General features: G+C 60.4%; 47 protein-coding genes, 3 tRNA genes and 1 other RNA gene (1 of these 51 running past the window's edge). 10 read left to right on the plus strand and 41 right to left on the minus strand.

Annotation, left to right across the window (positions count from 1 at the left end; all coding sequences use genetic code 11):
• The 4 genes from GOQ28_RS01995 to carA form a co-directional block, all read right to left on the minus strand.
• The coding region (locus GOQ28_RS01995; RefSeq protein ID WP_160355238.1) for an SDR family NAD(P)-dependent oxidoreductase at nucleotides 1–174 on the minus strand (174 nt) is incomplete at its 3' end.
• 176 nt (nucleotides 175–350) lie between these two features.
• Complete coding sequence (locus GOQ28_RS02000) at nucleotides 351–908, minus strand: flavin reductase family protein (RefSeq protein WP_160355239.1); 558 nt, start codon at nucleotides 906–908, stop codon at nucleotides 351–353.
• 219 nt (nucleotides 909–1,127) lie between these two features.
• On the minus strand, nucleotides 1,128–4,370 hold the full coding sequence (gene carB / locus GOQ28_RS02005; RefSeq protein WP_160355240.1) for a carbamoyl-phosphate synthase large subunit: 3,243 nt from the start codon (nucleotides 4,368–4,370) through the stop codon (nucleotides 1,128–1,130).
• Between the two features lie 10 nt (nucleotides 4,371–4,380).
• Entirely contained in the window at nucleotides 4,381–5,538 is a 1,158-nt protein-coding gene (carA, locus tag GOQ28_RS02010) for a glutamine-hydrolyzing carbamoyl-phosphate synthase small subunit (RefSeq protein WP_160355241.1), read from the minus strand.
• Nucleotides 5,539–5,713: 175 nt separating this feature from the next.
• On the opposite strand from carA, the gene tal reads away from it, so the two are divergent.
• Nucleotides 5,714–6,667, plus strand: coding sequence for a transaldolase (gene tal / locus GOQ28_RS02015; protein ID WP_160355242.1), 954 nt, complete (start codon nucleotides 5,714–5,716; stop codon nucleotides 6,665–6,667).
• A gap of 79 nt (nucleotides 6,668–6,746) precedes the next feature.
• Here tal and GOQ28_RS02020 read toward each other — a convergent pair whose 3' ends face one another.
• The 20 genes from GOQ28_RS02020 to GOQ28_RS02115 all read right to left on the minus strand — a co-directional run bounded on the left by GOQ28_RS02020 (nucleotide 6,747) and on the right by GOQ28_RS02115 (nucleotide 32,640).
• Nucleotides 6,747–7,544, minus strand: a complete 798-nt coding sequence (locus GOQ28_RS02020; protein ID WP_160350102.1) for an ABC transporter permease — start codon at nucleotides 7,542–7,544, stop codon at nucleotides 6,747–6,749.
• A 1-nt stretch (nucleotide 7,545) separates the two neighbouring features.
• Nucleotides 7,546–8,355 carry an ABC transporter ATP-binding protein gene (locus GOQ28_RS02025; protein WP_160355243.1) on the minus strand — a complete coding sequence of 270 codons (810 nt, stop codon included), beginning with the start codon at nucleotides 8,353–8,355 and terminating at the stop codon, nucleotides 7,546–7,548.
• Complete coding sequence (locus GOQ28_RS02030; protein ID WP_160350104.1) at nucleotides 8,348–9,388, minus strand: ABC transporter substrate-binding protein; 1,041 nt, start codon at nucleotides 9,386–9,388, stop codon at nucleotides 8,348–8,350. The genes GOQ28_RS02025 and GOQ28_RS02030 overlap by 8 nt, the downstream gene beginning before the upstream one ends.
• 797 nt (nucleotides 9,389–10,185) lie before the next feature.
• Entirely contained in the window at nucleotides 10,186–10,794 is a 609-nt protein-coding gene (recR, locus tag GOQ28_RS02035) for a recombination mediator RecR (RefSeq protein WP_160350424.1), read from the minus strand.
• Nucleotides 10,795–10,862: 68 nt separating this feature from the next.
• On the minus strand, nucleotides 10,863–11,189 hold the full coding sequence (locus GOQ28_RS02040) for a YbaB/EbfC family nucleoid-associated protein (protein WP_160350423.1): 327 nt from the start codon (nucleotides 11,187–11,189) through the stop codon (nucleotides 10,863–10,865).
• A 66-nt stretch (nucleotides 11,190–11,255) separates the two neighbouring features.
• On the minus strand, nucleotides 11,256–13,427 hold the full coding sequence (locus tag GOQ28_RS02045; protein ID WP_160355244.1) for a DNA polymerase III subunit gamma/tau: 2,172 nt from the start codon (nucleotides 13,425–13,427) through the stop codon (nucleotides 11,256–11,258).
• Between the two features lie 129 nt (nucleotides 13,428–13,556).
• An RNA gene (ffs, locus tag GOQ28_RS02050) (signal recognition particle sRNA small type) lies at nucleotides 13,557–13,654 on the minus strand.
• A gap of 99 nt (nucleotides 13,655–13,753) precedes the next feature.
• Nucleotides 13,754–17,329 (minus strand): UvrD-helicase domain-containing protein, encoded by a 3,576-nt coding sequence (locus GOQ28_RS02055; RefSeq protein WP_160355245.1) that lies wholly within the window; start codon nucleotides 17,327–17,329, stop codon nucleotides 13,754–13,756.
• A complete protein-coding gene (locus GOQ28_RS02060; protein ID WP_160355246.1) occupies nucleotides 17,329–20,076 on the minus strand; it encodes a PD-(D/E)XK nuclease family protein in 2,748 nt (915 codons plus the stop codon). The genes GOQ28_RS02055 and GOQ28_RS02060 overlap by 1 nt, the downstream gene beginning before the upstream one ends.
• Nucleotides 20,077–20,469: 393 nt before the next feature.
• Nucleotides 20,470–22,113, minus strand: coding sequence for a Na+/H+ antiporter (locus GOQ28_RS02065; protein ID WP_160355247.1), 1,644 nt, complete (start codon nucleotides 22,111–22,113; stop codon nucleotides 20,470–20,472).
• An 11-nt stretch (nucleotides 22,114–22,124) separates the two neighbouring features.
• Nucleotides 22,125–23,648: a TolC family protein gene (locus GOQ28_RS02070; RefSeq protein ID WP_160355248.1), complete on the minus strand. Its 1,524-nt coding sequence runs from the start codon at nucleotides 23,646–23,648 to the stop codon at nucleotides 22,125–22,127.
• Nucleotides 23,638–25,569, minus strand: a complete 1,932-nt coding sequence (locus GOQ28_RS02075; protein ID WP_160355249.1) for an FUSC family protein — start codon at nucleotides 25,567–25,569, stop codon at nucleotides 23,638–23,640. The genes GOQ28_RS02070 and GOQ28_RS02075 overlap by 11 nt, the downstream gene beginning before the upstream one ends.
• On the minus strand, nucleotides 25,556–26,608 hold the full coding sequence (gene mdtN, locus GOQ28_RS02080; protein ID WP_160355250.1) for a multidrug transporter subunit MdtN: 1,053 nt from the start codon (nucleotides 26,606–26,608) through the stop codon (nucleotides 25,556–25,558). Before mdtN ends, GOQ28_RS02075 begins: the two co-directional genes overlap by 14 nt.
• Nucleotide 26,609: 1 nt before the next feature.
• The gene (locus GOQ28_RS02085) at nucleotides 26,610–26,894 is read right to left on the minus strand and encodes a YtcA family lipoprotein (RefSeq protein WP_202109602.1); all 285 of its coding nucleotides are present in this window, start codon (nucleotides 26,892–26,894) and stop codon (nucleotides 26,610–26,612) included.
• A 72-nt stretch (nucleotides 26,895–26,966) separates the two neighbouring features.
• Nucleotides 26,967–28,364 (minus strand): glutamate decarboxylase, encoded by a 1,398-nt coding sequence (locus GOQ28_RS02090; RefSeq protein ID WP_160355251.1) that lies wholly within the window; start codon nucleotides 28,362–28,364, stop codon nucleotides 26,967–26,969.
• A gap of 94 nt (nucleotides 28,365–28,458) precedes the next feature.
• Nucleotides 28,459–28,767 carry an acid-activated periplasmic chaperone HdeA gene (gene hdeA, locus GOQ28_RS02095; protein ID WP_160355252.1) on the minus strand — a complete coding sequence of 103 codons (309 nt, stop codon included), beginning with the start codon at nucleotides 28,765–28,767 and terminating at the stop codon, nucleotides 28,459–28,461.
• 362 nt (nucleotides 28,768–29,129) lie between these two features.
• The gene (locus GOQ28_RS02100; RefSeq protein WP_160355253.1) at nucleotides 29,130–29,663 is read right to left on the minus strand and encodes a DUF3455 domain-containing protein; all 534 of its coding nucleotides are present in this window, start codon (nucleotides 29,661–29,663) and stop codon (nucleotides 29,130–29,132) included.
• 225 nt (nucleotides 29,664–29,888) lie between these two features.
• Nucleotides 29,889–31,511, minus strand: a complete 1,623-nt coding sequence (gene groL / locus GOQ28_RS02105; protein WP_160355254.1) for a chaperonin GroEL — start codon at nucleotides 31,509–31,511, stop codon at nucleotides 29,889–29,891.
• 32 nt (nucleotides 31,512–31,543) lie between these two features.
• Nucleotides 31,544–31,861, minus strand: a complete 318-nt coding sequence (locus GOQ28_RS02110; protein WP_160355255.1) for a co-chaperone GroES — start codon at nucleotides 31,859–31,861, stop codon at nucleotides 31,544–31,546.
• A 161-nt stretch (nucleotides 31,862–32,022) separates the two neighbouring features.
• The gene (locus GOQ28_RS02115) at nucleotides 32,023–32,640 is read right to left on the minus strand and encodes a diguanylate cyclase (RefSeq protein ID WP_160355256.1); all 618 of its coding nucleotides are present in this window, start codon (nucleotides 32,638–32,640) and stop codon (nucleotides 32,023–32,025) included.
• A 153-nt stretch (nucleotides 32,641–32,793) separates the two neighbouring features.
• Here GOQ28_RS02115 and modA point away from each other — a divergent pair, with 153 nt between their 5' ends.
• From modA to modC, 3 genes are read left to right on the plus strand one after another with little or no spacing between them, the layout of a single operon-like run.
• Nucleotides 32,794–33,537, plus strand: coding sequence for a molybdate ABC transporter substrate-binding protein (gene modA / locus GOQ28_RS02120; protein WP_160355257.1), 744 nt, complete (start codon nucleotides 32,794–32,796; stop codon nucleotides 33,535–33,537).
• A gap of 12 nt (nucleotides 33,538–33,549) precedes the next feature.
• The gene (modB, locus tag GOQ28_RS02125) at nucleotides 33,550–34,233 is read left to right on the plus strand and encodes a molybdate ABC transporter permease subunit (protein ID WP_160355258.1); all 684 of its coding nucleotides are present in this window, start codon (nucleotides 33,550–33,552) and stop codon (nucleotides 34,231–34,233) included.
• Nucleotides 34,230–35,312: a molybdenum ABC transporter ATP-binding protein gene (gene modC / locus GOQ28_RS02130; RefSeq protein WP_160355259.1), complete on the plus strand. Its 1,083-nt coding sequence runs from the start codon at nucleotides 34,230–34,232 to the stop codon at nucleotides 35,310–35,312. The genes modB and modC overlap by 4 nt, the downstream gene beginning before the upstream one ends.
• Nucleotides 35,313–35,338: 26 nt before the next feature.
• On the opposite strand, the gene GOQ28_RS02135 is transcribed toward modC, so the two are convergent.
• Complete coding sequence (locus GOQ28_RS02135) at nucleotides 35,339–36,241, minus strand: Hint domain-containing protein (RefSeq protein WP_160355260.1); 903 nt, start codon at nucleotides 36,239–36,241, stop codon at nucleotides 35,339–35,341.
• Nucleotides 36,242–36,625: 384 nt separating this feature from the next.
• Here GOQ28_RS02135 and GOQ28_RS02140 point away from each other — a divergent pair, with 384 nt between their 5' ends.
• Nucleotides 36,626–37,003 (plus strand): hypothetical protein, encoded by a 378-nt coding sequence (locus tag GOQ28_RS02140; RefSeq protein WP_160355261.1) that lies wholly within the window; start codon nucleotides 36,626–36,628, stop codon nucleotides 37,001–37,003.
• A 30-nt stretch (nucleotides 37,004–37,033) separates the two neighbouring features.
• Here the strand turns inward: GOQ28_RS02140 and GOQ28_RS02145 are convergent, their stop codons facing one another.
• From GOQ28_RS02145 to GOQ28_RS02175, 7 genes are all read right to left on the minus strand, one after another.
• Entirely contained in the window at nucleotides 37,034–38,695 is a 1,662-nt protein-coding gene (locus GOQ28_RS02145) for a GMC family oxidoreductase (RefSeq protein ID WP_160355262.1), read from the minus strand.
• A gap of 183 nt (nucleotides 38,696–38,878) precedes the next feature.
• Nucleotides 38,879–39,337: a hemerythrin domain-containing protein gene (locus tag GOQ28_RS02150; protein ID WP_202109603.1), complete on the minus strand. Its 459-nt coding sequence runs from the start codon at nucleotides 39,335–39,337 to the stop codon at nucleotides 38,879–38,881.
• A gap of 53 nt (nucleotides 39,338–39,390) precedes the next feature.
• Entirely contained in the window at nucleotides 39,391–41,631 is a 2,241-nt protein-coding gene (locus GOQ28_RS02155) for a catalase (RefSeq protein WP_160355263.1), read from the minus strand.
• 563 nt (nucleotides 41,632–42,194) lie between these two features.
• On the minus strand, nucleotides 42,195–43,088 hold the full coding sequence (locus GOQ28_RS02160) for an EamA family transporter (protein WP_442862070.1): 894 nt from the start codon (nucleotides 43,086–43,088) through the stop codon (nucleotides 42,195–42,197).
• Between the two features lie 57 nt (nucleotides 43,089–43,145).
• On the minus strand, nucleotides 43,146–43,760 hold the full coding sequence (locus GOQ28_RS02165; RefSeq protein WP_202109606.1) for a malonic semialdehyde reductase: 615 nt from the start codon (nucleotides 43,758–43,760) through the stop codon (nucleotides 43,146–43,148).
• Between the two features lie 29 nt (nucleotides 43,761–43,789).
• Nucleotides 43,790–45,520 (minus strand): N-acyl-D-amino-acid deacylase family protein, encoded by a 1,731-nt coding sequence (locus tag GOQ28_RS02170; RefSeq protein ID WP_160355265.1) that lies wholly within the window; start codon nucleotides 45,518–45,520, stop codon nucleotides 43,790–43,792.
• Nucleotides 45,521–45,535: 15 nt separating this feature from the next.
• Complete coding sequence (locus GOQ28_RS02175; protein WP_236844196.1) at nucleotides 45,536–46,555, minus strand: Bug family tripartite tricarboxylate transporter substrate binding protein; 1,020 nt, start codon at nucleotides 46,553–46,555, stop codon at nucleotides 45,536–45,538.
• A 150-nt stretch (nucleotides 46,556–46,705) separates the two neighbouring features.
• Here GOQ28_RS02175 and GOQ28_RS02180 point away from each other — a divergent pair, with 150 nt between their 5' ends.
• Nucleotides 46,706–47,668: a LysR family transcriptional regulator gene (locus tag GOQ28_RS02180; RefSeq protein WP_160355266.1), complete on the plus strand. Its 963-nt coding sequence runs from the start codon at nucleotides 46,706–46,708 to the stop codon at nucleotides 47,666–47,668.
• A 147-nt stretch (nucleotides 47,669–47,815) separates the two neighbouring features.
• Here the strand turns inward: GOQ28_RS02180 and GOQ28_RS02185 are convergent.
• From GOQ28_RS02185 to GOQ28_RS02200, 4 genes are all read right to left on the minus strand, one after another.
• A tRNA-Leu gene (locus GOQ28_RS02185) sits at nucleotides 47,816–47,900 on the minus strand.
• A gap of 103 nt (nucleotides 47,901–48,003) precedes the next feature.
• Nucleotides 48,004–48,573: a preprotein translocase subunit SecG gene (gene secG, locus GOQ28_RS02190; protein ID WP_160355267.1), complete on the minus strand. Its 570-nt coding sequence runs from the start codon at nucleotides 48,571–48,573 to the stop codon at nucleotides 48,004–48,006.
• An 18-nt stretch (nucleotides 48,574–48,591) separates the two neighbouring features.
• Nucleotides 48,592–49,338 (minus strand): triose-phosphate isomerase, encoded by a 747-nt coding sequence (gene tpiA / locus GOQ28_RS02195; protein ID WP_160352030.1) that lies wholly within the window; start codon nucleotides 49,336–49,338, stop codon nucleotides 48,592–48,594.
• A gap of 96 nt (nucleotides 49,339–49,434) precedes the next feature.
• Complete coding sequence (locus GOQ28_RS02200) at nucleotides 49,435–50,412, minus strand: NAD(P)H-quinone oxidoreductase (protein ID WP_160355268.1); 978 nt, start codon at nucleotides 50,410–50,412, stop codon at nucleotides 49,435–49,437.
• A gap of 120 nt (nucleotides 50,413–50,532) precedes the next feature.
• Between GOQ28_RS02200 and GOQ28_RS02205 the strand changes: the two genes are divergently transcribed.
• From GOQ28_RS02205 to GOQ28_RS02220, 4 genes are all read left to right on the plus strand, one after another.
• Nucleotides 50,533–50,622, plus strand: a tRNA-Ser gene (locus tag GOQ28_RS02205).
• A 3-nt stretch (nucleotides 50,623–50,625) separates the two neighbouring features.
• Nucleotides 50,626–50,710, plus strand: a tRNA-Leu gene (locus tag GOQ28_RS02210).
• A 236-nt stretch (nucleotides 50,711–50,946) separates the two neighbouring features.
• Nucleotides 50,947–51,588, plus strand: coding sequence for a DedA family protein (locus GOQ28_RS02215; RefSeq protein WP_160355269.1), 642 nt, complete (start codon nucleotides 50,947–50,949; stop codon nucleotides 51,586–51,588).
• A 174-nt stretch (nucleotides 51,589–51,762) separates the two neighbouring features.
• The gene (locus GOQ28_RS02220) at nucleotides 51,763–52,791 is read left to right on the plus strand and encodes a hypothetical protein (RefSeq protein WP_160355270.1); all 1,029 of its coding nucleotides are present in this window, start codon (nucleotides 51,763–51,765) and stop codon (nucleotides 52,789–52,791) included.
• A gap of 34 nt (nucleotides 52,792–52,825) precedes the next feature.
• On the opposite strand, the gene GOQ28_RS02225 is transcribed toward GOQ28_RS02220, so the two are convergent.
• The 5 genes in view from GOQ28_RS02225 to GOQ28_RS02245 are tightly spaced (at most 30 nt apart) and all read right to left on the minus strand, a layout consistent with a single transcriptional unit that may run on beyond the window.
• Nucleotides 52,826–53,308, minus strand: a complete 483-nt coding sequence (locus tag GOQ28_RS02225; protein ID WP_160355271.1) for a hypothetical protein — start codon at nucleotides 53,306–53,308, stop codon at nucleotides 52,826–52,828.
• Between the two features lie 30 nt (nucleotides 53,309–53,338).
• The gene (locus GOQ28_RS02230; RefSeq protein ID WP_160352025.1) at nucleotides 53,339–53,707 is read right to left on the minus strand and encodes a DUF4150 domain-containing protein; all 369 of its coding nucleotides are present in this window, start codon (nucleotides 53,705–53,707) and stop codon (nucleotides 53,339–53,341) included.
• A gap of 10 nt (nucleotides 53,708–53,717) precedes the next feature.
• A complete protein-coding gene (locus GOQ28_RS02235) occupies nucleotides 53,718–54,770 on the minus strand; it encodes a pentapeptide repeat-containing protein (protein WP_160355272.1) in 1,053 nt (350 codons plus the stop codon).
• Nucleotides 54,767–57,406 carry a DUF2169 family type VI secretion system accessory protein gene (locus GOQ28_RS02240; protein WP_160355273.1) on the minus strand — a complete coding sequence of 880 codons (2,640 nt, stop codon included), beginning with the start codon at nucleotides 57,404–57,406 and terminating at the stop codon, nucleotides 54,767–54,769. Before GOQ28_RS02240 ends, GOQ28_RS02235 begins: the two co-directional genes overlap by 4 nt.
• 2 nt (nucleotides 57,407–57,408) lie before the next feature.
• Nucleotides 57,409–57,671 carry the 3' portion of a hypothetical protein gene (locus tag GOQ28_RS02245; protein ID WP_160355274.1) on the minus strand. It continues 706 nt past the right edge of the window, so only the last 263 of its 969 coding nucleotides appear in the window; its start codon lies off the right edge, out of view; it ends in the stop codon at nucleotides 57,409–57,411.

Raw genomic sequence — 57,671 nt, forward strand, 5'->3', positions numbered from 1 at the left:
GTCACGCACATCCAGCGCATAACACCGATGCTCGCCTGGCAAGGAATCCGCCAATTCACGCAAAGCCTCCCCCCGCCGCGCTACCAAGCCCAGCGTAGCCCCCGCGCACGCGTATCGCCAGGCCAATGCCCGCCCCAGCCCGCTAGACGCACCCGTAATAAACACTGCAGTCATGGCAATCCGTTCAAAAGACTTTTCGCGAGCTTAACAGCCCCCGGCTGCCCGATCACCATGCATAGACACCGCAGACAGCGCTCACGCATGAGAACAAAGCAAGTCATTCTGACAGATGCCGCCTAACTAGCCGCACATCCTAGAAAACCGCTGGCGGCGGCGCACAGCCCGCAATATCAATCCATCAAATCCCGCCACTTCACCATCCGTTCCCCCAGATCGAGCGTGTCGCCATCCACGCTGAATCGTCCGTCACCCTGATGATGGATCAGTCGCGTTTCCTCGCGCGAGGTGTCAATCCAGATACGCTGAACCTGCAGCACCCACAAATCGTAGCGGCGCACCCAGTCTTCGTCGGCCACCCGGCATTCCAGGTTGGCCCAGCACTCGCCCACCAGGGGCGCCTGCACCATCTCGGCCGGCAGGGGTGTCAACCCAAAGTGCGCGAATTTATCGAGCGTACTCCCCGAGCAATTGCCGATATCGACCACCTTCTCGGCCAGATCCACCGTCGGTACGGCCAGTACACACTCGCCGGTCTCTGATAGCGCCCGGTGGCTATGGTCCCACGGCCCAAGGACCACCCCGACTAGCGGCGGGTCGTGCAATATCATCATGTGAAATCCCAGGGTCATCACATTCGCGCTGCCGTCGGCGGCGCGGGTCGATACCAACAACACAGGGCCGGATTCCAGGATGCGGTACGCCTTTTCTACGGGCAAACTGTCTGGCATGGCAGAGTCTCCTTAGGGAGAGCGCACGGCGGGCCACGCCGGACGCGGGCCCCTGAGTACTGGGGCACTATTCGTTGAAAGCCGTGGCCTGAGGTGCACTGCGCCACAACACGCGGTAGTAGGACATTGCCTGCAAGTTCTGTTCCCCTGGCGTATTGGCAGGCCTGCATAAAAAAACAGGCCCCGCAGGGCCTGTTTTCATTCGAGCACGAAACCGCCTTACTGCTGCGGCAAGCTCGCATGCAGTTCCTGCAGAGGATAGACCTGCAGGCCCAACCCCTGACGCAGATACTGCATCCCTTCCACCGCCGCGCGCGCACCCGCGATGGTCGTAAAGAACGTCACACGCGCCGCCAGCGACTGCGTACGAATCGTGCGCGAGTCCGCGATGGCGTTGCGGCGTTCCTCGACCGTGTTGATCACCAGCGAGATTTCGCCGTTCTTGACCATATCCACGATGTGAGGACGACCTTCGGTGACCTTGTTGACGATTTGCACGGGAATTCCAGCCGCCTCGATCTGGGCTGCCGTACCACGCGTGGCGACGAGCTTGAAGCCCAGCTCATGCAAACCGCGAGCGACTTGCACCGCGCGCACCTTGTCCTGGTCCTTCACGCTGATAAAGGCCGTGCCGCCCTCGGGCAAACGCACACCAGCTGCGAGCTGCGATTTGACGAAAGCCTCGCCAAAGCTCATGCCCACGCCCATCACTTCGCCCGTCGACTTCATTTCCGGGCCGAGAATCGTATCCACGCCCGGGAATTTCACGAACGGGAACACGGCTTCCTTCACCGAGAAATAATGCGGAACGATTTCGCGGGTAATGCCTTGGTCCGCCAGCGTGCGGCCAGCCATCGCGCGAGCGGCGATCTTGGCCAGCTGCAGGCCGGTCGCCTTGGACACATACGGCACCGTACGCGAGGCACGCGGGTTGACTTCGAGCACGTACACATCGCCACCCTGGATGGCGAACTGCACGTTCATCAGGCCGCTCACGTTCAGCGCACGCGCCATCATCGTCGTCTGACGCTTGATCTCGGCAATAATTTCCGGCGACAGCGAATACGGCGGCAGGCTGCAAGCCGAGTCGCCAGAGTGCACGCCAGCCTGCTCGATGTGCTCCATGACGCCACCGATGAACACCGTCTGACCATCGGCCAGGCAGTCCACATCGACTTCGGTCGCATCGTTCAGGAAGCGATCCAGCAGCACGGGCGAATCATTGCTGACCTTCACGGCCTCGCGCATATAGCGTTCGAGATCCTGCTGCTCGTGCACGATTTCCATCGCGCGGCCACCCAGCACGTAGCTGGGACGCACCACCAGCGGGTAACCGATTTCTGAAGCGTGAGCCAGCGCCTCGCCTTCGGTACGCGCGGTACGGTTAGGCGGCTGACGCAAGCCCAGCTTGTTCAGCAGTTTCTGGAAGCGCTCGCGGTCTTCGGCCACGTCGATCGACTCGGGGCTCGTGCCGATGATGGGCACACCGTTGGCTTCCAGCGCGCGGGCGAGCTTCAACGGGGTTTGACCGCCGTACTGCACGATCATGCCGACCGGGTTTTCCTTGTGTACGATTTCCAGCACGTCTTCGAGCGTCAGCGGCTCGAAATACAGACGGTCGGAGGTGTCGTAGTCAGTCGAAACCGTTTCGGGGTTGCAGTTGACCATGATGGTTTCGTAACCATCGTCGCGCAGTGCCAGCGCGGCATGCACGCAGCAATAGTCGAACTCGATACCCTGACCGATACGGTTCGGGCCGCCACCCAACACGATGATCTTCTTACGATCGGTGGGCTGCGATTCGCACTCTTCCTCATAGGTCGAGTACATGTAGGCCGTACGCGTGGCGAATTCCGCCGCGCAGGTGTCGACGCGCTTGTACACCGGGCGCACGTTCAGCTGATGACGCAGCTTGCGAACTTCGGATTCCGCGGTATCGAGCAGGAAGGCCAGACGGCGATCCGAGAAGCCCATGCGCTTGAGTTGCCACAGGGTTTCGAAATCCAGATCGGACAGCGTCTTTTGTTCGAGCGCGAGCTCGATGTCGACGATTTCCTTGATCTGCGACAGGAACCAGGGGTCGATCTTCGTGATCTGGTGGACTTCGTCCAGGCTAAAGCCTTGGGCAAAGGCATCGCCCACGTACCAGATACGCTCGGGACCGGGCTCGCCCAGTTCGACCTGCAGTTTTTCGCGGTCGGTGGTTTTTTGGTTCAGACCATCGACACCGACTTCCAGACCGCGCAGGGCTTTCTGGAACGATTCCTTGAAGGTGCGGCCGATCGCCATCACCTCGCCCACCGACTTCATCTGCGTGGTCAAACGCGAATCGGCCTGCGGGAATTTTTCGAATGCGAAACGCGGCACCTTGGTGACCACGTAGTCGATCGACGGTTCGAACGAGGCCGGCGTAGCGCCGCCGGTGATCTCGTTGCGCAGTTCGTCGAGCGTGTAGCCCACGGCCAGACGCGCGGCAACCTTGGCGATCGGGAAACCCGTGGCTTTGGAAGCCAGCGCCGAGGAACGCGACACGCGCGGGTTCATCTCGATAACGATCATGCGGCCGTTTTGCGGGTTGACCGCGAACTGCACGTTCGAGCCGCCCGTATCAACGCCGATCTCGCGCAACACCGCGATCGAGGCGTTACGCATGATCTGGTATTCCTTGTCCGTCAGCGTCTGGGCAGGCGCGACAGTGATGGAATCGCCGGTGTGGACGCCCATGGGGTCCAGGTTCTCGATCGAGCAAACGATGATGCAGTTATCGGCCTTGTCTCGCACGACCTCCATCTCGAACTCTTTCCAGCCGAGGAGCGATTCCTCGATCAGCAGTTCGCTGGTGGGCGAGGCTTCCAGGCCGCGACGGCAGATGGTCTCGAACTCTTCGGCGTTGTAGGCGATACCGCCGCCCGAGCCGCCCATGGTGAAGCTCGGACGGATCACGGCCGGGAAGCCCGACGTGCCGGTTTCGGCCGCGATGCGGCGCTGGACTTCCCAGGCCTCTTCCATGCTGTGGGCCACGCCCGATTTCGCCGACTCCAGACCGATGTCGGTCATGGCCTGCTTGAATTTCTGGCGATCCTCGGCTTTTTCGATGGCGTGTTCGTTCGCGCCGATCAGCTCGACGTTGTGCTTGGCCAGCACGCCGTGACGGGCCAGATCCAACGCGCAGTTCAACGCGGTCTGTCCGCCCATGGTGGGCAGCAGCGCATCGGGCTTCTCGCGTTCGATGATCTTTTCCACCGCCTGCCAGGTGATGGGCTCGATGTAGGTCACATCGGCCGTCTCCGGGTCGGTCATGATCGTGGCGGGGTTGCTGTTGACCAGAATGGTGCGGTAACCCTCGGCCTTGAGGGCCTTACACGCCTGGGCGCCGGAATAGTCGAATTCGCATGCCTGCCCGATGATGATGGGGCCGGCACCGATGATGAGAATGCTTTTTAGGTCTGTACGCTTGGGCATAATGCGATCTTTATTTCTTCTGGCCGGCCATCTGGCTGATGAATTTGTCGAACAGCACGATGATGTCGTGCGGTCCGGGGCTGGCCTCGGGGTGGCCCTGGAAGCAGAACGCCGGACGGTCAGTCAGCTCGAAGCCCTGCAGCGTGCCGTCAAACAGCGACACGTGCGTGGTACGCGCGTTTTCCGGCAAGGTGGCCGCATCCACGCCGAACCCGTGGTTCTGGCTGGTGATGAAAACGCGTTTGGATTGCACGTCTTGCACCGGGTGGTTCGCACCGTGGTGGCCGGTCTTCATCTTGACGGTCTTCGCGCCCACGGCCAGGCCCATGATCTGGTGGCCCAGGCAAATACCGAAGGTCGGGATCTTGCGCTCGAGGAACTCGCGAGTTGCCTCGATGGCGTAATCGCAGGGGCCTGGATCGCCCGGGCCGTTGGCCAGGAACACGCCATCCGGATTGAGCTTCAAGACTTCCTCGGCGGTCGTCTGCGCCGGCACCAGCGTGATGCGGCATCCGCGATCGGCCAGCAAGCGCAGGATGTTGTACTTCACGCCGAAGTCATAGGCGACCACGTGGAACTGGTTTTGGTCGGGCGTGGTGAAGCTCGAACCCAGTTGCCAGGTGCCCTGCTTCCATTCCGTCGTCTCCTTGATCGAGACGACCTTGGCCAGATCCTGACCGGACATGCCAGGGAAGCTGCGAGCCAGCTCGACAGCGCGCTCGGCGTCGTCGCCGACCAGAATGCAGGCGCCCTGAGCGCCGCCTTCACGCAGAATACGCGTGAGTTTGCGTGTATCCACGCCAGAAATAGCTACGATACCCTGTGCCGCCAAGTACTCCGGCAACGACTGCGTCGCGCGAAAATTCGACACACGCGACGGACAATCGCGCACGACCAGGCCCGAAGCGAGCACGCGGGAGGTTTCCACGTCTTCTTCGTTTACGCCCGTATTACCAATGTGCGGATAAGTCAGCGTGACGATCTGGCCGTTATAGCTCGGATCAGTCAAAATTTCCTGGTAGCCAGTCATGGCCGTATTGAATACGACCTCGGCGACCGTATAACCAGGCGCACCTATAGATACGCCTCGGAAAATGGTACCGTCCGCCAAAGCTAGAATTGCTGGAGGGAAGCGATCGGCGCCCTCGGGAAAAAGTTGCGGCAGCACAGTAAACCCCGGTTTCAGAATCGATAATCAAACCTTGAAATTATACCCTGGCAGGGCCATCCCCTACGGAAGCCGCGCCAATCAAGGCCAAACCCCGCGTTTTCCGGGGTCGAAAGAGGCTCTGGCAGGTGATAACCTAGCTCTTTCTCAACCCTAGTCTACGCTCATCCGTCACATGTCCAGCCAGCTTGAAGCATTACGCCGCCATACCACGGTGGTTGCCGACACCGGCGATTTCGAAGCAATACGCGCTTTGCGCCCGACTGACGCGACGACCAACCCGTCGCTGATTCTCAAGGCAGTACAGAAAGACACCTATCGCCCCTTGTTGCAACAAGTCGTACGAGATCATCGGGGCGCGACGGCGGCGCAGCTGACTGACAGACTGTTGGTGGCGTTTGGACGCGAAATTCTGAATATTGTTCCCGGACGTGTCTCGACCGAAGTGGATGCGCGTTTGTCGTTCGATACGCGCGCCACCGTCGAGCGAGGCCGGGCGTTGATCGCGCTGTACGAGGCGGCAGGCATCCCGCGCGAGCGCGTGCTGATCAAGATCGCATCGACCTGGGAAGGCATCCAGGCCGCGCGGGTGCTGCAGTCGGATGGGATTCGCTGCAATCTGACGTTGTTGTTCTCGCTGCCGCAGGCTATGGCTTGCGCGGATGCGGGCGTCCAGCTGATTTCGCCGTTTGTGGGGCGAATTTATGACTGGTACAAAAAAGCGGCGGGCGCCGACTGGGTCGAAGCCGAACGCGCTGGGGAAAACGACCCGGGCGTGGAATCGGTGACCGAGATCTATCGCTATTACAAGCGTAATGGCGTGCCGACCGAGATCATGGGCGCGAGCTTTCGCAACTCCGGTCAGATCCGCGCGCTGGCGGGCTGCGATCTGTTGACCATCAGCCCGGAGCTGTTGACCGAGCTGGATCAGACCGAGGGCGATGTGCCCGCTCGACTGAGCCCGGCATACCTGCGCGACAACGTTCCCACGTACCATAAACCGGACGAAATCTGGTTCCGGACGGAACTGAACGCCAACGCCATGGCGACTGAGAAGCTGGCCGAGGGCATCCGCCTGTTCTCGGCGGACGCGGTCAAGCTGGATAAGCTGCTCGCGCAGGCTGCCTGACGGCGTTTGGTCGGGGGTGCGACGATCACGTTGTCCCCCGATTTGCCCCACCGCGGAATGCCTGCGATGGGGTAACCGATCAAAGCTTCTCGGTTTCGCCCATCTTGGGCTGCCACTTCATCAGGCGCTTTTCGCCGATGCCGACAATAAAGTCGAGCAATAGCGCGAACGCCGTCAAGACAACGATACCGGCAAACACCGTGTTGACGTCGAATGTGCCTTCCGCCTGCAGAATCAGGTAGCCCACACCGCTGGCCGAGCCCAGATATTCACCGACCACGGCCCCGACAAACGCCAAGCCCACCGAAGTATGCAAGCTGGAAAACACCCAGCTCGTGGCCGATGGCAGATAGACATGACGCAGCAACTGACGCCGGTTCGCACCCAGCATCCGGGCGTTATCGAGTAGCGTGGGACTGACCTCGCGCACGCCTTGGTACACGTTAAAGAAAACGATGAAGAACACCAGCGTCACGGCCAGTGCGACCTTGGACCAGATGCCCAGACCGAACCACATACCGAAGATCGGTGCCAGAATCACGCGCGGCATGGAGTTGGCCGCTTTGATATACGGGTCCAGAATCGCGCTGGCGGTATTGGACAGCCCCAGCCACAGCCCAAAACCCAGCCCTGAAATCGTGCCGATAAAAAATGCGAGCACGGTTTCCGACAAGGTCACCCACAGATGGCGATAGATGTCCCCGTTGGTAACGAACCAGGCCCAGATACGGCCCCAGACCTCCAAGGGCTGACCAAAAAAGAAAGCAACCTTCGGGTCTAACGAGGCCACATACCACACGGCCACAATAATCACGAGCAGCAGCAGCTGCCAGAAGCGCAGGCCTAAACGAGAGCCCGGGTTAAACAATTTCGACATATCAGGCTCGCTTTTGCTGGGCATAGCCCTTGAGCACTTCTTCACGCAACACACCCCAGATCGCGGCATGCAGTTCCACGAAGCGTGGGTGGGTGCGCACCTCGGCCACATCGCGGGGACGCGGCAGGTCAATCGCGAATTCGCCGATCGGATGCGTGCCGGGGCCGGCGGACAGCACCACCACGCGGTCACTCATGGCGATGGCTTCGTCCAGGTCATGCGTGATGAAAAGCACGGCCTTACGCTTGGCCATCCATAGTTCGAGGACCTCGTTTTCCATCAGCTGACGCGTCTGGATATCGAGGGCCGAAAATGGCTCGTCCATCAAAATGATGTCGGGATCGCGGATGAGGGTTTGCGCCAGCATGGCGCGTTTGCGCATCCCGCCAGACATCTGGTGCGGATAGCGTTCCTCGAAGCCGCCCAGACCCACGCGACGCATCCATTCGCGGCCGCGTTCTAGCGCTTCTTCGCGCGGCACGCCGGCAAACTCCAAACCGGCAATCACATTTTCCAGGGCGCTGCGCCACGGCAGCAGCGCCTCGCCCTGGAACATGTAGCCGGCTCGGGTGTTGATGTCTTGCAGCGGCTGCCCGAAGACCTTGACCTCGCCCGAGGATGGCCGCAGCAAACCGGCGCCCACATTCAAAAGCGTCGATTTGCCGCAGCCCGTGGGGCCGACGACCGAGACAAACTCGCCGGGCGCGATGGACAGCGTGGTGTCCTGCACGGCGGTATAGCGTTTGCCCCCGCCGTCGCGCGACACAAAGGTACACGTGATATGTTCGAATGAGAGTGCAGCGTCAGGCATTGGGATACTTCTCGTTAGCGCGACGGGCGAACTCGTTGGTCCAGGCCTTGGCCGGATCGATCTTCGCGGCGTCAAAGCCCTTGACGTAGGCAGCCAGCGCGCGGGTCGCGGTAGCAGCGCCGTCTTCAGGGATCATGCCATTGGGCGACAGGCCGTCCATGCTTTTTTGCAGCGCGGTTTTGTAGACCTCGGGTTCGCCCAGCAGATACTGAGTGGGCACCGTTTTGGCGATCTCATCTATGCTGACTTCGTGAATCCACTTGTCGGCGCGGACCATGGCGTTGGTCAAGGCCTGCACGGTATTGGGATTCGCATCGATGAAGGCCTGCGGCGCGTACAGCGAACCGGCGGGCATATCGCCACCAAAGATTTCGCGTGTGTCCTTGAGGGTACGCGTATCCACGATCACGTCGATATCGCCTGCGAGCTCCAGCATCGACACGACGGGGTCGGTGTTCGAGATCGCATCGATTTGACCGCTGCGCAACGCGGTCACCGCGCCAGCACCCGCACCCACGCCGATGAACGACACATCGCTATCTTTCAAGCCATGCTGGGCGAGGAAGAAGCTCACGACCATGTTGGTGGAAGAACCGGGCGCGGTGACGCCGATTTTCTTACCCTTCAGGTCAGCAGGACTTTTGTAGTTGGGCATCGTTTTCTTCGACACGCCAAAGCCCACCATGGGGGCACGTCCTTGCAATACGAAGGCGCGATAGAACTGGCCTTTGGATTGCATATGCAGCGTGTGTTCAAAAGCGCCGGAGACGACATCGGCGCTGCCACCCACCACGGCCTGCAGGGCCTTGGAGCCGCCGGCGAAGTCCGCAATACTGACGTCCAGGCCTTCGTCTTTGAAATAGCCTTTGATTTCCGCGATGGTCAGCGGAAGGTAGTAAACCAGTGCTTTGCCGCCGACGGCGATCTGAACTTGCTTCTTTTCCAGGGCCTGGGCGCGAACGATGGCGGGGGCCATGCTCAATGCACCGGCAGCACCGGTCAATTTCAGCAAATCACGACGGGTGATCGACATTTAGCATCTCCTTTGCCGCATGGCGGCGTGGACGTCCATGGCGACTGCGCAGTCGTCCTGGCGTCATTTATGTGTGCATTCATCCAGGGTCGGCAGAGGGTGGCGGGCTGAATGCCGATCCAGACGGCGCCTCCTGCCGGGCGGGATCATCATACTCCAGTGGGTATCTTGGCTGCTCTCAGGGGGTGGATAGCGGTGCGCGGGAAGCGGCTTGATGAGGTACGGAGGGGCTGATGTTGCTGGCTTAGGGGAGCGTTCTTTTGACGTCCGGGGCCGGTGTGCGTGGGCGGTGCCAGCCCTGTCGCAACGGCTCGGCCCATGATCAGGGGCCTCGGCCCCCTTCGGGGACTTCCCGTCGCTCTACGGGCCGGCACCGCCCACGCACACCGACCCCGGACTCTTGATGAGGCATGCCGCGGTTGCAATGAATAGGCGGGGGTGCGCTGAATATCCCCCGGCAAAGGCGTATTGCGTCGCATGGCGTATGCTTCAGGTATGCCTTGACGATGCAGAGAATGCCAAGGTGGACCAGTGCTGCGATGCGCCGGCTGGGAGATCAGTCGTATTGTTTGAGACTGCAAGCATTCGCGAAAGCGCACACCCATCAAATTACGCTGACGCAAGCAGGAGGCGGGCGAGTAAAGGGGCAGCGGCCCGTAGAGCGGCGGGAAGTCCCCGAAGGGGACCGAGGCCCCTGCTCGTGGGCCGAGCCGCTGCGACAGGGCCGCTGCCCCTTTACTCGCCCGCCTCCTGCGTCTAAAGAACGCAACGAGCAGCCAGCAAAATCCCCACCGAACCTAAGCCGACTTACGCTCCATCAACGCCCAAGCAATCGTCCCGGCATCCACGTACTCAAGCTCACTCCCCGCAGGCACCCCCCGCGCCAGACGCGTAACCTTAAGCCCCTTATCCGCCAAGGTATCACCCAAGAAATGCGCCGTCGTCTCACCCTCAGCGGTGAAATTCGTCGCGAGAATCACCTCTTGCACAACCCCATCCGTCGCGCGATTGATCAGGCGTTCGAAATCCAGCTCTTTAGGCCCTATGCCCTCTAGCGGCGCGACCCGCCCCATCAGCACGTAGTACAGCCCGCGATAACCGTGACTGGCTTCGATCATATTTTGATCGGCCGGCGTCTCGACGATGCACAGCAGCGAGGCATCGCGCTTGGGATTCGAACAGGTCGCACAGATGGTGTCTTCCGTGAAGCCATTGCAGCGCGCGCAGTGGCGCAAGTTCTGCACCGCCGCGGAGAGCGCCCGGCTCAGCATGTCGGCGCCCTGCAGATCATGTTGCATCAGATGGTAAGCCATCCGTCGGGCCGAGCGCACGCCTACCCCTGGCAGACGGCGCAGCGACTCGATGAGCGAGACCAGAGGCTCGGGTTCAGGCAGTTCGGAATCCATCGCGATACCGGAGACGACAAAGGTAATGGGCTGACCGTCACACGGCTAGCCCTGGGGCAATGCCCGGATTAGAACGGCAGCTTCATTCCCGGCGGCAAGGGCATGCCGGCGGTGACGCCTGCCATCTTTTCCTGAGCCGTGGACTCGGCCTTGCGCAGCGCGTCGTTGAACGCGGCAGCCACTAAGTCCTCGAGCATGTCTTTATCGTCGGCCAGCAGGCTGGGGTCGATTTGCACGCGCTTGACGTCGTGACGGCAGGTCATGGAGACCTTGACCAAGCCACCGCCGGAGGCGCCTTCGACGATGATCTCCGCCAAGGCCTCTTGCGCCTTTTTCATGTTTTCCTGCATCTGCTGCGCTTGGCGCATCAGACCGGCCAATTGTCCTTTCATCATGGTGGAAACTTCCTCGGAATAAGAGTGAAAATTTAACAGGAAATCGAACTCGTCTTAGCCCGGCGGTTAACCAGGCGACATGCCCGGAGGGATCGCCCGTACGGAACTGACCTTGCCGCCAAAGTCGGATTGCAAGGCCATCACAAACGGATCGGCCGCCACGGCTTGCTCCGCAGCGCGCTGGCGCTCGGCGCGTTCAATCTGAGCCACGGCATGTGCCGTGCCGTCGCCGGTAGCGCCGACTTCAACCTCGAGCCGCAGGCTTTGGCCGAAATGCTCGCACAGGACGGTTTGAAGGCGGACACGGCTTTCGCTTTCGGCCAAGGTTTTGACGGCGACGCGTAACACCACGGCATCGCCCTGTACGCCCGCCCATTCGCTTTGACGCGCCAATTCGGCCGCTAAGCCCGTGACTGGCAACTTTGCGGCGAGCGCGGGCCAGTCGGCGGCGGTCATGCTGTGCAGACTGGTGCGTGGCTGACGACTACGCCGTGGCGCCGAAGGCTGTACACGCGAGGCCGGCGCCACAATATCGGAGGGACCCGCGCTGGCCAAGGTTTCAAACTCGTCTTCAGCGTCGGGGGTGTAAGCCGAATCGGGCAGGTATCCGCCCATGGCGTCATCGGGGATATCCTCGTTGACCCAGGACGGCGGTTCGTCGGCACGCGGTTTTGTCTGCGGCGCCACGGTATTTGACCCCTCGGGGGGCGTTGCCGGTGACGGACTTGCGGCCGATTGAGCAGGACGCGCGGTACTGTCGTCCGATGCTGGGGGAGTCGAAACGGTCGATCTCGCTTGCGGTTGCGCTTTCGCCGGCGTCACCGCCAGAGCAGCAGTCTGCGATCCCCTCGACGTTGCAGTCGCCCGAGGGGGTTCTGGCAGATCTTCCCAAGGAGGGATATCCGAGTCGCTCGCAGACGTGGCCGCTTGATCCGGCAATACCGACGTTTCTCCGCCCGTGGACGTCGCGTTATGCTGATCCGTTGCCACCGCAGGCGCCCCGGCTGCATGATCAGACGCAATAGTCTCTGCCGCTTGCCCGGACGCGGGAGGAGGTTCCGTCGCTGTGGTTTGCGCCGCCGCAGCCGCCTGCGGCGTTGCGGAAGACGTAACGGGCGCGGCGGCCGGCGCCTGTAAAGCCGTCTGCGGTCCGGCCTGATTGTTCAGGGCCAGCATCCGCAAGCACGCCATGATGAATCCCGCGTGCTCATCCGGCGCGAGGGACAGTTCGCTGCGGCTATGCACGGCCACGGAGTAGAACAATTGCACCGCATCGGGATGCAATACCCCAGCCAGGCGCACGATATCGCCAGCCACGGGATCGTCCGCGGGCGTCGCTCCGGGGACGCGTTGCTCGATGGCCACGCGGGACAACAGCACCGCCAGATCCGCTAACGCGCCCGAATAGGACAAGCCCCGGGTGGATAACTCATCGGCCACCGCCAAAACGCCCGCCGCTTGGCCCGCAGCCAACGATTCGAGCAAACGCACCAGATGGCGCTGATCGATGGTGCCGAGCATGCCACGAACGGCTTCTTCGGTGAGATTCCCGGCACTGTATGCGATCGCCTGATCAGTCAACGACAGCGCATCGCGCATCGATCCGCTGGCTGCTTGCGCGATCAGTCGTAACGCCGGCAGCTCGTTGGAGATGGCTTCCTCACGCAGCACCGTCTGCAGATGGCCGACGATCGCGTCAGGCGGCATCTGTTTCAGATTGAACTGCAGGCAGCGCGACAACACCGTGACGGGGATCTTTTGCGGATCGGTGGTCGCGAGTATGAATTTCACATGCGGCGGCGGCTCTTCCAGCGTTTTCAACATGGCGTTGAACGCATGGCCGGTCAACATGTGGACTTCGTCGATCATGTAGACCTTGTACCTGCCTGCCCCGGGCGCGTAGACCGCTTGTTCGAGCAGTTGCGTCATTTCCTCGACACCACGGTTCGAGGCCGCATCCAGCTCGAGATAATCGACGAACCGTCCGGCATCGATTTCCGTACAGGCGCGGCATTTGCCGCAAGGGTGCGAGGTGATGCCCGTTTCGCAATTGAGCGATTTCGCCAGGATACGCGAGAGCGTCGTCTTGCCCACCCCACGCGTACCGGTAAACAGCCAGGCGTGATGCAGCCGCTGCGTGTCGAGCGCGTGAGTCAGCGCCCGCACAACGTGGTCCTGGCCTACCAGGGTATCGAACGAGCGCGGTCGCCACTTGCGGGCCAGTACCAGATAAGTCATGGACGGATTGTAGAGCCAGTTATGCGCGGCGCGCGCGCCGGAAATACAAAGGGGCGCCGCAACCAGGGCGCGAACTGCCTAGCTACGCTAGCAATTCGTTCCGATTACGGCGCCCCTCTGGGGAAACCGGATGACGAGCCTTACTCCGGCACTGATCCTAAACGACTATGGCTGCTTCGTTCCCGACCTGACCAGGTTCACCGCCGAACCATGCGAAGGGGCCCGTCAACCAGCATTCTAGCAGAGCGGGCGAAAGCCCGCTTGCGGGGGTCGTTGACACACTTTATCGGGCCGGGGTAGTCAAATCCCGATGATCATCGACATCACTATGGAGCGTATGAATCAGCGGTCAGATCGATCCACAACGCGGCTCTCGGAAAATATAGGACAGCTCTGGCCGGCCGCGCGTCCAAAGCGGTGACTTGAGCGCAGTAACGTAGCAACTGATCCGCATGACGTTGACGCATGCGGGCGGCGAAAACGGCGACGGATTCGTCCGGGCGCGGACGTGCGGTCTTGTAGTCAACGATTAACCAGCCGTCTTCGGTACTGAGGGCCAGGTCGATGACCGAGACGCGGCCAGCCGCGTCGATGAGCGGCCATTCCCGGCGGGCGGCGGATTGGGAGAGTAGCCATCTGCCCCGGTCGTGATCGAGCGTGGCCAAGAGCGTGTCTAACACCGATTGGGCAGCGTCTGGCGCCAGGGCCGCGGGCAGACCTGCTCGCGTCAATTGCTTTTGCATGATGGGCAGATAGGCGCGCAAGGTCTCGGCGGGCCACGCGGCAATGCCGTCTTGGCCGATGCGCGCCAACCATGCGTGGGCGAGCGTGCCTATCGCGGCGTCGTGCGCGTTTTCGAGTTGCCAGGCGGGATGTTCGGCTCCCTGCTCTTGCTGTGAGGGGAGTCGGCCAAAGCTAACGCTTTGACTGCCGCGCAATGGATTTTGCGCCCGCAATCGTGCAATGGCATCGTTCGACACGCGGCGTAATGGCTCTCCGCCACGGCTTGTTGCGGCATTCTGCTCCTCGGCCACTTCGTCCTGCCAACCCGGCGGCGGCGCTTTTTGGTCGGGGGGCAGCCAATCCCACAAGCGTCCCAGCAGGCTCTGTGCAGACGGAGGTTTGGGCTGACCGGTGGCAGGATCCACCACCACATTGCCAACCAAATGCAGACGATGACGTGCGCGGGTGGCGGCGACGTAGAGAAGACGGTCCGTTTCATAGGACGCGCGACGCTTTTCACGCAAGCTCAGGTAGCGGGATATCGGGTCGGCCTCTTTGTCGGCGCGCGGTTTGACCGGCCCGAACAGCACGCGTTCGCCGGTCTGCTCGAAACTCACCAGCGGAGCGCGGTCCGCGCGCGGCGATTTGTGCAGCCCATACAGGATGACCGTATCGAATTGCAGGCCCTTGGATTTGTGCATGGTCATGATCTCGACCACGCCGGCCTCGCTGTCGCTGCCATCTGGCGCGGCATAAAGACGCGCCAAGGCTGTGTCCAGCTTTGCCGGATCGAGCGCGCCATGCGGGGCCAAGCGCTCGATCAAAGCAAACAGGCTCTCCGCATCGTCCGCGGCGGTGGCGCTGGCGTACAAAGCTGCGCCGCCCAGCTTGCGCCACAACGATTCGAGCCATGCGGCCAGCGGCATCGAACCACTAAGGTTTGAGGTATCCAGCAGAATGTCCGCGACATGCAGGAGACGGGCGTATTCGTCGGCCGGTAAAAGGCGTTGTGCCAAGCATGACCCGCCAGCGGTATCGAATGCCTGTGATGGCGACGGCAGGGATGTAGACGCTGCCTCTGCTGCTTCCAACGTGGATGCACTCGGCGCGACCGCCGTCGCCGGCTTGTCGAAGAGCGAAAGACTCTGCCCCACGGCCGGTAGTGGCCGTGACACGGCGACCTCGGCGCAAGACCTCAGCGCGTCGGCCAGCAAGGCGGGAATCGGCGTGGTCAAGTCATGGCCGAATAAGGCGTGCAACGAATTCAATGTCAGTCCGCACCACGGCGCACGCAGCACAGACAGCCAGGCCAGACGATCTGCCGGATGGGCCAACGCGCGCGCCAGTTGTACGAGGTCGGAGACGACTTGCCGCTGCCCCAATGGCACGAGATCGACCGCGCGGCATGCGATACCCGCCTGGGTCAGACGCTGCACCAACTGGCCCAGATGCCCGCGGGCACGCACCAGAATAGCAACCGGATGGCGGCTGGACGGATCACGGTCTCGCAGCGCTTGCCGCACCAGATCTACGGTCAGGGTCTCTGCCGATTCATCAGCCGCGCTCGCGCTCACGCTACTGAATGCGCCATGAAAACGCACGGCATCGCCCGGCAAGGCTTCGTTGAACGCGGCCGAGGCGGTATAGGCAATAGCGCCAGCCGCGGCATCGTTGCGCTTGGGGAGCAGGTCGCGGAATGTCGCATTCACCCATTCGACGACGCCGGCCTGCGAGCGGAAGTTATCCGTCAGCTGCAGGAATTCCGGTTCTATCTCGCCAATCCCGCACTGCGCGGCCTGCAAAAAGAGTCCAACCTCGGCCTTGCGGAAACGATAGATCGACTGCATGGGATCGCCCACCAGAAACAGCGTCCTGCCGTCGCCGGGCAGCCAGCCCGCGGTGAGGGTAGCCAGCAAATGGATCTGCGTCAGACTGGTGTCTTGGAATTCGTCCACCAGCAGATGGCGTATCGAGGCATCGAGCTTGAGCAGCAGTTCGCCGGGGTCGTCAGCGGAGCCCAAAGCCCGCGAGGCGCGTTGGGCGATTTCGATGAAATCCACTTCCCGCGTTTCGGCGAAACGCAGGTGCAGTTGCGCTACCGCGAGCTTGAGCGTCATCAACTGTGCGCTCAATACTTCCCATTGCGCGTCGCTGAACTCGGCGGGTGGCACCGAGTCGATTGCGTCCAGCATCCAGATCCACGAGGCTGCCGGATCGGCAGCGTCCAGCCACTGAGTGAAGGGTTCCTTATGGCCACATTTCGGCGGGAAACCGAGTTTTTTATTCACCCCGCGCGAGCTGCGCAAGCCCCCGCTAGAGGTCAACAAGAGGTGACGTACCGCCTTCCATTGGTCGAGGCATTCAGCGGTGGGTTCCAACGGATCGCACCAATCACGCAAGGCCGACAGCGCGTGGCTCGGATGCTCTTCATCCAAGGTCGCGGCGGCCATGCGCGCGCAGCCGCACAAGGCATCGTGCCAGCCTAGCGGCATGGCGCGCGCCAAGGCTTGCAGGTCCTCGCCGATGGCTTCGGCCAGCGCGTCTTCCAGCGCCATGCGGTCGCTGCCGTGTGCAAGCAAAGGGAGCCATTGATCACGTTGACCCAGCATCGCGGCAAGGGCTTCAACGGCGGCCTGGGTGTCGACATCCAAGTGAGCCAACAAAGTCCGCACGGCATCGAACTCGTCGACCAACGCGACCGTGGCTCGGGCGGCGGCTTCGTAGTGGGCCTGAGCGTCGTCGGCGATGGAGGGCATGCCGCCCAACTCCGACAACCAGGGCATCCCTCGAACCAGACCCGCGCAAAACGAGTCGATCGTACGAATCGACAGCCGCGCTGGGTGCTGCAGCAATTTCCAACCTAATTCGGCATCGCGGGCCAGCGCGGCGCGCGCAAGTTGCCAGCTGCGCTGGCCATGCTCGGTCTCGGGCATGGGACCAGTGCCATCGCGCAGTTTGCTCAAGACGCGCGCATGCATCTCCGAGGCGGCCTTGCGCGTGAAAGTGATGGCGACAATCTCCTCGGGGCGATTGACCGTGGCCAAGAGCGCGAGAATGCGGTCCGTCAATAGTTCAGTCTTGCCCGAACCCGCCGGGGCCTGCACGAGATACGAGGCCGCGGGATTCAGCGCGCGTGCGCGGGCTAGGTGATCGGAAGGTTGGCGAACGGAACCACTCATTATTCGTCCCCCTCGTCTTCCAAATGAAGCCGCAGAAAAGGCATGGCGTCACAATATTTCAAATCATCGGGGCGATAAACCACATTGGCGGCGTACCCCGTCGCATACTCGTCAGCAAGACTTTCCACCGCCGATCGCCACCGTTGCAAAACGTCGCCCCAGCTCTGACCTTCGAACGCTTGACTTTCGCCGACAGTCTTTACGCCCGCGACGCCCAGATCGGCATCCGCTAATCCACACGCGGCGACTTGTCGGGCATGCACCTGTGCCAGCACTAAAGCCGCCACGTCGGCATCCGGAGTGTCGCCAGACAACACGGACGCGTAAAACGGAAGCTGCAAATTCACGGGCCGCACGCGTGCCCAGTCGGACTCCGGATTGCCCGGCGACATGCCGGTTTTATAGTCAACGATCACAGTGCGCCCGTCGGGCAGTCGGTCCATGCGGTCCAGACGGACCTCCAGCGCCAGCGGGCCGCGTGACCAGTGATGCGTGTGTTCCACCTGATCGACGACAAAGGGCGTGCGTTGCGCTTCAAGTTCGAACCACTCAGCCAGCACCGCGCGACCTCGGGCGCACTCGAGCTCGCGCAAACCCGACGGGTAGCTCTGTAACTCGACGCGCGCTGCCTCTTCCACTGCCTGATGAATCAACTCCGCGAGCCGGCCACGGGCCATGGCCTCATGCAGCTCTTCCTGGCTGGTGAACATGCGCCACACCAGTTCGAGCGCGCGGTGCAAAAACTGCCCGCGCACGCTTTGGTTGGCAAAATCCGCGTAATCGTTCAGCGCGCGTGCGCCCAGGCGATGGCGTACGAATGCCCATAATGGATTACGCGCCTGGGTGTCCAGCACATCCAAACCACCCTTGGCGCCCGCGGCGCGACGCGCGCCCTCGTGCATCGCCGGTGGCGGCAACGCAGGTCCATGGTGATCGTCAAGAAGTTGCTGAGGCAACGAAATACTCGCCTCACGCGCTGGCAATTGCCAGTCGGTCAAGGGGACTTGCGCAATCAGCGGCGATGGCCGCAGTTCGCGTTCGCCATCCATCAGGGCGTGGCTGACGATGAGCTCTGGCGCGCAGCAGCAGAGCGCGGAATAAAGCGTTTCGGCCCACTGGCGCTCGCGTTCCGGCGTGGCGCGCGGCGCGCCGGCCTGACGCAGGATGCCTAATGGCAGCAAGGGATTCGGCTGAGGTGTCGCGGGCAGGACATCATCGGTCAAGCCTAATATCCATACGCCGTCCCAATGACCGCCTTCGGCTTCGAGCAGACCCAGCACATCGAGACGCGCCGCGGGATCGCGCTGCGGTTGGAAGGATGAGGCCTCGGCAGCGCGTTGCAGCAACTGCACTGCCGCGCGTCCGTTCAGACGCCCCGCGACAGGCGCTAATGCGGCGAAACGGCCAAACAGCTCGCCCAGCGCACCCACGACCTGATAGCCCACGCTATCGAGCGTACGCTCGCCGGGATAGCCCAGGGCCAACAAAGCCGCGCGCATTACCGGCATCCATGCATCGCACGTGGCGCGCGCGCCGGCCTGACGCCATACCTCCATGGCCTGCGGCCAGGCGGCGGACATTGCCGTGCCCGAATTTGGGCTCGCGTTGGGCGTCGTTGCAGTGCCCTTCGCCTCGGATATGGTGCCCATCTCGCGGGCCAGATCCCGTTGCCAATGTGCCGCGTCAATCCGCGCCACACCAAGCCGGCGCCAACGCGCATCGATAGCCGCCAGCCTCGCCGCGTCGCTGACGTCGCCCGCGCAATGCCCCGCCAGCAGCGCCGCACCTAACACAGCGGCATCCGCCGCGCCCTCATGGTCTACATCGGCCAGCGCCTGCAGCCACGCCAGCGCGGCGCGCACGGCAGGCCATTCGGTCAGCGGACGGCCCACCGCCACGTTAAAGGGATGAGCGCCGGCGGCCAGGGCTTGCCCCACGACACGGCGGGCGAACGGCGCCTCGGCTTGCAGTTGCGCGGAAACGATGGCGTAGCGGCCATGCGGATCGGCCTGCAATTTTTGTGCGGCCCAAGCGGCAGCGGCGCGCCATTCGCTGCCGTTGTCTTCGGCGCAATAACGCGTGGGGGACGTGGCCTCGGCAACGTTCTCCTGCAGCCACGCGATATCGGCGCCTGCTTCCTGGAACGCATCCAACATCGCGGCAAAACGCGGCGACACATCGGTGAAACCCGCCAGGATCAGGTATTGCGGTGCTGGCACCTGCTGCTGTTGCAACGCCTGCAAGACCCGGGAATACCCCAGATTCGCGTCTTCGGCATCCAGGGCCAGCAAGGTCTGACGGTAACGCGCGCGCCAGCGAGCGAATCCACGATATTCGTCGGTTTCCGCGCCCGCGGGCACCTCGATCGCCCACTCATCGGACAAGGCGTCCGCGTCCATCGCGAGACACGCGGCCTGCGCGACATCGAGCAGCACGCGCTCACCCTCCTCTGCGCGAATGGCATCGACCCATACCATCTGCGTCGCGAACGCGTCGAGTCGATGGGCTGGCAAATGGGTATCGGCAATAAACGCGAGGTCGTCAGCCGCCTGCACCAACCATGCCGCCAGCGGCAGCACGCGCGGCAATTCACTGACCTGCCGTTCGCGCCGCAACTGCGCGGCCAAGTCGAGCGTCAAGCGGCGCGCCAGGCGGTTGTTCACCGTCAGCACCAGCGTCTGCGCGGGCGGCAGGCGACCCGCCTCTTCGAGGGTAATAAAGGATCGAAATTGCGAGGGGTAATTCATGCGAGTGAAGGCAAGCAGCCGGTGCCGGCGTCGGCAACAGACTCGCTAGGATAACCCCAACTGGCGCGGTACTCGGGGCTACGCGGACAAAACTATCGCATCTGCGACCGGTTCAGTCGCTTGGCCTGTTCCTCGGCGTAGGCCTCCTCGCCCGGCTCATATGCCCCCTCGTACATGCAGGCGTCGCGATTCCAGGTGCATTCGCTGAACAACCGACTGGTGCTTTTGCCCCCACACCCCGCCATCAACGCAACCAGACACAAAGCAATACTGCTACGGCAAACCACGTGAATCGACATACACCCAACATCAAAACGGATTGAGACAAGGACTGTTATAGCAGGTTAGCCACGAGATGCCTTTACCTGCACGAGGTTCCCGGCCATGCCGTTGTCAGTCCTCCGCTCGCAGATGCGCTTCCTGCATATCCAGCAGTTTCACCTGCTCGCGCGCAAAGGTATCGGAGATCCGATGCCGCAACGCGAGGCGATAAATCGCGCGTCGCGAGGCCTCGATGGCTTCCAACCGCATTTGACGCTCTACGCTATGCTGATGCGCGCGTTGCTCGTCCCTGGGCTCGCTCAAATGGATGTCGGCACGGTCACGCAACGCTTCCGACAGCCGCTCGGCTGCGCTGAGATAGAGCTCGGCATTATCGGGATGGTCCGACGTCAGCCGTTCTCGTGTTTTCACAACGGACTCCAAGGCCGCATCGAGCATAGCTTGCCGGGCCAGCGTCTGATCCACATGCGTCCCGTCATCCGCGGAGGCTCCTACGCCGCCCAAGAGCTTGGGCAAACTGAAGTTCGCCATCAGTAGCGAGATCAGCAAAACGAACGTGGCCAGACAAATAGCCAGCTCCCGCGAGGGAAACGCAGAGCCGTCCGGCAAGGCTAAAGGCAGCGTCATGACGCCGGCCAGCGTCACGGCGCCTCGCACCCCCGCCATGGCCATCGCCAGGATCATCCGTGGACTGACCTTGAGCGGCACGAGACCTCGCCGCCGTGCCACCGCCTCCGAGATTTTTATGGACAGCGCTACCCATATCAGCCTGACCAGCATCAGGCCAAGCCAGATCGCCGCGGCATAAACGGGCAACCAGAACAGATGGTCCTGCCCGCTTTCCTGCGCGGCATCGTCCAACCTGTCCAGAATGATGGGCAATTGCTCACCCAACAGCACAAACATCATGCCGTTAAGCGTCAGCTGTACCGTGGTCCACACCGTCTGACGCTCAATACGTGCCTGCGCTGACAGGCCGCCCGCCATTTCGAGATAACTCATCGTGATGCCGGCAGCGACAGCCGCGAGAATGCCCGAGGCCCGTGCATGCTCGGCGATGAAATAGACGATAAATGGAATGATGAGGCTTAGCAGCATATCGCTGCCGGGTTCCACGCCGAAGCGGCGGCGGAACTTGCCCTTGAGCACCAACAGAATCGCCGTCGCACCCACCCCGATGGCGATACTGGCCAGCGCCATCCAGAAAAACGACACCGTCGCCTGCCATAGCGAAAACGCACCCGTGACAGCAGCCGCCACGGCGAAACGAAACGCGACCAGCCCGCTGGCATCGTTGAATAAGGACTCTCCCTCCAGTATGGCCATCATGCGATGCGGAATGTGCACGCGCTTGCTGATGGCCGCGACCGCGACGGGATCCGTGGGCGACACAATGGCCGCGATGGCGAAAGCGACCGCGAGCGGTACGGAAGGGATCATCCAATGAATCAGGTAGCCCACGCCCACCACAGTTAGGAAGACCAAGCCAATGGATAACTGAAGAATCAGTGACGACTCTCCTAGCACCGAGCGTTTGGAAACCCGCCACCCATCAAGAAACAACAGCGGAGGCAAAAAGAGCAGAAAGAAAATTTCCGGCTCCATCAGCACGCCGCGTTGAAACACTGCGGCGATGATGAAGCCAAGCGCGATCTGCACGAATGGCGCGGGCACCGGGATCGGTAAGACACGCACAATCATTCCGCTAAGCATGACTGCGACAAGCATCGCCATCACAACGGCAAAGGTTTCCATATTCTTTCCAACTAGTTTCGCGGCACGCCCTTACGCCGCTGCGTGTTCTGCTGGGGAAATGCTTGATCGATCTTGCCTAATGCAAGGGCGAGCGCCGCGGCCGCTGACAGCGCCGCGGCATGCGCGTCCGTCTGCGCGCTGCGAGCGGCCAACAGTCCATTCGCCGCCTCGGTCGCGACGGTGACGGTGCCCAAACCCTGCTTATAACTGTCGAACGCCGCGTCATAGGTAATGCGCGCCGTCTCCACCAGCGTGGTCGCCGCCTCATAAGATGCCAAGGCGTTTTCCAGCAGGTTGTTGGCCACGACAATCTCACTGATCGCCGCCGCGCGGAGCTTGTCCAACGTGGCGCGCGCGGCGTTTACGCGTTCGCGGGCGTCATGCAGGCGCGCGGAGCGCAGGCCTCCGTCGTAGATTGGCATGGACATCCCCAGGAAGATCGCTCGCGCCGAACCGTTGTTCGCCAGACCCGCGATGGGCCCCAGGGCGACTTCTTCGTTACCGCCTACCGCGAAGCCGGCGAGAAAGACCTTGGGCGCGAAGGCCGCCCGCGCGGCATCCACACCACTTTCGGCGGCTTTCAAGGAAGCGACGCTGGCCAATACATCAGGCCGATCAGCCAACGCACGCTGTAGCACCGCGCCTGCAGGCAACTCGCTGGCACTGGGCAAAGGCGCGGTGGTGCTATCGGCGACTTGCAACACGGTACCGTAAGGCAGCCCAAGTTTGTCGAGCAAGACCTGATAGGCATTGCGTTGCGCGCCCTCGGCGGTGACGCGCTGCAGCTGCGATTGCGCGACCTGTTGACGAGCCTGCGCAACCTCCACCGTGGTGGCCAGCCCGCTTTTCCTGCGCGCCTCGGCGGCTGCCAGTACCGCCTCGCTATTGCGTAGCGCCTGCACGGCGATCCGACTGCGTTGTCGTGCCGCGCCGAAGGCGTAGTAGGCGTTGGCCACCTCATAAGCCAGCTGCTGATGCACGGCGTTAAACGAGAAATTAGCGGCGATCGACAGATTGCGTGCCGCTTCGTGCGTGGCGTCGCGTTGGCCAAAATCGAACAATAACCACTCCAGGCCGATACCGGCCGCCACGCCGTTGGCCGACGATCGCACCGTTAAACGCTCGTCCAGCACCTCGGGCAAACGCCATCGCGTGGACACATAGCCGCCCATCACATTGGCCGACAGCATGGGCAGATAGGCGGCCTCTGTCAGCCCTATCCCCGAAGCAGCCTGACGCGCCTGACTCCAGGCGACCCGGGTCAGCGGGTTGTTGAACTGCGCGATATCGATCAATGCGGGCAAGTCATAGGCCTGATCTTGCTTGGGTTGCTGGGCACCGCCATTGAACTGGGGAGATGACGCCGAGGCACCGTCTACGGCGAGCGCGCGCCATTGCGCCGAAACAGAGGGTGGCGTCCAGGGACGATGGGCGGACGCGGGTGCGTACTCGGAATCCGTCGCGCAAGCCGCCAGCGTTATGGCCAGCACCGATGCTGCCACCAGTCGGACATGGCGGATGATGTCAGCGCTCATGAATCAGCTTCTCCAGGTGACGAATGTCATCCTCTAACAGGTTAGCCGCGCGAGCAACGGGCTTGCGCGAGGCCGCAGTCGTCTGGCCACGACTCGATTCGTCGATTTCGATGGGCACCGCAGACTTTTGATTGGTGGCAGCCACGTTTTCCAGGCGCGGCGCGACTCCGCTGGCGTCACCCGAAGCTGACGCCAACCTTGTCGTCAGCCGCCGCAGAGCCGTCATCACCCGTACGGCCCGCCATAGCTTCGCTTGCGTTGCACGTCGCACCGACATCTCGAAGTAAGCCAGACCCAGGACTCGCCTGCAGTCGGCCAGATGGCTCGCGACACGCGAAACATAAGCCAGGCGCAGATCGTGCGAATGTTTACCTTCAACCTGTTTGGTATTGCGTGCCAGCGCCGCGAGGTTGGCGATCGCATCGTGAATACTTTCCCACGCGCGCCGGATCGCGCTGACAGGCCATAAGCGCGTGAACACCAAATAAAGCACGCAGTTGCCCAGCAACACACCGACGATCCGATCGCGTGCCGTGTCCATATCGAAGGTGGGCCCGAATCCCTGCAACACGGTCAGAAGAAACGCCAGGGCAACTTGCACGCCAGCATAAGACGCACGCTCATTGCCCACCCAAACCCAGGCGGCGCCGAACGTACCAAGGAAAACCAACAGCATGATGGCGCCCACCGAGGTGATGTGCGGCATCACGAAGAGTATCGAGGCAATGCCAAGCGCCGCACCGATGAGACAACCCGTTATTCGCAAAACCAGCTTGTGCGCGGTCTCGGCGACGGAGCCCAGCGCAGCGACATAGCAAGTGATCAATGCCGTGTGTATGCCCTGCCACTGCACAGCTGTATAGATCAAATAGCAGATGACCGCCGCTGCGGTGGTTTTGACGGCATAGCGTACATGCTCGCGGTTCGTGAAGGCGTCGGCGCGCAGGAACGGTTCGGCGGGCGCGTCACTGGGATAATCGTCAGGCGTGCCTGCAAGATCATGAAGCGCGCGCCACATAGTTTGTTCGGCTCCGCCGATGCCTGGAGGCAAGCTCTCGCTGATTTCCACGGCCTCGCCTCTCCCCAACGATTCACCTGCCTGACGCAACACTGCGGCCAGGGCATCGCGGCTCGGCTGCGGCGTGCTCGTCGGTAGGGCCAACACCGCCAGCGCGATCCGGTAACTTTCAACCAAGGCACGGGCCAGGCGTCTGTGTTCAGCGCTGCGTCCCAGCGCCAGCATCTTGGTCATCTTGAGACGTTTGAGCGCTTCCTCCTGGCCTTCCCACACCGCTTCGGCAACGCGTGCCCGCGCGGACGGATCAGGGTGCTGCGCGAGATCGGCGCAGGCAAGCAGGCGATCTTGCACGCATTGGCGCAACAAGCTGATGGGCTTGAGACCCATCGTCATGTTCACGATCAAAACGCAGGCCATGGGCATGGTCGCCATCAGGCCTGCATAGAGAATCCCTCGCGTAGCGAGCTCGCCCGTCGGCGCAATGCTCAACAGGGTCAATACAAACGCAATGACCAGCGCGATGATGCCGCCAAGCTCACCGAGCAGACTCGCGGACCCTAAATACAGCAAGATTAACGATGCAATCACGAGAGCCACAATGCGCATCGACGGCACATCGATGGTCCATCGCGTCAGCAGCACAAGAATGACCAGCATCATGCCCACCAGCACCGTCAACGCGACGGCCAGGATCGAGCTTTCCGCGGCGTCGGCCTTCATGACGAAGAACACCAGGTAGCAGCTCAGTGCGGCCTCAGGAATCTGATAGACAGCCGCCACCATCGTGGTCAGCGCACACACCAGCGCGATGCGCCAAGTTTGCGCCAGCCTGCCGGGGAATGGATCCGTCAGGTCATGCCACAACAGCCGCATGAACTGGCGCCGCGCCTCAGCACTTTTCATCGGTTTGAACAATAACGGTCGCGGATGCACCGATGCGCATCAGGTCGGCAGGCGGCGCGTCCAACAGCACGCGCACCGGGAACCTTTGCCCCACACGCACCCAGTTCAAGGTCTTGGGCACATACGGCAAGTTGCTCGGAATGGGTATTTCGTCGCCGGGCAACACGCCCCAGCCGATCGAGTCCACACGGCCGCGCAGAATCCGTGACCGATCCTCGGCCACATAGACCTGCACGCACATGCCCGGCCGGACCGCGGATAACTCGGTTTCGAGAAAGCCCGCGCTCGCATACCAATGCGTGGTGTCTATGAGCGTGAATGCCGACTGTGCCGGCAAGATATAGTCGCCGACAGCGACCGACAAGCCCACGACACGGCCATCATTGGGCGCGCGCACTTCGGTTTCGCGCAATTGACGCTCGGCGATGGCCAGTTGCGCACGGGCCTCGGCCACCAGCGCCATGGCGCCCTCTTCCGTGCCAACCAGCACCTTGGCCGCTTCGTGTTGAGCGAGGGCTTCCTCCAGGCTGGTTTCGGCATTTCGCTTCAACGTGCGGGCATCGTCGACCTGCTGCGCGGTGACATAGCCTTTGGGTAGCAAACTTTGCAAGCGCGCCAAGGTTTGCGTGGCCTGAGCCAAATTCACGCGAGCGCGTTGAACTTGTTGCGCGGCGATTTCTACATTCGAGCCTTCGGCGGAGATCCCACGACGTCGCGTGGCCAGTGTCGCCTCGGCCGCTTGCAAGGCCGCGCGGGCCTGCTCGACCTGCAGACGGTAGACCTCGGGATCCAACGTGAATAACAAGTCGCCTTTGGCCACCGCGCTGTTTTCCTGCACCGCGACGAGATTCACGCGGCCGGGCACCGCAGCAGAAATGCGCGCGATGCGTGCTGTCAGGACCGCGTCTTCTGACAACGGGGAAGCCTTGATTCGCGCGTAGTACAACCATCCCAATGCAACGGCCGCGACAACCACGATCAACATCACCGCGATGGCGACGCGTCGCCGGGAAACCTGATGGTCAGTAGCCTTTGGCATATCAGCGCGCGAATAACAACAAGGAGAGTAAGAACATCACGATGGCCGCGATCGCCAGATAAGTCACGAACGGCAGTGGCAGAAACTCATCCAGGCCCAGCCGCACCAAAACAACCCGAGCGATCAATGCGGCCACGCAACCCAGCGCCGCGCAAATCAGCCACGAAGGGAAATACGACTCGAAGACCACCACATACGGTGGCAATGCGGCCGAGCATCCGGCTAGCAACAGCATCGCCGCGAACGCCGTTCCCATTCGCACCGCCTGGCGATGACGATGGTTCATCCACCGCATAACACTCCCCAAAACTGCCTTCACGGCATCGTTGCGACGCCGAAAAAGCAAAACCGCTCATCTTTAATGCATGAATCCGCCAGACTCATCCTGCGCGCCCTGTACGGCCACCGGATGCGACGCGAAATAATCCAGGCAGCGTCGGAAATCGTCGAGCAGCAAGGACGCCAAATCCCGCGACACGCCATGACGCACCAGGATGCGTTGACTCACAAGGTCTTCGCGATTAGCCGGCATGGAATACGCTGGCACCTGCCAGCCACGCGAGCGTAGCCGGTCGGCCAGGTCATAAAGATTGAAGCCGGGATTGACGCCGTCCTTGAGCTTCCAGCACAGGCCGGGGATGCCCTGTTCGCGATCCCCATCGTATAGAACCTCAAATGGCCCAAGCCGGGCGATCTCGGTCGCCAGATAGCGCGCCGTGTCATAGCAGGCGTTCTGAATACGGGAATAACCGTCGCGCCCTAAGCGCAGAAAGTTATAGTACTGAGCCACGATCTGACCTCCTGGGCGCGAAAAATTCAGCGCAAAGGTGGGCATGTTGCCGCCCAGGTAGTTCACGTTAAAGATCAGCTCTTCGGGCAGGTGCGCCGCATCGCGCCAGATCACCCAGCCCACGCCCAGCGGTGCGAGACCGAATTTGTGGCCCGACGTATTAATCGACACCACGCGCGGCAGGCGAAAATCCCATTGCAGATCCGGCGCGCAAAATGGCGCGAGAAACCCGCCGCTGGCGCCATCGACGTGGATCGGGATATCCAGACCCGTTTCTTTCTGTAGCTGATCCAAGGCATCGCTGACGGCCTTGACCGGCTCATACTCGCACGTGAACGTCACCCCGAGCGTGGGCACCACGCCGATGGTGTTCTCGTCGACGCGTTTTATGACTTCTTCGGGCGACATAATCAGCCGGCCCGCTTCCATCGGTATCTCGCGCAATTCCACGTCGAAATAGCGCGCGAATTTATGCCAGCAAATTTGTACCGGCCCGCAAATCAGATTCGGTTTATCGGTCGGCAGACCAGCGGCTTTACGCTTTTTGCGCCAAGCCCATTTCAAAGCCAGGCCACCCAACATGGCCGCTTCGGAAGACCCGGTGGTCGAGCAACCCAGCGTGTTGGCCGCCTCCGGGGAATTCCACAGATCCGCGAGCATGTGCACGCAGCGCGCTTCGATTTCCGCCGTCTGCGGGTATTCGTCCTTGTCGATCATATTCTTATCGATCGACTCGTCCATCAGTTTGTGGACCTCTTCGTCCACCCAGGTCTGGCAGAACGTGGCCAGATTCTGGCGCGAATTTCCGTCCAGCATCAGCTCATCATGCACAACCTGATACGCATGCCGCGGTGCCTGCTCCTTTGCGGGGAACTTATATTTCGGCACGGCCACCGTCAGATCGGTGGAGGCATAGATATCGTCCAGCTCGTCAGCGCGAATGCTGTCTTTGGCGTGCAGAGGCATAGGATGAGTTCAAAAATCCGGTCCATATAGAAAATCGACGGCAAAACACACAGGTTTTGCCGTCGGCAGCGGTTAACGCAGCTTGGTGACCAAATTACTTCTTGGTCACGACGCCCGAGCCAACCAGCGCATCACGCAGAGCAACCTTGGGGTTCTCTTTGCAGTAGGTCAGCAGTTGCGGCTGAACCTTGGCAATGCCTTCGACATCGACCACGGCTTGCTGAACGTCACCGTTGTGGTTCACAGCGGCGGCAAAACCCAATGCGGTGGGGCGAACCGATTCGTCAAGGGTCAGATAATCGCTGCACAGCCACAGGGGCACGGGCTGCTTGGTATCTGCGTGAGTGGTGGCCGAGAACGCGGCCAAGCCAGCTACGGCAACGGCAAAAATAACTTTCTTCATACAAACACCTCCGCTACTGATTAAACCCCTGGAGTTGACAAACGACACGGCAGGGGTAACCGTATCAATTCATTAATCAGTCAAGCACCGGCACACGCTCGACCAGCTATAACTCAGTTGGCATTCGCCAATCGCAAGATACGGCGTATTCGGCCGGGTTGAAACTCGATTTTATATGGATTTGAAACTTTACTTAAGATAAAGTTTCCATCCAAATGACTTAACGCAAGCCGTCGCCGGTAAATCTTTTGGAATTCGGCACTGGGCAGGCACATGCCGCAATAATGTTGCGAGGCAATGAAGGCATATCCTGGGAGCGATCCAATATGAACATGCCTCACCGCAAACTCAATGGCAGAGAATTAGTTGGGTTTCCAGAATACATACAGCGCCTGATAGGGCACTGTTACCTGTTTACCCAGCGCGGCGCTATCGCAGACGCTGTCCGGCGCGCCCCCGCCAGATTGCACGAGACGTTGGATATACGTCACCCCCGAGAGCATTCCGGCCGCACCCGACGGATTCGCCATCACCAGCTGATCGGCCAGGCGCCCGGCGCCGTCGTCTACGCGGACCACGCTCATGCCGGTGAGCCAAGAACCATCAGCCGCGCGCCAGGTCTCGGGCGGGCTCGTGTAACGGCCTTGCTGATTGTCACCATTGAGGGTCGCTTTCGCGCTCTCAATCGTCCAAGCCAGCTGCGGGGGGATATCGGACGACTGATGGCATACGTAAGTGACCGTGCCTTCGGCTGAAGCCCGCCAGGCCACATAGTTGCCGGCCGGGACCTGCATGATCGCCGGTACGCTATCGGCTGCCATCGCGCCGGCAGCGGCGAGACAGCCCGCCACCAAAGACAGACGAGCGAGCTGGCGACGCTGAGAACTGGATTTCATACGAGCTCCTATAAGCACAGAAAAAATGTAATTAACTGCGTACGGATTCTACAGGTCTCATGACACCATTTTCTGATTCCACGCGAAGAGCTCCCCGAAGTACACCTTGACCCACGCACAATCCCGCCGCTCACAGTCATCGGGCACAAGATAGCGACGATAAAAAAGCACCGCGCGATGGCGCGGTGCTTCGAAGCGAAAGCCCAGGCCTTCAGTACATCAGCGTCAGAAGTCCATCGCCTCGGCGGCTGCGGCGGGCGCCTTCGCGTCTTCGGGCGCTTGCGCCACCGTCGCGTCCGTCGTCAAGATCAGACCCGCGATGGAGGCGGCGTTTTGCAATGCGGTACGCGTGACTTTGGTCGGATCTACCACACCGATTTCGACGAGATCGCCATAGTCGCCGGTGGCTGCGTTGTACCCGTAATTGCCCTTGCCCTCGAGGACTTTGGCAATAACGACCGACGGTTCTTCACCCGCGTTGGCAACAATGGTGCGCAGCGGCGCTTCCAACGCGCGCTGGACGATGCGAATGCCTGCGTCCTGATCCGAGTTGGCACCCTTGAGGCTGTCGATCGAAACGCGTGCGCGCAGCAGTGCCACGCCCCCGCCGGGCACAATGCCCTCTTCGACTGCCGCACGCGTGGCGTGCAACGCATCGTCGACGCGGTCCTTCTTCTCTTTCATCTCGACTTCGGTGGCGGCTCCCACCTTGATCACCGCCACGCCGCCGGCCAGCTTGGCCACGCGTTCTTGCAGCTTTTCGCGATCGTAGTCGCTGGTCGCGTCTTCGATCTGTTTGCGAATCGCTTTGACACGCGCATCGATCGCTTCTTGCTTGCCAGCGCCGCCGATGATGATGGTGTCTTCCTTGCGCACCTCGACGCGCTTGGCGCTACCCAGATCCTCGAGGGTAGCCTTATCGAGCTGCTTGCCGGTCTCTTCCGAGATCACGGTCGCGCCAGTGAGAATCGCGATGTCCTCAAGCATGGCTTTGCGACGATCACCAAAGCCTGGAGCCTTCACGGCAGTGACCTTCAGCACTCCTCGCATCGCGTTGACCACCAGCGTGGCGAGCGCTTCGCCTTCGACATCCTCGGCAATGATGAGCAGCGGCTTGCCCGCCTTGGCCGCGCTCTCGAGCACAGGCAGCAGGTCGCGCACGTTGGAGATTTTCTTGTCATACAGAAGCACTAACGGATCATCCAGTTGCGCTACCTGCTTGTCCGGATCCGTGATGAAGTATGGGCTCAGATAGCCACGGTCGAACTGCATGCCTTCGACGACATCCAGTTCGTTATCCAGCGACTTGCCGTCTTCCACGGTGATGACGCCTTCGCGGCCGACTTTGTCCATCGCATCGGCGATGATCTTGCCGATTGCCTCGTCCGCATTGGCAGAGAGTGTGGCGACTTGCGCGGTTTCCTTGCTCGTCGAAATCGGCTTGGACATCTTGCGCAGTTCGTCGACTACCCGAGTGACGGCCTGATCGATGCCTCGCTTCAGATCCATCGGGTTCATTCCAGAAGCCACGTACTTCATACCTTCTTGCACGATGGACTGTGCAAGTACCGTGGCAGTAGTCGTACCGTCACCCGCGACATCGGCCGTTTTCGAGGCGACCTGTTTGACGATCTGCGCACCCATGTTCTCGAACTTGTCTTTTAGTTCGATTTCCTTGGCGACGGACACACCGTCTTTTGTAATCACCGGCGCACCAAAACTGCGCTCGAGCAACACGTTGCGGCCCTTCGGGCCTAGCGTCACCTTGACGGCATCAGCCAGAATGTTCACACCCTTGACGATACGGGCACGGGCGTGGTCGTGAAACTTGACGTCTTTCGCGCTCATGTCATAGCTCCTCAATCAACACTCAAGCGATCTCAAGCGGCTTTTTTCATTTCGCTGTCTTGGGGGGTGAGTACCGCGAAGACTTCTTCTTCGCGCATCACCAATAGCTCCTCGCCATCGACTTTGACGGTCTGGCCAGCATATTTGCCAAAGAGCACGCGATCACCGACCTTGAGTTGGAGCGGGTGAACGGAACCGTCGTTACTCCGCTTTCCCTGACCCACGGCCAAGACCTCGCCTTGCTCGGGTTTCTCTGCCGCCGAGTCGGGGATGACGATGCCCGAGGCGGTCTGGCGCTGCTGTTCGATTCGCTTGACGACAATCCGATCGTAGAGGGGACGGATCTTCATGACTCTATCTCCTGTAGTCTTGATCATCAAAAAGTGAACGACCGGCACGGGGTGGCGTCACGGCGGCACCGCCGAAGCCGTACAACCCTGCGGGGTTGCGCACCAGATTTATGGGCCTGTGCCCGGGATTCAAGAGCCGAAATTGCGACAAATTGAAACTGTCAAATCAGCAGCTGCCGCGCGTGACCCAAGCGATATATGACCCTGCGGCGCAACTCTCTGCCATCGGGCTGAGGCGCCACGGGACACGGCATCGAGCGGCCGCCATCCGCATCCAGCGTCCCGTCATCCCCATCTATCTGACTCCAGACTCCGCCTTTGCGCGGCCGGAACAGCCAGCGCACATAACCACGGCGAGCGGCCAAATCCAATAAAGCTTGATGGTCTGGCGCTTCGACTACCATGGCCTCATCGGCGTAATCTGTGTCGGAGTAATCGGCAAACGCGCGACGACAGGCCAGCGCCTCGGAATCCGGCGCGTTCAGCCGCCACCAGGCGGGCCGGGCAATACGTTCGACCTCCCAGGCGCCCAAGCGCCATCCGGCGTCAAGCATGGCACGATCAATGGCAGCGTAACTATCCCAGCGTTGATTGACCTGCACCGCAGAGCCCGCTACCGAAAGCAGCGCCCCGGAAACGTCCGGGTCTGCCCTGAAACCATGCCAATGCATCACCAGCATCAACGGCGTGTCCGTCTTACGCGTGGCACTCACCGTAACGGCGAAGAGCGGCAGGCGCAGCGCCGCCGTATGGGCCGTGATCGTTTCGAGTATATCCATCCACTTGCCTCCCGAAATAGAGCGGCAAAACGCTGTGAAGAACAACGAATCCGAAGTGTCAATTTATCGCTTTGAGTGAGCCGGCTCAAGCATCATCCGCGGTCACAGGCCGATGGTATTCTTGCGCTTTCATCCGGCCCAGCCAGACAAGATATGAGGCGCTTGCTGTTCACCGTGGTTTTCTCGCTCGTCTTTCCATTGAGCGCCCATGCGGCCGAAGCGCTCATCGCGGTGGCGTCCAACTTCACCGCGCCGATGAAAAAGCTCGCCCCGATGTTTGAACGAGAGACCGGGCATAAGCTCACCCTTGCGTTCGGCTCCACAGGCAAGTTTTACGCACAGATCCACCACGGTGCGCCATTTGACGTCTTGCTGGCGGCGGATGAAGCGATCCCCGCAAAGCTCGAGCAAGAAGGCATGGGCTCCAGGCGGTATACGTATGCGTTGGGACGACTCGTGCTCTGGAGCGCACAAGCCGACTTGGTGGACAACCAAGGCGCTGTGTTGCAGCAAACACCACTTGGTCGCCTCGCCATTGCCGATCCGAGACTTGCCCCCTACGGCGCCGCCGCGATACAAACGCTGGAGAGGCTGGGACGTCTGACAGCTTGGCGTCCACAATTTGTCGTCGGGGAAAACATCTCCCAAGCGTTCCAGTTCGCCTCCACCGGTAATGCGCCATTGGGCTTTGTCGCAATGGCGCAGATATATGTTGATGGCCGATTGCAATCCGGCTCGGCCTGGATCGTGCCTCAGAGCCTCTACCAACCCATCCGTCAAGATGCCATCCTTCTTGGAAAAGCCGAACACAACGATGCGGCGACTGCGTTCATGAAGTTTCTGCGCAGCGAGGCCGCCGTTGCCGTGTTGCGGGATTATGGCTATACGTTCGAATAAGCGGTTCCGTCAATGCCCTTGACTGACGACATCCTACAAGCGATCTCGCTCACGCTAAAGCTGGCAATCTGCACCACCTTGGTTCTGCTCGTCATCGCTACGCCTGTAGCATGGTGGTTGGCGCGCTCGACTTCACGCTGGCGTGCGCCGGTATCGGCGCTGGTCACCCTCCCGCTAGTGCTGCCACCCACGGTGCTGGGGTTCTACTTGCTCGTCGCGCTCGGGCCGCATGGTCCGGTGGGAACGCTTACGCAGTCATTGGGTTTGGGAGTGTGGTCGTTTACTTTTACCGGCTTACTGATAGGATCGGTCGTATCGTCCCTGCCCTTCGCCGTCCAACCGATGCAGTATGCGTTTGAATCGCTAGGCGCGCGGCCCTTGGAGGTGGCGGCCACGTTGCGGGCCTCGCCGCTGGACGCATTTTTTACGGTGGCGCTGCCACAGTCATGGCCGGGTTTCCTCACCGCTTTTGTTCTGACATTCGCCCACACCGTGGGCGAGTTTGGCGTGGTGTTGATGATCGGTGGCAACATTCCGGGTAGCACTCAGGTCGTCTCAACGTTGATATACGGGCATGTCGAGGCATTGGAATATACGTCCGCACATGCGCTGGCGGCGGCGATGCTGATATTCAGCTTCGTCGTGCTGCTGACACTGACTGCCCTGCGGCGCCGCCAGGGCAGGGTGTTGCCATGACAACGAATTTACACATTTCCCTGCGGCTGAACCGCGCCGACTTTCAGGTAGAACTGGATTTGCAGTTGCCAGCCCAGGGCATCACGGTCCTGTATGGGCACTCGGGCTCGGGGAAGACCAGCGTACTGCGCTGTGTAGCCGGGCTGGAACGTGCCGTGCACGCCCATATCCGTCTGGGCGACGAGGTCTGGCAAGACGATCAGGCGAACCGATTCGTCCCCCCCCACCGCCGCCCGATTGGCTATGTGTTTCAGGAAGCCAGTCTGTTCGAACACCTCGATGTGGCGGGCAACCTTCACTATGGGAGAAAGCGCACCCGCCACGCCGACGCTGCGGCGATGTTGCAGACGGCGATCGACCTGCTGGGCATTCGGCAGTTACTGAATCGGCGCGTCGCGCAACTGTCGGGCGGCGAGCGCCAGCGTGTCGCGATTGCCCGCGCCTTGGCGACCATGCCGCGACTGTTATTGCTGGACGAACCATTGGCGGCGCTGGATGGCCCGCGACGACGTGAGATCATGCCCTGGCTGGAAAAGCTCAAGACCGAGCTCGACCTGCCGATGCTTTATGTCACCCACTCGACAGATGAGCTCGCGCGGCTGGCCGACTATCTGGTGCTGCTTGAGCAGGGTAAGGCCAAAGCCGCTGGCCCCGTGCACGAGATGCTATCGCGTCTTGATGTGCCTATCAGCTTAGGCGAGGATGCCGGCGCACTGATCGAGGGCGAGGTGGTCGAGCGCAGCATCGCTTGGCATCTGGCGAGAATCGAATTCAAGGTCGGATCGCTGTGGTTGCGCGACGAGGGTTGTACTGTAGGCCGCCGGGTACGGCTGCGCGTGCTGGCACGCGATGTCAGTCTCACGACCGTCGCCCCTGCCCATACCAGTATTCAGAATCACCTCTCTTGCGTTGTCGAGTCCATCGCGCCCGATACGCACCCATCGCAAGTCCTGCTGCGCTTACAGTGCGGATCGGCAACCCTGCTGGCTCGGATTACGCGGCGCGCGCAGAGCGACCTCGGGCTGCAGCCCGGCAGTCGCGCCTGGGCGCTGGTGAAGTCGGTCGCGCTGGTTTCCTGAGCGATCCGGCGGCGTGGCGTGCCCCGTCAGGCCGCCTCGCGACGCGCCCGCAGCGCGACAGCACGCGTCGCGAGTTTGTCGCGTATCGGCGCGATGTCCTGCGGCTTTCGCAGTGCGACGAAACCCGGACGATCCGCCATACGTCGATGCGTATCAGCAGGCTGCAAAGTCGTCACATCGACATTTTGGAAAAAATCCCGGTTGCCACCGTCAGCCCACGATTCCGAAAACACACCGTAGGTCCGGATCACATCAAACTGATCCAGTTCGACATGGTAGTAGCTGAACTCGGTGGTCGCGGATTCTTGAACGATCGATTCCCCGTTGATGAGGTCACGCGCGCGTACCAAAACGCCGTCGATATAGAGATGATGCCAGGGCGAAACACGCAGCGTGTGACTAGGCTGATTGGCCCCTAGTGCACCCGCAGAGATACGTACAGGCAGGCACGCAGCTCGCTGCTCTGGCGTGCGCAGCGTGACCGCATGATAGTGACGCCAACCTAGCCATTTCACCGTGCGAAGACCAGTGCTGCCCCAAACTCTATCCCCCGGAATCAGGCATTCGATCGGCACAGCACCGCGATCGGTATCAATCATTGACCCTTTCACAAAGCACACTGGAAATTGGTTGTCATTGAGCGTCAAAATTTCGCCCGGGGGGTAGTCGCGGTTATACGTGAGCAGACGAAAGTCTCCATACTCATTCTCGACCAACACGCCATCGCTGGTGAATCCCACCACCCACTCAGTACGTTCCCCGGTGACGTCTTGGACCGTCAGTGCATCTCCCACATTGAAAGCATCAACCACCGACGTGTTTGTTGCCACCACGGGCACATCGTTGTAACCGGTCCAGATGTAATGAAAATCGCGGTTGGGTCCAGATACCTGGACGTTGTAGTAACCGGGGGGAGAAAAAGTGGCCATGAGATTCCTATAACAAAGGTGCTTGGATGTAACTAAAAAACAAATCTCCGAGCATTGTTTTTCCTACCCCACGTCCGGATCTGGCCGTAGGTTCCATTCGCGATCGGAGTCCCGGAGTGGGCGAGTATAAAGCAGCGCGCTGGACTGCTGAGGCGTGACCAAAGCGATGCCAGTGCCATGCAAAATTGTTGCCGTGACAACTATTTTTCGATGCACATACGGAATTATGACGTGCATATGAAACTAAATGCAATGCACCAAAGCGCACGAATTCGCCGATGCTACACTCGCCCGGGCAAAATTAGTCCGACGTATAAAAACATAAAACAATGGACGACTTAACTTGCCTTGAACCTTGCAAACTTGATAAAGACGACACGATTCATGCTCCGTAAAACACTCTTTGCCTTGGGTATTTGCTTCGCGCTTTCCGGTTGCGAAACCTTGTCTGGATCGACCGGGGACAAATTCAGCCCGACCGCATTGCGCCAGAACATAAAGATTGGCGTCTCCACCCCAGACGACATACGCGCGATATATGGACGCCCGGACTATGTAGTGGACGGCCCGAACGGCCCCGATTACTGGGCCTACGACGTGGACGACACAACCAATTCAATGATCCAGAAGGCAGTCAGCTTTATTCCGGTGTACGGTGCCGGCGAGGCCGCTCGTCAGGTGGGCGACGATCGGGACCTCAGCATTTATTTCCAAAACAACCGCGTGACCAGCTACAGCTTGTCCAACAGCAGGCCAAAGTGAGCGCTTGGCCGTAGCGTCCATGGCGAGGGCTCATTGCCCGGCCAATATCCAGCGCGCGGCTTTTTCAGCAATCATCAATGTGGGGCTATTCGTATTGCCGCTCACGATGCTGGGCATGACGCTGGCATCGACAACACGCAGCCCCGATACGCCATAGACCCGAAGGTGGGAATCAACGACCGCCATCGGGTCTGTGTCGCGGCCCATCTTCGCGGTACCGACCGGGTGAAAAATTGTGGTCGCGATATCCCCCGCCAGCCGCGCGAGCTCGTCGTCCGTCTGAAACTCGCTACCCGGCTTGACTTCAACCGGCTGATACGCGGCCAGCGCCGGCTGACTCACGATCTTGCGCGTGACACGCAGAGAATCCGACGCGACCTTCCGATCGGCTTCCGTACTGAGATAGTTGGGTCGTATGGCGGGTGCTTGCGCGGGATCGGGCCCCTGGATCTGCACGCTGCCCCGGCTGGTGGGGTTAAGGTTGCACACGCTGGCCGTGAAGGCATTGAACGTATGCAACGGTTCTCCGAACGCATCCAAACTTAAGGGTTGCACGTGATACTCGATATTGGGATAAGGCTGCGAAGGATCACTACGGGTAAAAGCACCAAGTTGAGAAGGCGCCATGCTCATCGGCCCTGTACGACGCAACGCATATTCAATTCCGATCATCGCCTTGCCCCATCGCGTACTAGAGATCTGGTTCAGCGTGCGCGTGCCTTCGACCTTGTACACAGTGCGGATCTGCAGATGATCTTGAAGATTCGCACCCACGCCTGGTTTGTCCAGCAGGACCTGCACCCCATGACGCTGCAGTAACGAGCCCGGCCCTATTCCGGACAGCTGTAATAGCTGCGGCGTCCCAATACTGCCTGCCGCCAGGATGACTTCGCCACGTGCCGCGATGCTTACCCGCGCCCCATCGCGTATAACTTCGACGCCACGGCAAGCGAGGCCTCTATCCGTGGATTGCTTGAGCGTCAACTTCACGACCTGTGTATGCGTCCACAAGGTGAAATTAGGCCGCTTCATGCAGACAGGCCGCAGAAATGCTTTGGCTGCATTCCAGCGCCATCCCGATTTCTGATTGACCTCGAAATAGCCTACGCCCTCGTTGGTCCCTTGATTGAAATCGTCACTGGCGGGGATACCTGCCTGTTGAGCCGCCGCGGCGAACGCATCGAGAATATCCCAACGCAGACGCTGTTTTTCTACGCGCCACTCGCCACCGTTACCATGAAAGCGTGCGAAATTCGTATCGCCCGTGGCTTGAGCGCGCCCGCCGTCGAGCCGGTAATGATCTTCATGCCTCATAAAATCCGGCAAGCAATTTTGCCAAGACCACGCCGCGTCGCCCGTCAGCTCGGCCCACGCATCGTAGTCGCGCGCTTGCCCTCGCATGTAGATCATGCCGTTGATGCTAGAGCAACCACCCAACGTCTTGCCGCGCGGATAACGGAGTGTGCGACCGTTTAAACCCGGATCCGGCATGGTGCTGTAGCACCAATCCGTGCGCGGGTTGCCGATGCAGTAGAGATACCCCACCGGCACGTGTATCCAGTGATAGTTGTCCTTGCCGCCAGCCTCGATTAGCAGGACGCGCTTTCTGCCATCGGCTGATAAGCGGTTGGCCAGTAAGCAGCCTGCGGTGCCCGCGCCAATGATGACGTAGTCATACTCCTGTTCTGCCATCCTCGCTCCTGTCTCGTCGTGATGCCGTGTGCCTTGGTCGGGTCGGAAATACGGCTGTCGTTGTTTCCATAGTTTAAAGCGAGTGACGTACTGGCTCACGTACAGCGAGCCACGATGCAAACACGGCTGCGCCTCTGACGAGGGGCAGCCGTGTAACGGACCAGGATGCTGATGAACGCAGCCTTAGCCAGCCAGTTCCAGCTTCATGCGCTCATAGTCCTTGAGGTATTTGAGCGCGAGCTCTTCCTTTTGACCGGCCTTAAGGATCTTGCCGGACACCTGAAAAAACTTCTTTTCCTCTTCACGCAAATGATGGTGCACCTCTTCGGAAAGCTTCTTGGCCTGCGTCAGCCAGGCCTCCCCTTCCGGTTCAAGCTTTCCCAGCTTCTCGACACACTCGTCGATCTCATGATGCTCGGCGAGCGCATGGCGCGAGGAATTGAGCCCCATATCGTCCATCAACATAGGAGCGTACAGGAACCTTTCTTCCGCAGCCGCATGAGCGGCGAGTTCCAACTTGAGTTCACGATACAGGTCACGCCGGCGCGTCTCGTCCACGGGGCTACGCACCAGCCTGCGGCACAACGTCCTCTGGACTTCGTGACTCACCCGCAGCGCTTCGTATATATTCAGCTTGGCCAACTCCGGTCTCCTTACAGAATTGCTTGACGGTTTATCTAAAACCACGCTCCTTACTAGACGGCGGGCGGGTCCGTTTCGCGCTCCGGATGGCGATGGCGTTCGATCGCAGCGACGAAGCCCTTGGCCGCAATCGCGTCATATTTCGCCACGATGAGCAAGCCCGGATCGACGTCGGCCGCCGGCAGACCTGCCGCCTCGAATACCCTGCGACCCTCGCCCACCGCCATTAAAGGTTTACCGTGGCGGAACGCGTCGCGTACATATTCCAACGCCAATCCGTTGTTAACGAGAGCGTCCGCCGTCGCATGGCCACCTGCGCAAAGTACCGCATCGAACAACACAGACGGGCTGTTCTCAAAGGACGCATCCGCATCGAGCGCATCGCCGTTTTGCCCCTGTAGCAAACCGACATGCGGGCCCACCAGCCGCACGACCGCCCCCTTGTCGATCAGCGACTTGGCTATCGACTGAACCGACGCGGCATCCGTGCCATCGGCGACCATGCTGGCGATCTTGCGCGAGGCAATGCCGCCCTCGCCGGGACGCGCCAACAGCGACAAAAACGCCGACTTCTTGATTTCCGGCTTGACGGGCGCGGCCGCGCGCGGCAACGGATCAGGAAGCTCTGGCATCCCCAGTTTGGTTGCTACCGTCGCCGCCAGGTCCTCGGAGATATTGCGCAGCATAGCCACGGTGCGACGACGGATCCCAGGTACCGTGACCTTGCTCAGCTCGAACGCCAGGGCATCCGCGATGTGCTTCTTTTCTATATCCGATTGGCTCTCATAAAAGAGGGTAGCTTGGTTGTAGTGTTCCGCGAATTTTTCAGGCTTGCCGCGCAGCTCGACACTGTCGACCGGCTCGGGGAAAGGAATAAAGCCCTTATTCCCAGCCTGAAACGGGCACCCCCCTGCCAACGAATTCGGCTCATAGGCCACTCGCCCTCGATGTATCGCCTGGCGGTGCATGCCGTCACGCTGATTGTTATGCACGGGCGCGACCGGCGCGTTGATCGGCAGCTCGTGAAAATTGGGTCCGCCAAGCCGGGAAATCTGCGTATCCACATAAGAATGAATCCGCCCCGCCAACAGCGGATCATTCGTAAAGTCGATCCCCGGCACGACATGCGCGGTGCAGAACGCAACCTGCTCGGTTTCGGCAAAGAAATTGTCAGGGTTTCGGTTCAACACCATACGCCCGATAGGCCGTATCGGAACAAGCTCTTCAGGGATCAGCTTGGTTGCATCCAGCACATCGAAGCTAAAGGCTTCTGCCTGCTCTTCGCTAAAGACCTGTACGCCGAGTTCCCATTCCGGATAGGCCCCCGCCTCGATCGCTTCCCAAAGGTCGCGGCGATGATAATCCGGGTCCGCGCCCGAAATCTTTACCGCCTCGTCCCAGACATGCGAGTGTGTGCCGAGCTTAGGATTCCAATGAAACTTCACCAGGCTCGCGCGGCCCTCGGCCGTGACAAACCGGAAGGTATGCACACCGAAGCCTTGCATCATGCGGTAGCTGCGCGGAATGCCGCGATCCGACATCGCCCACCTGATCATGTGAGCCGACTCGGGCATCAACGAGATAAAGTCCCAAAAGGTATCGTGAGCGGATGCCGCCTGTGGCATTCCGTGATGGGGTTCGGGCTTGACGGCATGCACGAGATCAGGGAACTTCATCGCGTCTTGAATAAAGAACACCGGCATGTTGTTGCCCACCAGATCCCAATTACCCTGGTCTGTATAGAACTTCACCGCGAAGCCACGCACATCGCGGGCCGTGTCCTTGGACCCTAGCTCACCCGCAACCGTTGAAAACCGAACGAAGACGGGTGTCTTCTTGCCAGCCTCGGCAAACAACGACGCACAGGTGATATCGGTCAATGGCTCATAGCACTGGAAAAAGCCATGTGCGGCCGAGCCGCGCGCGTGCACAATACGTTCGGGAATGCGCTCATGATCGAAGTGAGTGATCTTCTCGCGCAGGATGAAATCTTTTAATAATGCGGGTCCCCGCAGTCCGGCCTTTAACGAGCTTTGGTTGTCCGCGATGGGAACACCTTCGTTAGTCGTCATCGCCTGCCCGCCGCCATCCGCGCGCACACGGGCGAGTTCCCCGCCCACCGCGTTTTTCCCAACTTTCGCGCGGCCTGAGGTTTTCGCCGAGCGATTCTTCTCTGATAGCGTACTCGCGGTGGCTGAGCCGTCTGGCGGTTCTGCGGTCTGACCTACTGGCGGCGATTCGGCGCGACCATATTCACTGGATTTGTTCTCGTTCTCGGCAATCGCGTCGACCATTTGCCCTACGGCGATCGCCTGCTTCAAGGCTGGATGACTCGCGTCCTTTGAAGGGGGGAAGCGCTGGCGCGCTATCGGTGTTGAAGTAGGCGGTATCGACCGCACTTTGCTGCCCACCCTTGGACGGGGCCCGCTTCTTATTCGCCATGCTCAATGACTCCTTCTCAGATACCGCGCGACGGCGGCAGGGGGAATGCCACTCACGTGTATGAATAAAGATGAAGTAAGCGCAACGAGGAAAGCCTCCCGTACGGCGAGGCATTTCCTTTATGTATGGCGGTCAACAGTACGCAATAACCCCAAACGGAGCAATAGAATCACCAGCATTTAACGATTATTAAATGTCGCCGGTGTGGCGCGTACGCCCTGGCGCAGCGCAGCAAAACCCCAAGGAGCGAAAGCTTTGGCAAGACAACTTCATTTTCAGCAAGACTGTAACGCCCCAAGCCCTGCCCTTGGCAATCGCATGTCCGTCTTCGCCTATCGCCAGAGGCATTGCAAACGCCGTGCGATCCATCACGGTGTTAGCTGCGCACGTGCGACTCATAGCAGGTGTCCGGCGCTTAGCCCCGAGCCATACGCCTTTTGGCCGCCCACTGATTAATCGCCAACCCGAACAAAATGGCGATCACACCGAGCCACTGCGCAAGCGCCAACTGCTCGTCGAATGCGACCGCCGCCGCCCAAAGGCCGATCACGGGCACCAACAATGAAAATGGCGAGATGCGTCCGGCATGATGACGCTGAAGCAATCGCGTCCACAGCGTATAGGCCAGCAAGGTCGCAAACAGCCCCAAGAATAAAGATGCGAAAGCTTCCCGCCAGCCCAGGTTCAACAAACTACTCATGGTTGCATCGGCACCATCCACGCCGATAGCCAGTCCGTAAAACGGGAGTAGGGTCACCGCACTGCTCCACACCACGAACGCAAATGGATCGTACTTAGCGCCCGTGTTGCCAGCAAAGCGGACGACGAGATTCGATAGCGCCCACATCAGCGCAGCGCCGAGCGTGAGCACAAACCCGAGCATGGTCATCTGACCCGGCGCGTCGCCATGCGCCGAAGCAATGGCAGCCAAACCCATAGCCGCTATCGCGAGGCCCAACCACTGCAACGGCGCGCCTCTTTCGCCGAGCAGGGGAACCGCCAGCAGTAAGGTGAATAGGGCTTGCGTCTGCATCACCACGGAAGCCATACCGGCTGTCATTCCCACCGCCAACGCCGTGAACAACAATCCAAACTGTCCGATGCCTTGAACCAATCCATAGGCCACTACGAATCGCCATGGCACTGTCGGAGCACGCACAAACAGCAGAAATGGTAATGAAGCGACGGTATATCGAAGCGCTCCGAGCAGCATAGGACTGAGCCCATGCAAGCCCCACTTCATCACAACGAAGTTCAGACCCCATATGATCACGACGCCAGCGATGCAAAGCACGTCGCCTGCAGACATCCGCACATGGGCGCTCATGACGACGACAATCCATTCATGCCGTAGCCCCGATAACCATTAATACACGACACAGGCTTCCTCGAAATCCAATCGCGGCAGCCGTGGAAAGGGAGCGGGACAGCCATAACCCAGGTTGCAGACAAAATTGACTTCCACAGGCTGGCCCGGAAAAAACGTCTCTGCGACCGCGTGCGCGTCAAATCCACCCATCGGGCCGCAGTCCAGCCCCAACGCGCGCGCCGCCATAATAAAGTAGCCTCCCTGCAGACTGCCGTTACGCAAGGCGGCCTCTCGCGCGGCCTCTGGCGTATGGTTGAACCACGAGGCGGCACCCGGTTGATGGGGAAAGACTTTCACCATTTGCTCGTAGAACCGCAGGTCATAGGCCACGATCGCCGTCACAGGGGCCTGCCGCGTAGGCGCGACGTTACCCTCATCCATGAGCGGCAATAGTCGCGCTTTCGCCTCCGCGCTTGTGACGAATGCCACACGTGCGGGTTGGCAGTTTGCCGCCGTCGGTCCCATGCGCATGAGTCCGTATAGCGTTCTTAGCAGATCCATTGGAACGGCGCGATCCTGCCATTCCCGAATCGACCGCGCGTCGCGAAACAGCGTATCCAGCGCTGCCGCATCGAGCGGCTCGCGCAGGTCATCGGTAGCTTCCTTCACCATCATGTTTGCCGGCCTCCCATCCGATGCGATCAGGCTCGTGCGCCACGCGGCTGGCCCGTACGGCCTCCCCGCAGCAGTTTGCCGGGTAAAGCTCCCGTGGCCTCACCGCGCTCAAAAATCGGCATGCCGTTGACCAGGGTCGCCACATAACCATCGGCGCGCTGTATCAAACGCCGGCCTCCTGCTGGCAGATCGAAAACCATTTCGGGACAATGCACTGTCACGGCAGCGGGGTCCACGATATTGATATCGGCCTTATAGCCTTCGCGTAGCAAACCGCGATCGTGCAGGCCATACACCTTGGCCGTATCCAAGGTTTGGCGTTTCACCACATGCTCCAGCGACAGCAATGGTCCACGTTTACGATCGCGCGTCCAGAAACTCAGCATAAACGTGGGCATACTCACATCGCAGATATAGCCACAATGCGCCCCACCGTCCGAAAGACTGTTGACCGTGTTGGGATGCTGCATCAGCTGGTGCAGATGGTCCAGACTTTCGTACGAGTAGTTGAATGACGGATAGTACAGAATGGCCTTGCCATCATTTTCCAGCATCAGATCGTAAATGATCTCGAGCGGGGGCCTTCCCGTGCGCTGCGCCATGGCTGCCACGCTTTCGTGCGGCTCGGGCTCATAGTCGGGCTGCTCGCCCAGCCGGTAAATCTTATGGAAGCTGCTAAAGAGTGTGCGTGCCCGGCGATCCAGCAGACCGCGTTCCTCTTGCATGATGCGAGCGCGCACAGCGGGGTCGCGCAACTGCCGGAGTTGCTCATCGAATGGCAGCTTCTGCAATTCGATATACGTCGGATGCGCGATAAAAGGATGCAACGTGCTCTGCCACGAAAACAAGATTCCGAGCGGCCGTCCGCTGATCCCCGCCATCAGGGGGAGGTTGTCCGCATGCGCGCGGTCCAATGCGCGCGCAATCTCCTTCCATACATCGGGCGCCCCATCGGTCTGTTGCAGATTGAACAGCACAGGCAGCTTATTGCTGCGGGCCAGATGCTCCAGCCACGGCAACTCAGCCTCCATGGCCGGATGATTGGCCGTCATCTGGAACACGCCGTGGCCGACTTCGCCAAGCACGCCCCCCAAGGCACTGAGCTCCTCGTCCGTGGCGAACGTGCCCGGCGGGTACTTGCGCTCATCGTATTTATGCAGGAACGTGCGTGACGTCGAAAACCCCACGGCGCCGGCCAACATCGCCTCGCGCACGAGCTCGCGCATCTGCAGCAGGTCCTCGGGAGAGGCCTCATCATGATGCACGCCCCGGTCGCCCATCACATATGCGCGCACGGCACTATGGGGAATCTGTGCGCCGATATCCAACGCTTTCGGTCGACGATCCAAGGCATCCAGATACTCGGGGAATGACTCCCAGTCCCATTGAATGCCCTCGGACAAGACGGTACCCGGGATATCCTCTACACCCTCCATCACCTTGATCAACCACTCGCGACGATCGGGTTTGACGGGTGCAAAGCCTACGCCGCAGTTGCCCATGATCGCTGTCGTCACGCCATGCCAGGTCGACGGACTCAGGTACGGATCCCAAGTCGCCTGCCCGTCGTAGTGGGTGTGAATATCGATCCAGCCCGGCGTCACCAGACAGCCATCTGCGTGGATCTCGCGGCGCGCCGCGCCCGCCTTACCTCCCACTTGCTGGATGATGCCGTCCCCGACAGCCACATCACCGGTGTAGGACGGCTTTCCCGAGCCGTCGACAATCAAAGCGCCACGGATGACGATATCGTGCATGATTCCTCCAGATACTCAATCAAGCGAGAGATTGGCGCCGCGAATGACCTCGCCCCAACGGTCGTAGTCGCGCCTCACAATATCCGCATATTCCTTGGGTCCAACGCCACTGACCTCATTGCCTTGCGACACGATGGCTTCAGTCACCTGTGGTGTATTGAGCGCATTGCGAAACACGGTCGCAATGCGTTCGGCGGTTTCGGGCGGCACGCCACCGGGGCCAAAGAGGCCTTGCCAACCCACAATGTTCAGGCCCTCGATACCTTGCTCTTGCAGGGTCGGCACCTCCGGCATCACCGCCAATCGCTTATCCGAGGCAGGCCCCAGAACCTTTACCTTGCCCGCCTTGGCGTTTTGCACAGCGGTGCTCGTGCCATCAAAATAGATCTGTACGTCCCCTGCCAGCAGGGCAAGCGAAGCGTCGGCCGTCCCTTTATAGGGAATGTGCACAATGTCTGTGCCGGTACGCATCTTGAGAATCTCGCCGTTCAGATGGGACGTCGAGCCCGGGCTATACGATGCGTAGTTCAGCTTGCCCGGGTTCGCCTTGGCATACGCCACCATCTGCTCAGTGGTATCAAACGGTGCATCCTTATTGGCCACCAGCACGGTGGCGGAACGCACGGCTTGCAAAATGGGCGTGAAGTCCTTGAACGGATCGTAGGACAGCTTCTTATACAAATGCGGATTCTGAGTATGCGTCACCACGATGGTGTATAGCAGCGTATAGCCGTCGGGCTTGGCGCGGGCCACTTCCTGCGCACCGATCATGGTGCCAGCGCCCGGCTTATTGTCGATGATGACGGAAGCACCAGTCTGTTCAGTAACCTTGGCTGCTAGCAGGCGCGCCAGCGAGTCAGATCCTGAACCCGCCGGAAACGGCACCACTATGCGTATCGTCTTGCCGGCCGCAGGCCAGGTGCTGTCCGCCTTCGCCTGCGCGGGCGCACCGACGAGCCCCGCGACACAGGTCGCCATCATGAGTAGCCGTGCACCGGTTGCACGCACACGGTCAATACAAGATATCGCTTTCATCACTCTCCTCCGGCCAGGCCGTCTTTTCTGACAGCTCAATATCATTACGCTTGCGTTTCGGTCGTTGCCGATACCGCGCCGCTACTTTATAGTCGCCTTGCCCATCCTGAATCCAATGCATATTGGATTCACTTCCCATGATAAAAACTCATGAGCCTTACTCTCCGCGGGTTGCAGCAGTTTTTGGTGTTGAGTGAAGAGAGACACTTCTCGCGCGCCGCGCAGAAGCTGCATCTCACCCAGTCGGCGCTGAGTCGCAGTATTCAAGCGTTAGAGGATGATGTGGGCTTGACTTTATTGGACCGCGACCCCGCTGGCGTCAAGCTGACGCAGGCCGGCGAAATGGTGCTGACCCGCGCGCGGCGCATCCTGGCCGAAACAGCAGAGCTGCAACGGCATGCGCGTCGACTCAAAGGCTGCGAATCAGGTCAAGTCAACCTGGGTGTGGGTGTATTTCCGGCAGCGACATTCTTGTCGCCACTGCTTAAGGAACTGGCACGCACCCGACCGGATATCCAGGTGCATGTCGAAATTGAAAGCTGGCAACGCCTTCGCGAAAAGCTGCAGCACGACAAACTCGACTTTGTCGTCGCCGTGACGCACAGCCTGCCGCCGCCCAAAGACTACACGGTTCACCCGCTACCCCCACAGCACGGTGGCCTGTTCGTGCGCGCGGGGCACCCCCTGCTCGCGGTACCGCCACGTCGTCTGCGCGCGAGGTTGGCGGACTACCGCCTGGCAGCCACGCAGTTGCCACAACGCGCGCGCGCCTATCTGGCGAAGCTGTATCAGGTCGCCGATCCCGACGATCTGCCGATTGCCTGCGAATGCGACAGCATCTCGACGCTGCGCGAGGTTGCCCAAGGCAGCGACGTCGTGCTGTTTAGCACCCGCGAGTCCATCGCTGAGGCGCTCAACGAAGGCAGCTTGCAGTCCCTGCCCGTGTCGCTCCCGGCTGCGGCCTCCCTGCGATTTAGCGTACTTCATCATCAGCGACGCACCCTGTCGCCCGCAGCGGAACTGGTGCTCGGAATGATTCAAGATTTACTAAAGCGCGGAGGGCGCGCCACCAGCGCATCCACGCGACAGGATGTCGGCACAAGCGGCGCTTAACGCCGTTTAATCGGGCCCAGTGAAGGCTCCGTGGGTTAGGCCTTTTAATGCGTATGGGGCAGGATGCAAAAAACCCGCAGAACGCGATGTTCATGCGGGTTTTTCAGTAAATCATCAGGCGTTTTGAAGCGCACTGATTTGGAATCTTGGTGCCGACGGCGAGACTCGAACTCGCACAGCTTTCGCCACTACCCCCTCAAGATAGCGTGTCTACCAATTCCACCACGTCGGCTTGGGTCTTGCATTTCCTGTGTCGATATTCAAACCAGGAAAGTCGCGCATTCTAGCACGATTTTTCGGCTTGAGCCAATTGGCTCAAGCTTTCTTGCTGTCAATTATTGCGCCGGGCTCTGTTGAGCGGGCTGCTCGGACGACGGCTGAGCAGCTGGCGCGTCCGCGGGCTTATCAGCGGCGGTCTCGGGCTTGTCTGCCGCGGGCGCCTCGGGAGCCTTCTCGGGAGCCGCCGGTGCTGCTGCGGGTGCCTCAGTGGCAGCCGGAGCGGCATCAGCAGGCGCCTGCGTCTGCGGAGCGGCCGGCACGGATGGTACCGATGCGTCGGACTGCGCGGGCGCGGTTTGCGGCACGCCAGCACCAGGAATCTGCGGCACAGAGCGATCAGCCGGGAAATCCTGCATCACGCCGGATTCCATGCCGCCAAACGGCGATACCGAGTGGCTCATGTACGCCAGACCGAGGGTCGAGGCAAAAAAGACCACGGCGGCCCATTTGGTCATGCGCGACAAAAAGTTAGCCGCGCCAGTCGCGCCGAACAGACTGCCAGCCGAGCCGCTGCCAAAGGCAGAGCCCATGTCGGCGCCTTTGCCCTGCTGCAGCAGAACAAGGACGATAATCGCCAGCGCGGACACAACCTGTACGCCCAGCAAAAGAGTGAGTGTCAAAGACATTAAAAAGACTCCGGAAACTTAGGCTGCGGCAATCCGCAGGAATTCTTCAGCGACCAAGGACGCGCCGCCCACGAGGGCGCCGTCGATATCCGGCATCGCAAACAAAGTGGCAGCATTTGCGGCCTTGACGCTGCCGCCGTACAACACGCGCACCTGGCCGGCGCCCTGAGCCCGCAATGCGAGACGAATCGCACCGTGAACCTCTTGCGCCTGCTCGGGCGAAGCGCTTAAACCCGTGCCAATCGCCCATACCGGCTCGTAGGCCAGTACCATGCGTGACAAGGCATCCGCGCCCAAGGCCAGGACCGGCGCGAGTTGACGCTCGATGACGCTCAACGTATTGCCGGCTTCGCGATCCGCCAGCGACTCACCCACGCAGACCACCGGCGTCAGGCCCGATTCCAGCGCGGCGCGCGCCTTGTCAGCAACGCCCTGATCGGTCTCGCCGTGGTAGGTGCGCCGCTCGGAATGCCCGACCAGCGCCAAACGGCAGCCGAATTCCTTCAGCATGGCGCCGGAAACTTCGCCCGTGTAGGCGCCTTTGGCATGCGCGCTGACATCCTGTGCTCCCCACGAAACGGCGCTGCCTTCCAGAACGGAAGCAGCCTGAGCCAGATATGGAAACGGCACGCACACACCGATTTCGCAGTGTGACGCCGGATCGGCGGCGCGCAAAGCTTCGAGCAGCGCAGCGTTTTCGGCCAGGTTGCCGTGCATCTTCCAATTGCCCAGCACGAGACGGGCGCGGTTTTCAACTGAGGTCATGGCGCAAACGGGTTAAGGGCAACCTGGGCGACAAAACCCAGGTCAAACCCAAGATTGTATCCTGAATAGCTGCAGCTACGCTGAACGCCGTGTTTATTACACAGTCAGGATGATTTTGCCTATGTTTTCGCCGGCCTCCATCATCGCATGGGCGGCCGACGCCTGCTCCAGCGGGAACGTGGCGTGGACTATCGGTTTGATACGACCCTGCTCCAACAGCGGCCAGACGTGCTGACGCAATGACTGCGCGATTGCGCCCTTGAACGCCACCGGACGTGGGCGCAGCGTCGAGCCCGTGACCGTCAAACGCCGCCGCAGAACCTGATTGGCGTCGATCTCGGAACGCGCGCCACCCAACAACGCGATGATCACGATACGCCCATCGTCGGCCAGACACTTCAAGTCGCGGTTAATGTAGTCGCCGGCCACCATGTCGAGAATGACATTGACGCCCACGCCACCAGTCGCCTCGCGCACGACTTCAACGAAATCTTCCGTCTTGTAGTTGATGCCGCGAGCCGCTCCCAAGGCCTCGACCGCCCGGGCGCGTTCGTCGCTGCCCACGGTGGCATACACCGTGTTGCCCATCGCGCGGGCCAGTTGGATCGCCGTGGTCCCAATGCCGCTCGCGCCACCGTGCACCAGCAGGGTTTCGCCAGCTTTGAGCGCGCCGCGGTCGAACACGTTGCTCCAGACTGTGAAATACGTCTCGGGCAAGCCCGCTGCCTCGATCTCCGAGAGGCCTGCGGGAATCGGCAGGCACTGCTCAACCGGCGCCACGCAGTATTCGGCATAGCCGCCGCCCGCGATCAGCGCACAGACCTTGTCGCCAACGGAGAAGCCCCCGGCCGCTGCATCTCCGCCCACGATTTCGCCGGCGACTTCGAGTCCGGGGAGATCGGAGGCTCCGGGAGGCGGCGGGTAGCTTCCCTTGCGCTGAGCCACGTCGGGGCGATTCACGCCGGCCGCCGAGACCTTGATGAGGACCTCGCCAGCGCCCGCCTCAGGCCTGGGCCGCTCGACGGGCACCAGGACCTCGGGGCCGCCAGGCTGGGAAATTTCTACTGCACGCATAGTTCGCCTCCTCGTGTAAATCGATTATTATTGCGCCCTTTACGGAAGATCCAAACCCGCTGAATTCGTCGTCTTTGCACGCGGGACTTCCAGACTGCGGTATCATCCGCAGCGCAGAACGGAAGTGTGGCCGAGTGGTTGAAGGCACCGGTCTTGAAAACCGGCAAGGGTTTGCGCCCTTCGTGGGTTCGAATCCCACCGCTTCCGCCAACTGCACCCATGGCGAAATTGGTAGACGCAAGGGACTTAAAATCCCTCGCCTTCGGGCATCCCGGTTCGATTCCGGGTGGGTGCACCATCATTTCACGCTTCCCTTAGTCTGATTTGCGGACATTCCTGCGCTGCACATCAGGCTTGCCGTTGAGCGCTTCCCAAAATACTCACATCGGGATGGCATGATCGGGGGTCGCATGACGACATTCCCGACCACGAATTTTCTCCGTTACAACCCGGCACCTTGTCGCCAGCAAACGGGCCAACGGGGCCTGTCGCCTCGCGGTAACATGCTTGGCAACTTGTGCTGACCTCCCCCGCATGGACGCTTTTTTCGACCAGATCGGTAAATTCATCCAGACCAACCAGGACTGGGCAGGGCCGATCATATTTTTGCTGACGCTGGGCGAATCGATGCTGATTATCGGCATATTGATTCCCGCCACGGCGCTGCTGCTTTTGACCGGCGGCTTGATTGGCACCGGCACCCTGTCGCCGTGGAGCCCTTTGATCTGGGGAATCGCCGGGGCAATCGTCGGAGACGCGATTTCGTACGCTTTTGGACGGTGGCTGGGGCCGACGATGTTGCGCCGCTGGCCGTTCAGTACACAACGCACCGCCGTAGCGCGGGCGAGACTGTTTTTTTCCCGGTACGGGTTCGCCTCCGTGCTAATGGGGCGTTTCCTCGGCCCGTTTCGTTCGACGGTGCCCACGGTCGCGGGCATCATGGCCATGAAGCACGCGCGCTTTCAGCTGGCTAATGTGATTTCGGCGGTATTGTGGGTGCCGGCCATGCTGGCTCCCGGCTATTTGGCAGCGCGTAGCGTTGGGGCGCTACAGGATACGCAACACGCGGGCCTCATTATCGGTTCCGTCTTGTCCGTCGTCTTTGGCCTCGCGCTGATTGTTATGTTCCTGCGTAAACGACCGCAGGCAGCTCACGGACGCTCGCGCCGGCGCTGATCTGCGCAACCCGGTCAAGGGATCGGGACTTACCCTGATGTGGACCTCGTGCTCCCTAGGGCGCACGCGGAGAAATTTGTTCGCTTTGCCGTTCCGCCAGCGAAATGCTGGAACTCGACGTAGCTTGCTGTTACTCAAGGACAACAAGTCTTTCTAACGGGCGGCGTTGACACTATGAACGACTTTTCACTGCTGAGCGTTTCACGCATCGTGCATATCGCACAGTCGCAAAGCATCGAACAAGCCAGGCGGATGCGGCTAGTCGACAAGATTATCGACGTGCTTGCAGGCGGCATACGCCGAGAGGCGATAGAAAGCTTGTTCGACTGCATCGCCTCCATCAAGGTGAACCCGTGGTACCACGAAGACGACTCCGGACGTCTCAACAATGAAAAGGAAAGGCTGAAAAAATTCCTGCAACTGCGCAGCCTTGCGCCGCAAGAACATCGTCATCAATTCAGATTCGATATCTGGAACCACATCACGGGCGCGGTGGGTTGTAGCTTTCATATTGGCGATGCGGAGATATACCGTAATGATCGCATCTACGGAATCTTCGACGAGGCCGAGATCTGGAAACTGTTTGCGCAAAAGCTGAGGCTGGATCTGGAGGACGCGGTCAATACCTCAGATACCTATGCCACGCTGCGCACGCTGGACGAGGCTGACGCGTTCATATCACGATCCTGGCCGATGAAGCGTATGACGGCAGAACAACGCCGCGCCTTCCCCGGCGAGCAGATGGCGGAGATCTTCAAGGATTTACCATCAGAGACCAAGATGCGCGTGTTGGAAGTCTGCAATGGCGAGTTTGGCAAGCGCATCCGGGGGGTGCTGCGTTTCGCGCACGAGACGCTGATGAAAGCTGCCGAGCAACCGCAATCCGCGCCGCGAGCTGCTATACGCAGTGCGGCCGCACCCAAAACCGTGAGCCTGAGGCAATGGGCGAGCACGGGAGAACGATTATCCAAACCGCTCGCGTTGGAGGCTCTGCTTCATCAATTGCTGGCCGTATGCAGCGCTACGGTCGCGGACGAAACAGCGGCGCAAGGCGTCAACCTCAATTCAGTCGAAGGTGCAAAGCCAACCACCCCGCAAAGTCTGCCAGCCGTGACGCTGATTAATCATCTTCAGCTTACAGAGGCGGAGAGGCGTGCCTTGCATGCGATTGGCGTTCCAGACCCGGTATTGCGGTTGATCTAGGGCACTGTCGTGGTGGCGCTTCCCGCCTATGGCGTCATCGCCGTATGGCGGGAAACGCGCCCTCGCCTGTCACCACCACCTGAGCCGGCTTGTCGCCAAACTTGACCGGCAGAATGGACCCCGGCGCCAAACGCGCTGATGCTTGCGCACTGAACAACTGCGTGACCGATGTATCGAAGTCAGAGGTATTCGCCCTGTGCGGTTGCACACGCAGCGTCAGCGCATACCAATGGCGGTCCCTGCCCTCTTCGGGCGAACCGATACGCTTGGCGGTGAGGATCCGGGCATCACCAGACTCACCGTGATGCCGAATGCGGTGAGCCAGGTCGTTGATCAGGTGGCTGCGTACAACGATTAATATGTGCCCGAGGAGATACAGGGTGAACGCCCAGGACAGATCAGGCGCGTTCGCCGGCGTAGCCAGGTAAATCGCCTGGTACAGATAGGCGACGAGCACGCCGCCGCCTGCCAGCATAAAGCCCACGCCCGCGACCGTGGCCAAGCGATAAAGCATCATGGTTCAACTCACGTCGCAATCGCCGTCGCATCAAGCCGTCAGCAGAACCACTTTTTTCTGCCCGGGCTTGAGAAAGCATCCTAGCGTGTTCCAAAGATTCTGCAGCGCAAGACATAGCCAGCGAATCACCACGCCACCACTGGCCACCACGGTGGCCGCGAAAAGCGCGATCGTGGTGCCCAACATAAACAAGGTACCCGAAGCAAGCCCCAGAACCCCGGAAGGCAGATCGATGGTCAAGGGCGCCACCGACCATATGTTGTGGGCAGGCCGATTCTTGATAAAGACATTGGTGGTGGGCAGCTTCATCAAGTTGAGCATATCGTTCTTGGAAACGCCCGTCATATACGGCCCGAGTCCCGGGCTCTTGCCACTGTCCATGCTGCTCCATAGAGGCATGATGTTCTCCTTAAGGCGATGATGCGCTTCGTAACTCGGCCTCGAACAACTCGTCGTCGCGCTCGATGGCACCGGGACGGGTTTTGATCGAATCCGAGTCGGTTAACAAGCGATGAAATTTGGTGCGGTTCAAGGTAACGCCCTCAAGTCCGCATTGATGCAAGCGTGAGTAGGAAAAATCGGCAAACGCCAGACTTGCTCCGCCGAACTCGCAGCGCTCGAACGAGGCTTTCTGGATCGCGGCGAGATTCAGGCTCGCGTGGGCGAACCCCGACCGCACGACGACCGCGCCATTCCAGATACCTTGATCATAGACACCATGGTCGAAACAACACTCCTCGATCTCGGCGTTGATGAATAGCGTGTTCGGGACGTCAGCCCGCGCGAAATTCACCCGCCTCAGTTTGCTATCGCTGAAATTGCAGGCGGCCATGCGCGCATCCGAAAAGTCGACGTCTTCCAGCGTCGCCTCGTTAAACTGCGAACCCGTTAGATCCTGCGCGCGAAACTGTCGGCCTTTAACGCAACATCCGGAGAACACGGCATCGCGCAGCAAGGCGGCATCGAAGGACACTCTGGACACATCCAACTCGTAGAACACCGCATTGCTGAGGTCGCACTCGCTAAAATCCGCGTCGGCCAACCGGCTGTCCGTGATGTTCGCGCCAGCCAGGTTGGCGCCTCGCAGCGAGGCTTCTTGCAGGTCGCATTCCGTCAGATCCAGCTGTGCGGCTACACAGTGGGAAACGGTGGCCTGCCGCAAATCGCAGCCATTGAACGACGCCTCCGTCAGATCGCAGTCGCTGAGCATCAGGTGCGCCAACTTGCAGCGTTGAAAGCGTGATCGGGAAAAGTCCGTGCCCTGCGCGGACATCCGCGAAAAATCGCATTCCACGAAAAGGCAGTCGTTGAATTTGCTCGCGATCAGACGCGCATCGGAGAAATTCACCGCGTTAAACATCATCCCGGTCAGCGTGTCGCCCTCGAAGGAAACCCCCGCGAGATCGAGATCGCGGATGAGCTCGAGCGTATCGGATTTACTTAATACAAACTCCTTACTCATGATTCACGTCCATCCATCCGATGACCGCCATCATGAAACGGCGCCAATCGAGTGCGGTGCACATAGGCGCGGTCCGTGCGTGTGGAGGCATCAAGCACGGTCTCGCTCATATCGGCACGGAAAAGATTGCAGTCAGATAAATTGGCGCCGATAAACCGGGCTTTCTGGAAAGACCCGTGCATCAGGTTGCTGCCTGACAAATCCGCCATATCGAGGTTCGCGCGTATGAACATGGCCTGTGGCGTCTTGATCCGACGCAAGCGGCATCGCTGCAGATTCGCGAGCGACAGGTCAGTCTGCTCAAACACCGACTCCGAAAAATCCACATTGACGAAAGACACCTCGCGCAGCATCGACTGACGAAAGTGATTGCGCGTGAGCTCGCAATCGTTAAATGAAACATCCTCATAAAACGACGTTTTCGTAATCTCACACTCCGTGATTGCCACTTGGGCAAAGGCACTGTTCATATGCGCCGCGCTCAGCATCTTCGTACGATGTATCGCCACATCGTTCAGCGATGAATCGTTGAAATTGCTTTTTTGCAGCAGGCTGCCGTTGAACTCGCACTGTTCGATCTTGCACTCCTGAAACGACACGTTCACGAGTCGCGCGCCGTCGAAAACGGTTTCCGCAAAAAGGTTCTTCTTAAAATCAAAGTTCTCGATCGACGCGTGGATAAAGCGGCATTGCCGGAAAACCGTCAGCCCCTCGGAAATGAGCCCGCGCAGCGACACCCCTTCCATCGAGACACCGTCAAACGTCGCTTCGCTGATGTTGCAGTCGCGCAGCTCAACATCATCCATGCGGCAATCGGCGAATGTGGCGCGAGCAAGTACGGTGTGATCAAACTTGGCGCCCGTCAGATTGGCGCCCGTAAAGTCCGCGTTTTCCAGCCACGTCTCTGTGAAATCGGCGCCCGAGAAGTCCATGCCTCGCAGGTCGGCGCCCGTGAGATTCATCTTGCTCAGATTCTTTCCCAAGCGATAACGCTGCTCGGCACGTTGACGCAACACGTGGGCGCGATGATCTCCGACACGCGCCACGCCTTCCTGGAAATGGACCGAGTACAGATAGACCTTGTTGAGTGAACGTCTCGTGGTTGCCGCTGCTTGACTAAGCGTATCCATGCCCCGGCCCTTCGGCGACTCGCGCAACACGGCGCGGGTTGCTTCACGCTGCCGCGCGGTCTTCAGCACTTGCTGAAATGCCTCGGCGCTAGGCGGCCCGCTCACGGGCAGCTTAGGCATGTCGTTGCGTCCGCTCTGAAAATCCAAGCTCCGATAGATATCCGCGGTCGCTTGCTCTTGCCGGGTCGGCACGGCATCGGAGCCCGACGCGGCGGCGAACGCCTCGTCGCGTTGTTTCGCCAGCTCCTGCATCGCCTCGGCCTGCAACTTGTCGTGCTGTGCCACCATCTCGGGCAAATCGGCCAAGGTGACGGGCTTGATGGGACCGACGAATTTCCCTTCAGGGTACCCTTGGCGTTCCTCCGACATGCGCGTCATCTTGGACAGCATGGCATGGTCGTCGGCGGCAAACCGCTCTATCCACGGCGCGAGCATGTCGCCCGGCATGAGCTGCTCGTCCCGAAACACGTGTAATGCGGCTTGCTGCAGATCGCATCGGTCCCGCATCACGCGCGCATAATCCTCGAGCGCGCGCGGCGCGTCGCATTTTTCCATCGCGGCCATGATCACATCGACGTCGTACGCGTCGTCGGTAGCGATCTCGATATGACCGTGAAAGAGCAACAGGTAGCTGCTGCGATGAGGAACGAACCACACCGTGGTGGGCTTAAGGCGAATCTCATCGATCGCATCCTGCACACCACGGCGTTTGATAAAACAGCGCGCCCGCACCGCAGGCAGCTCGCCAGACCAGCATTGGCGTTCGGGATGCATATTCCACATCTCGAACGTCTCGTCCATCCTCAACGCGTCGCGGTCCTGCCAGATTTGGTCTTCAGGTGCGGCGTTAAAGGCGGAGAACTGCATGTTGTCGAAAAACCCAATGCCCACGCGTTCTATCCAAGCTTGATCGCAGCTGCCCATTTTTTCCAAGCGCTGCGGCCAATCCATCCGGATCTGCCCAAGATTAAACGGTGGGACGCGCTGTCCTTTACGATGAATGCGCGCAAGCGGCGTTTCTAGATTGGGGAGACGAATCGCCGACAAACCATTTACCTCGATGGGATCCAGGCCGGTACCCAGCGGGTTGAGTTCGAAGTCGCTGCCGCCAAACGCATTGCTCCACGTCAGCGGCATTTGCTCGAATGGCTGCGCCTTCGTGATCTCGTCGCCATTCCAGTACCGCTCGCCGAACACCAGGCCTTCCTTGACCTTGTCCGCGACCCGCGCGCGCACCATGCAGCAGGTCTTATCCTTCTGGTGCGCGGTATAGGCATAGCCGCTGACCAAAAATTCCGGATGCGGCTTGGGCATGATGCTGTCGAACATCTCGTCGCAGTCCAGCTCGGGCAGCACCTCGTGCAGCAGCGTGTATTCAGGCAGAAACCGAGGCTGATCATCGACGTGCTCAACCAAGGCTGCGATCGTGACGGCCAGATACGTCCCGTCGCGCCAACGATAGGGACGCGGCATGACCATCAGACGTAGCGGTTTGATTGTCTTCATGTTCAGCTAAAGTTCGTGCGACCGCGAGCGTGGATGCCGACCAGGAATTTATCTTTCCGTTTGCGGATATCCTCGTCTGTCAGGTTTGTTTTGGTCGTGCCGAGTAATGCCACGTAGAAGTCCGCAGCGAAGGCCACTTCCTTCACGGCGGCAAGCGAAATGATCTTGCGAGAATAGATGGCAGTGCTCAACGGCGTCACGCTAAATCCCACCAAGGTCGTGAAAACGGGGGCTGGCGCTTCCATGGTGTAGCCTTTGATATAAA

It is taken from the genome of Bordetella sp. 02P26C-1, from assembly GCF_009763255.1.
In the GTDB taxonomy this organism is placed as follows: Bacteria; Pseudomonadota; Gammaproteobacteria; order Burkholderiales; family Burkholderiaceae_B; genus Bordetella_A.

Coding starts and splice junctions, on each gene's coding strand:
- GOQ28_RS02225 (WP_160355271.1), bottom strand. CDS start 53,308: ATGATGCTTTATCGCTTGGCCACGGTCGCGGGCGTGGGCTTTATGCTG.
- GOQ28_RS02170 (WP_160355265.1), bottom strand. CDS start 45,520: ATGCACGATATCGTCATCCGTGGCGCTTTGATTGTCGACGGCTCGGGA.
- GOQ28_RS02135 (WP_160355260.1), bottom strand. CDS start 36,241: ATGGCCACTTTTTCTCCCCCCGGTTACTACAACGTCCAGGTATCTGGA.
- carB (WP_160355240.1), bottom strand. CDS start 4,370: ATGCCCAAGCGTACAGACCTAAAAAGCATTCTCATCATCGGTGCCGGC.
- GOQ28_RS02070 (WP_160355248.1), bottom strand. CDS start 23,648: ATGAGCGCTGACATCATCCGCCATGTCCGACTGGTGGCAGCATCGGTG.
- GOQ28_RS02220 (WP_160355270.1), top strand. CDS start 51,763: ATGAACGACTTTTCACTGCTGAGCGTTTCACGCATCGTGCATATCGCA.
- GOQ28_RS02085 (WP_202109602.1), bottom strand. CDS start 26,894: ATGAACCATCGTCATCGCCAGGCGGTGCGAATGGGAACGGCGTTCGCG.
- GOQ28_RS02090 (WP_160355251.1), bottom strand. CDS start 28,364: ATGCCTCTGCACGCCAAAGACAGCATTCGCGCTGACGAGCTGGACGAT.
- GOQ28_RS02180 (WP_160355266.1), top strand. CDS start 46,706: ATGAGCCTTACTCTCCGCGGGTTGCAGCAGTTTTTGGTGTTGAGTGAA.
- modA (WP_160355257.1), top strand. CDS start 32,794: ATGAGGCGCTTGCTGTTCACCGTGGTTTTCTCGCTCGTCTTTCCATTG.
- GOQ28_RS02235 (WP_160355272.1), bottom strand. CDS start 54,770: ATGAGTAAGGAGTTTGTATTAAGTAAATCCGATACGCTCGAGCTCATC.
- mdtN (WP_160355250.1), bottom strand. CDS start 26,608: ATGCCAAAGGCTACTGACCATCAGGTTTCCCGGCGACGCGTCGCCATC.
- hdeA (WP_160355252.1), bottom strand. CDS start 28,767: ATGAAGAAAGTTATTTTTGCCGTTGCCGTAGCTGGCTTGGCCGCGTTC.
- GOQ28_RS02165 (WP_202109606.1), bottom strand. CDS start 43,760: ATGGTGAAGGAAGCTACCGATGACCTGCGCGAGCCGCTCGATGCGGCA.
- GOQ28_RS02240 (WP_160355273.1), bottom strand. CDS start 57,406: ATGAAGACAATCAAACCGCTACGTCTGATGGTCATGCCGCGTCCCTAT.
- GOQ28_RS02115 (WP_160355256.1), bottom strand. CDS start 32,640: ATGGATATACTCGAAACGATCACGGCCCATACGGCGGCGCTGCGCCTG.
- GOQ28_RS02140 (WP_160355261.1), top strand. CDS start 36,626: ATGCTCCGTAAAACACTCTTTGCCTTGGGTATTTGCTTCGCGCTTTCC.
- GOQ28_RS02000 (WP_160355239.1), bottom strand. CDS start 908: ATGCCAGACAGTTTGCCCGTAGAAAAGGCGTACCGCATCCTGGAATCC.
- GOQ28_RS02055 (WP_160355245.1), bottom strand. CDS start 17,329: ATGAGTGGTTCCGTTCGCCAACCTTCCGATCACCTAGCCCGCGCACGC.
- GOQ28_RS02020 (WP_160350102.1), bottom strand. CDS start 7,544: ATGTCGAAATTGTTTAACCCGGGCTCTCGTTTAGGCCTGCGCTTCTGG.
- modB (WP_160355258.1), top strand. CDS start 33,550: ATGCCCTTGACTGACGACATCCTACAAGCGATCTCGCTCACGCTAAAG.
- GOQ28_RS02100 (WP_160355253.1), bottom strand. CDS start 29,663: ATGAAATCCAGTTCTCAGCGTCGCCAGCTCGCTCGTCTGTCTTTGGTG.
- GOQ28_RS02065 (WP_160355247.1), bottom strand. CDS start 22,113: ATGGAAACCTTTGCCGTTGTGATGGCGATGCTTGTCGCAGTCATGCTT.
- modC (WP_160355259.1), top strand. CDS start 34,230: ATGACAACGAATTTACACATTTCCCTGCGGCTGAACCGCGCCGACTTT.
- secG (WP_160355267.1), bottom strand. CDS start 48,573: ATGTCTTTGACACTCACTCTTTTGCTGGGCGTACAGGTTGTGTCCGCG.
- GOQ28_RS02215 (WP_160355269.1), top strand. CDS start 50,947: ATGGACGCTTTTTTCGACCAGATCGGTAAATTCATCCAGACCAACCAG.
- tpiA (WP_160352030.1), bottom strand. CDS start 49,338: ATGACCTCAGTTGAAAACCGCGCCCGTCTCGTGCTGGGCAATTGGAAG.
- tal (WP_160355242.1), top strand. CDS start 5,714: ATGTCCAGCCAGCTTGAAGCATTACGCCGCCATACCACGGTGGTTGCC.
- GOQ28_RS02200 (WP_160355268.1), bottom strand. CDS start 50,412: ATGCGTGCAGTAGAAATTTCCCAGCCTGGCGGCCCCGAGGTCCTGGTG.
- GOQ28_RS02175 (WP_236844196.1), bottom strand. CDS start 46,555: ATGAAAGCGATATCTTGTATTGACCGTGTGCGTGCAACCGGTGCACGG.
- recR (WP_160350424.1), bottom strand. CDS start 10,794: ATGGATTCCGAACTGCCTGAACCCGAGCCTCTGGTCTCGCTCATCGAG.
- GOQ28_RS02030 (WP_160350104.1), bottom strand. CDS start 9,388: ATGTCGATCACCCGTCGTGATTTGCTGAAATTGACCGGTGCTGCCGGT.
- GOQ28_RS02155 (WP_160355263.1), bottom strand. CDS start 41,631: ATGGTCGACGCGATTGCCGAGAACGAGAACAAATCCAGTGAATATGGT.
- GOQ28_RS02160 (WP_442862070.1), bottom strand. CDS start 43,088: ATGTCTGCAGGCGACGTGCTTTGCATCGCTGGCGTCGTGATCATATGG.
- GOQ28_RS02060 (WP_160355246.1), bottom strand. CDS start 20,076: ATGAATTACCCCTCGCAATTTCGATCCTTTATTACCCTCGAAGAGGCG.
- GOQ28_RS02075 (WP_160355249.1), bottom strand. CDS start 25,569: ATGAAAAGTGCTGAGGCGCGGCGCCAGTTCATGCGGCTGTTGTGGCAT.
- GOQ28_RS02145 (WP_160355262.1), bottom strand. CDS start 38,695: ATGGCAGAACAGGAGTATGACTACGTCATCATTGGCGCGGGCACCGCA.
- groL (WP_160355254.1), bottom strand. CDS start 31,511: ATGAGCGCGAAAGACGTCAAGTTTCACGACCACGCCCGTGCCCGTATC.
- GOQ28_RS02045 (WP_160355244.1), bottom strand. CDS start 13,427: ATGACTTATCTGGTACTGGCCCGCAAGTGGCGACCGCGCTCGTTCGAT.
- GOQ28_RS02110 (WP_160355255.1), bottom strand. CDS start 31,861: ATGAAGATCCGTCCCCTCTACGATCGGATTGTCGTCAAGCGAATCGAA.
- GOQ28_RS02230 (WP_160352025.1), bottom strand. CDS start 53,707: ATGCCTCTATGGAGCAGCATGGACAGTGGCAAGAGCCCGGGACTCGGG.
- GOQ28_RS02025 (WP_160355243.1), bottom strand. CDS start 8,355: ATGCCTGACGCTGCACTCTCATTCGAACATATCACGTGTACCTTTGTG.
- GOQ28_RS02040 (WP_160350423.1), bottom strand. CDS start 11,189: ATGATGAAAGGACAATTGGCCGGTCTGATGCGCCAAGCGCAGCAGATG.